At 38.9% G+C, this 57,671-nt stretch carries 54 protein-coding genes (1 of these 54 running past the window's edge); 2 read left to right on the forward strand and 52 right to left on the reverse strand.

Going from position 1 to position 57,671, the window contains the following annotated elements; all coding sequences use genetic code 11:
- Window positions 1-453: 453 nt before the first annotated feature.
- The 34 genes from cas9 to EO113_RS07035 all read right to left on the reverse strand — a co-directional run bounded on the left by cas9 (window position 454) and on the right by EO113_RS07035 (window position 35,317).
- Complete coding sequence (gene cas9, locus EO113_RS06875; protein ID WP_127135899.1) at window positions 454-4,584, reverse strand: type II CRISPR RNA-guided endonuclease Cas9; 4,131 nt, start codon at window positions 4,582-4,584, stop codon at window positions 454-456.
- Window positions 4,585-5,072: 488 nt separating this feature from the next.
- On the reverse strand, window positions 5,073-5,768 hold the full coding sequence (locus EO113_RS06880) for a TVP38/TMEM64 family protein (protein ID WP_127061168.1): 696 nt from the start codon (window positions 5,766-5,768) through the stop codon (window positions 5,073-5,075).
- A 27-nt stretch (window positions 5,769-5,795) separates the two neighbouring features.
- The gene (locus EO113_RS06885; protein ID WP_127135900.1) at window positions 5,796-7,025 is read right to left on the reverse strand and encodes an aspartate kinase; all 1,230 of its coding nucleotides are present in this window, start codon (window positions 7,023-7,025) and stop codon (window positions 5,796-5,798) included.
- Between the two features lie 271 nt (window positions 7,026-7,296).
- Entirely contained in the window at window positions 7,297-7,692 is a 396-nt protein-coding gene (locus EO113_RS06890; protein ID WP_009353050.1) for a class II SORL domain-containing protein, read from the reverse strand.
- A 199-nt stretch (window positions 7,693-7,891) separates the two neighbouring features.
- On the reverse strand, window positions 7,892-8,425 hold the full coding sequence (gene cobO, locus EO113_RS06895; RefSeq protein WP_127135901.1) for a cob(I)yrinic acid a,c-diamide adenosyltransferase: 534 nt from the start codon (window positions 8,423-8,425) through the stop codon (window positions 7,892-7,894).
- A 78-nt stretch (window positions 8,426-8,503) separates the two neighbouring features.
- Window positions 8,504-9,106, reverse strand: a complete 603-nt coding sequence (lepB, locus tag EO113_RS06900; protein ID WP_009353044.1) for a signal peptidase I — start codon at window positions 9,104-9,106, stop codon at window positions 8,504-8,506.
- Between the two features lie 51 nt (window positions 9,107-9,157).
- Window positions 9,158-10,027, reverse strand: coding sequence for a YitT family protein (locus EO113_RS06905; protein ID WP_052847058.1), 870 nt, complete (start codon window positions 10,025-10,027; stop codon window positions 9,158-9,160).
- A gap of 11 nt (window positions 10,028-10,038) precedes the next feature.
- Window positions 10,039-10,461: a hypothetical protein gene (locus EO113_RS06910; RefSeq protein WP_127135902.1), complete on the reverse strand. Its 423-nt coding sequence runs from the start codon at window positions 10,459-10,461 to the stop codon at window positions 10,039-10,041.
- 10 nt (window positions 10,462-10,471) lie between these two features.
- Window positions 10,472-11,659: a DUF3084 domain-containing protein gene (locus EO113_RS06915; RefSeq protein WP_370466910.1), complete on the reverse strand. Its 1,188-nt coding sequence runs from the start codon at window positions 11,657-11,659 to the stop codon at window positions 10,472-10,474.
- A gap of 167 nt (window positions 11,660-11,826) precedes the next feature.
- A complete protein-coding gene (locus EO113_RS06920) occupies window positions 11,827-12,918 on the reverse strand; it encodes an LptF/LptG family permease (protein WP_009353054.1) in 1,092 nt (363 codons plus the stop codon).
- Window positions 12,919-12,926: 8 nt separating this feature from the next.
- A complete protein-coding gene (gene lptB / locus EO113_RS06925) occupies window positions 12,927-13,646 on the reverse strand; it encodes an LPS export ABC transporter ATP-binding protein (protein ID WP_062401918.1) in 720 nt (239 codons plus the stop codon).
- 9 nt (window positions 13,647-13,655) lie between these two features.
- Window positions 13,656-14,390: an LptA/OstA family protein gene (locus EO113_RS06930; RefSeq protein ID WP_127135903.1), complete on the reverse strand. Its 735-nt coding sequence runs from the start codon at window positions 14,388-14,390 to the stop codon at window positions 13,656-13,658.
- A gap of 11 nt (window positions 14,391-14,401) precedes the next feature.
- A complete protein-coding gene (gene lptC / locus EO113_RS06935; RefSeq protein WP_164723947.1) occupies window positions 14,402-14,932 on the reverse strand; it encodes an LPS export ABC transporter periplasmic protein LptC in 531 nt (176 codons plus the stop codon).
- The gene (locus tag EO113_RS06940) at window positions 14,919-15,848 is read right to left on the reverse strand and encodes a lysophospholipid acyltransferase family protein (protein WP_127135905.1); all 930 of its coding nucleotides are present in this window, start codon (window positions 15,846-15,848) and stop codon (window positions 14,919-14,921) included. Before EO113_RS06940 ends, lptC begins: the two co-directional genes overlap by 14 nt.
- Window positions 15,849-15,861: 13 nt before the next feature.
- Window positions 15,862-16,383 (reverse strand): HAD family hydrolase, encoded by a 522-nt coding sequence (locus tag EO113_RS06945; protein ID WP_127135906.1) that lies wholly within the window; start codon window positions 16,381-16,383, stop codon window positions 15,862-15,864.
- Window positions 16,383-17,354, reverse strand: coding sequence for an SIS domain-containing protein (locus EO113_RS06950; protein WP_127135907.1), 972 nt, complete (start codon window positions 17,352-17,354; stop codon window positions 16,383-16,385). The genes EO113_RS06945 and EO113_RS06950 overlap by 1 nt, the downstream gene beginning before the upstream one ends.
- 27 nt (window positions 17,355-17,381) lie before the next feature.
- Window positions 17,382-18,200: a 3-deoxy-8-phosphooctulonate synthase gene (gene kdsA, locus EO113_RS06955; RefSeq protein ID WP_126940622.1), complete on the reverse strand. Its 819-nt coding sequence runs from the start codon at window positions 18,198-18,200 to the stop codon at window positions 17,382-17,384.
- A gap of 26 nt (window positions 18,201-18,226) precedes the next feature.
- The gene (gene kdsB, locus EO113_RS06960) at window positions 18,227-18,958 is read right to left on the reverse strand and encodes a 3-deoxy-manno-octulosonate cytidylyltransferase (protein WP_127135908.1); all 732 of its coding nucleotides are present in this window, start codon (window positions 18,956-18,958) and stop codon (window positions 18,227-18,229) included.
- A gap of 1 nt (window position 18,959) precedes the next feature.
- Window positions 18,960-20,087, reverse strand: a complete 1,128-nt coding sequence (lpxK, locus tag EO113_RS06965; RefSeq protein WP_127135909.1) for a tetraacyldisaccharide 4'-kinase — start codon at window positions 20,085-20,087, stop codon at window positions 18,960-18,962.
- Window positions 20,088-20,148: 61 nt separating this feature from the next.
- Complete coding sequence (locus EO113_RS06970) at window positions 20,149-21,453, reverse strand: 3-deoxy-D-manno-octulosonic acid transferase (protein WP_127135910.1); 1,305 nt, start codon at window positions 21,451-21,453, stop codon at window positions 20,149-20,151.
- 3 nt (window positions 21,454-21,456) lie between these two features.
- Window positions 21,457-23,184 (reverse strand): lipid A export permease/ATP-binding protein MsbA, encoded by a 1,728-nt coding sequence (msbA, locus tag EO113_RS08200; RefSeq protein WP_127010759.1) that lies wholly within the window; start codon window positions 23,182-23,184, stop codon window positions 21,457-21,459.
- The gene (gene lpxB / locus EO113_RS08205; protein WP_009353711.1) at window positions 23,185-24,321 is read right to left on the reverse strand and encodes a lipid-A-disaccharide synthase; all 1,137 of its coding nucleotides are present in this window, start codon (window positions 24,319-24,321) and stop codon (window positions 23,185-23,187) included.
- Window positions 24,322-24,323: 2 nt separating this feature from the next.
- Entirely contained in the window at window positions 24,324-25,148 is an 825-nt protein-coding gene (locus tag EO113_RS06980) for an LpxI family protein (RefSeq protein WP_009353707.1), read from the reverse strand.
- Between the two features lie 142 nt (window positions 25,149-25,290).
- The gene (gene lpxA, locus EO113_RS06985) at window positions 25,291-26,103 is read right to left on the reverse strand and encodes an acyl-ACP--UDP-N-acetylglucosamine O-acyltransferase (protein ID WP_009353663.1); all 813 of its coding nucleotides are present in this window, start codon (window positions 26,101-26,103) and stop codon (window positions 25,291-25,293) included.
- A gap of 26 nt (window positions 26,104-26,129) precedes the next feature.
- On the reverse strand, window positions 26,130-26,564 hold the full coding sequence (gene fabZ, locus EO113_RS06990; RefSeq protein WP_009353694.1) for a 3-hydroxyacyl-ACP dehydratase FabZ: 435 nt from the start codon (window positions 26,562-26,564) through the stop codon (window positions 26,130-26,132).
- A gap of 1 nt (window position 26,565) precedes the next feature.
- Window positions 26,566-27,396 (reverse strand): UDP-3-O-acyl-N-acetylglucosamine deacetylase, encoded by an 831-nt coding sequence (lpxC, locus tag EO113_RS06995; protein ID WP_062401956.1) that lies wholly within the window; start codon window positions 27,394-27,396, stop codon window positions 26,566-26,568.
- Between the two features lie 13 nt (window positions 27,397-27,409).
- Complete coding sequence (locus tag EO113_RS07000) at window positions 27,410-28,309, reverse strand: lysophospholipid acyltransferase family protein (protein ID WP_038144801.1); 900 nt, start codon at window positions 28,307-28,309, stop codon at window positions 27,410-27,412.
- A gap of 23 nt (window positions 28,310-28,332) precedes the next feature.
- Window positions 28,333-29,364 carry a UDP-3-O-(3-hydroxymyristoyl)glucosamine N-acyltransferase gene (gene lpxD, locus EO113_RS07005; RefSeq protein WP_127135911.1) on the reverse strand — a complete coding sequence of 344 codons (1,032 nt, stop codon included), beginning with the start codon at window positions 29,362-29,364 and terminating at the stop codon, window positions 28,333-28,335.
- A gap of 30 nt (window positions 29,365-29,394) precedes the next feature.
- Window positions 29,395-29,844, reverse strand: a complete 450-nt coding sequence (locus tag EO113_RS07010) for an OmpH family outer membrane protein (protein ID WP_062401960.1) — start codon at window positions 29,842-29,844, stop codon at window positions 29,395-29,397.
- A gap of 12 nt (window positions 29,845-29,856) precedes the next feature.
- Window positions 29,857-30,837, reverse strand: coding sequence for a hypothetical protein (locus EO113_RS07015; RefSeq protein ID WP_127135912.1), 981 nt, complete (start codon window positions 30,835-30,837; stop codon window positions 29,857-29,859).
- Window positions 30,838-30,849: 12 nt separating this feature from the next.
- Window positions 30,850-31,329 carry an OmpH family outer membrane protein gene (locus tag EO113_RS07020; RefSeq protein ID WP_009353684.1) on the reverse strand — a complete coding sequence of 160 codons (480 nt, stop codon included), beginning with the start codon at window positions 31,327-31,329 and terminating at the stop codon, window positions 30,850-30,852.
- Window positions 31,330-31,349: 20 nt separating this feature from the next.
- Window positions 31,350-32,582 (reverse strand): hypothetical protein, encoded by a 1,233-nt coding sequence (locus EO113_RS07025; protein WP_127135913.1) that lies wholly within the window; start codon window positions 32,580-32,582, stop codon window positions 31,350-31,352.
- Window positions 32,583-32,621: 39 nt separating this feature from the next.
- Entirely contained in the window at window positions 32,622-34,787 is a 2,166-nt protein-coding gene (locus tag EO113_RS07030) for an outer membrane protein assembly factor (RefSeq protein WP_127135914.1), read from the reverse strand.
- Window positions 34,788-34,816: 29 nt separating this feature from the next.
- Window positions 34,817-35,317 carry a hypothetical protein gene (locus EO113_RS07035; RefSeq protein ID WP_127135915.1) on the reverse strand — a complete coding sequence of 167 codons (501 nt, stop codon included), beginning with the start codon at window positions 35,315-35,317 and terminating at the stop codon, window positions 34,817-34,819.
- A 247-nt stretch (window positions 35,318-35,564) separates the two neighbouring features.
- Between EO113_RS07035 and EO113_RS07040 the strand changes: the two genes are divergently transcribed.
- Window positions 35,565-36,077, forward strand: a complete 513-nt coding sequence (locus EO113_RS07040) for a DUF805 domain-containing protein (protein ID WP_009353721.1) — start codon at window positions 35,565-35,567, stop codon at window positions 36,075-36,077.
- Between the two features lie 5 nt (window positions 36,078-36,082).
- Complete coding sequence (locus EO113_RS07045) at window positions 36,083-36,649, forward strand: SHOCT domain-containing protein (RefSeq protein WP_127135916.1); 567 nt, start codon at window positions 36,083-36,085, stop codon at window positions 36,647-36,649.
- Between the two features lie 177 nt (window positions 36,650-36,826).
- On the opposite strand, the gene EO113_RS07050 is transcribed toward EO113_RS07045, so the two are convergent.
- The 18 genes from EO113_RS07050 to hemG form a co-directional block, all read right to left on the reverse strand.
- The gene (locus EO113_RS07050; RefSeq protein WP_127135917.1) at window positions 36,827-37,753 is read right to left on the reverse strand and encodes a dihydroorotate dehydrogenase; all 927 of its coding nucleotides are present in this window, start codon (window positions 37,751-37,753) and stop codon (window positions 36,827-36,829) included.
- Window positions 37,753-38,520 carry a dihydroorotate dehydrogenase electron transfer subunit gene (locus EO113_RS07055; RefSeq protein WP_127135918.1) on the reverse strand — a complete coding sequence of 256 codons (768 nt, stop codon included), beginning with the start codon at window positions 38,518-38,520 and terminating at the stop codon, window positions 37,753-37,755. Before EO113_RS07055 ends, EO113_RS07050 begins: the two co-directional genes overlap by 1 nt.
- A gap of 6 nt (window positions 38,521-38,526) precedes the next feature.
- The gene (carB, locus tag EO113_RS07060; protein ID WP_370466911.1) at window positions 38,527-41,724 is read right to left on the reverse strand and encodes a carbamoyl-phosphate synthase large subunit; all 3,198 of its coding nucleotides are present in this window, start codon (window positions 41,722-41,724) and stop codon (window positions 38,527-38,529) included.
- A gap of 2 nt (window positions 41,725-41,726) precedes the next feature.
- On the reverse strand, window positions 41,727-42,794 hold the full coding sequence (gene carA, locus EO113_RS07065; protein ID WP_062401985.1) for a glutamine-hydrolyzing carbamoyl-phosphate synthase small subunit: 1,068 nt from the start codon (window positions 42,792-42,794) through the stop codon (window positions 41,727-41,729).
- Window positions 42,791-44,080 (reverse strand): dihydroorotase, encoded by a 1,290-nt coding sequence (locus EO113_RS07070; RefSeq protein ID WP_009353651.1) that lies wholly within the window; start codon window positions 44,078-44,080, stop codon window positions 42,791-42,793. Before EO113_RS07070 ends, carA begins: the two co-directional genes overlap by 4 nt.
- Window positions 44,064-45,014, reverse strand: coding sequence for an aspartate carbamoyltransferase catalytic subunit (locus EO113_RS07075; RefSeq protein WP_127135958.1), 951 nt, complete (start codon window positions 45,012-45,014; stop codon window positions 44,064-44,066). Before EO113_RS07075 ends, EO113_RS07070 begins: the two co-directional genes overlap by 17 nt.
- A gap of 374 nt (window positions 45,015-45,388) precedes the next feature.
- Window positions 45,389-45,901 (reverse strand): flavodoxin family protein, encoded by a 513-nt coding sequence (locus EO113_RS07080; RefSeq protein ID WP_009353675.1) that lies wholly within the window; start codon window positions 45,899-45,901, stop codon window positions 45,389-45,391.
- A gap of 318 nt (window positions 45,902-46,219) precedes the next feature.
- Window positions 46,220-47,980 carry a heme anaerobic degradation radical SAM methyltransferase ChuW/HutW gene (gene hutW / locus EO113_RS07085; protein ID WP_127061200.1) on the reverse strand — a complete coding sequence of 587 codons (1,761 nt, stop codon included), beginning with the start codon at window positions 47,978-47,980 and terminating at the stop codon, window positions 46,220-46,222.
- A gap of 33 nt (window positions 47,981-48,013) precedes the next feature.
- The gene (locus tag EO113_RS07090; RefSeq protein ID WP_009353703.1) at window positions 48,014-48,787 is read right to left on the reverse strand and encodes an energy transducer TonB; all 774 of its coding nucleotides are present in this window, start codon (window positions 48,785-48,787) and stop codon (window positions 48,014-48,016) included.
- A gap of 12 nt (window positions 48,788-48,799) precedes the next feature.
- The gene (locus EO113_RS07095; protein ID WP_009353705.1) at window positions 48,800-49,195 is read right to left on the reverse strand and encodes a biopolymer transporter ExbD; all 396 of its coding nucleotides are present in this window, start codon (window positions 49,193-49,195) and stop codon (window positions 48,800-48,802) included.
- A complete protein-coding gene (locus EO113_RS07100) occupies window positions 49,182-49,817 on the reverse strand; it encodes a MotA/TolQ/ExbB proton channel family protein (protein WP_009353689.1) in 636 nt (211 codons plus the stop codon). The genes EO113_RS07095 and EO113_RS07100 overlap by 14 nt, the downstream gene beginning before the upstream one ends.
- Window positions 49,818-49,909: 92 nt before the next feature.
- Window positions 49,910-50,911, reverse strand: coding sequence for an AraC family transcriptional regulator (locus EO113_RS07105; RefSeq protein WP_164726347.1), 1,002 nt, complete (start codon window positions 50,909-50,911; stop codon window positions 49,910-49,912).
- A gap of 290 nt (window positions 50,912-51,201) precedes the next feature.
- Window positions 51,202-52,539: a hypothetical protein gene (locus EO113_RS07110; RefSeq protein WP_127135921.1), complete on the reverse strand. Its 1,338-nt coding sequence runs from the start codon at window positions 52,537-52,539 to the stop codon at window positions 51,202-51,204.
- Between the two features lie 7 nt (window positions 52,540-52,546).
- A complete protein-coding gene (gene whiA, locus EO113_RS07115; protein ID WP_127061206.1) occupies window positions 52,547-53,500 on the reverse strand; it encodes a DNA-binding protein WhiA in 954 nt (317 codons plus the stop codon).
- A 59-nt stretch (window positions 53,501-53,559) separates the two neighbouring features.
- On the reverse strand, window positions 53,560-54,909 hold the full coding sequence (yvcK, locus tag EO113_RS07120) for a gluconeogenesis factor YvcK family protein (protein ID WP_164726348.1): 1,350 nt from the start codon (window positions 54,907-54,909) through the stop codon (window positions 53,560-53,562).
- A 37-nt stretch (window positions 54,910-54,946) separates the two neighbouring features.
- Window positions 54,947-55,861 (reverse strand): RNase adapter RapZ, encoded by a 915-nt coding sequence (gene rapZ, locus EO113_RS07125; protein WP_127135922.1) that lies wholly within the window; start codon window positions 55,859-55,861, stop codon window positions 54,947-54,949.
- Window positions 55,862-55,880: 19 nt separating this feature from the next.
- Entirely contained in the window at window positions 55,881-56,672 is a 792-nt protein-coding gene (locus EO113_RS07130; RefSeq protein WP_127135923.1) for a Cof-type HAD-IIB family hydrolase, read from the reverse strand.
- Window positions 56,673-56,932: 260 nt separating this feature from the next.
- A protein-coding gene (gene hemG / locus EO113_RS08270; RefSeq protein ID WP_240633676.1) for a protoporphyrinogen oxidase crosses the window boundary here: on the reverse strand, window positions 56,933-57,671 show its 3' end. 1,442 nt of this gene lie beyond the right edge of the window; the window shows 739 of its 2,181 coding nt (coding positions 1,443-2,181); its start codon lies beyond the right edge, outside the window; the stop codon is at window positions 56,933-56,935.

Consider the following 57,671-nt stretch of genomic DNA (forward strand, 5'->3'; position numbering starts at 1 on the left):
ACCATTGAGTTTGACACATTATCATTCTTAGTCTTCTCTATAACTGTTTTAGAGACATTTTTTAATATTTTATAGTTTGAGACATTTACAGAATCACACTACTCTCAAACTTAAAATTTTTCATTATAAATCATTTTATAGTTTGAGACATTTACAGAATCACACTACTCTCAAACAATATCTTGTAACCCATATGAACCTGAAGATATACATAGAATACATAGCTGTTTCGCTAATATAGTACTAAAAAACAACTGCACCTCCTCCAGGTCTAAATACAAATCTATATTCATAATTACGAATAAATCTGGATCTAATAATTCATGAACAATATCGATGGTTGAATCCTGATAAAATAGTTTAATAGGACTATCACTCTTTCTGTTGTATCTAGCACTTCATCAAGTTCTGATTGCTTAGTGATAACTACCGTGCGCCAACTCATAGTGTCTCCTATTTTATTTTAATTTCTTGTTCATATAAGCCTGTGATAGATGTTGTAATAACGCTAAATTGTTCCGTATTAGATATATTAATCCCCAGTGTAGAACGAGAACTAGTCATGCCAATTTTTGTAATATCTCGTTTTGTTTTAAAGTTCGTTAACACATTCAACACTTCCAATAGCACACTAGCTTGGTCCTCTAAAGATAATGCTATGAATGTATCAAAGCCAACTGTTCGAAACTCTTCTAATTTATTTCCTTTCATCTTAGAAAATAGAGGCGTATCAAGTTTTTTTAACAACTCTTGATATAAGGCAATATTTTGTTCTTTACTAACTGTAACTTCTTTATGGTTATAAGATGTTTTTATATTCTCAATACGGAATGTTTTTGAGTTTTCTATCTTTTTAATAGCTACTTTTTCTAGCAATTTAATATATACACTCGATGTTATATCCATTACCACATCAACCGCACTATCGACAGAAACATTAGATCCTGTTTTACCACCCATATAATAAGTAAAACCATTAATATTTACTTTACTACCAATATATAGTCCTCGATATAGTATTTGGATATCTACCACTGATGCAGGTTTTTTACAAGTAGATAAATATGCCTCTTCTATTGCCTTATGAATATCTTTCTTACCTGCTATATAAAGTGGTAAGGAAAATATTTCAATTCGATCTTGGTCCGAAGTATCCCTGATATTCAAAATGATATATTCAGAAATGGTAATCGATGTTCTTCCGCCATATTTTTCCACATCTCTTACACGTTCATCAGATGATTTCAATGGCAGATATACACCACGTTTAGCGATTCCTTTTTTGTATATAGTTTCATCAGATAGACCACCTTTTTGAGGTACCGCCCGTTGTGTAACACGTACATCATTACTTTTCATCATCTTTTTCACTATTTCCATATGAATATTAGGATCCCAGATCACCTTCTTAGATTCTTCTGTTAATTTAATTTCATATTCAAACATTTTTGTTAAATTATAGGTACGATGTGTCCCTTTTTGTTTGGCAAAGGATAAAAAGTTTTTCGTAAACTTTTCATGATACACATTGCCTACTACGATATTTAGGTACGCATCTTTTGCATGATGATGATGATTAATAGAGCGCACTTTTACAAAGCCATAATCACGTCTAAAATCAGATACATTTTCTGCTTTAGAAAATACTACTTCTGTCTCTGGATACAGTTGATGTAATAAAGTAGTAACCCCCTTAACAGACTGATTCGTAGATACCATCTGACGATTGATAAACTGATTGAGTTCCTCATCGGTTAAGTCTGTTGTACGAACTAAACGATCATATTTCTTTTCAGAAATAAATCCCCTATCCCATAATAATTTCCAAAATCCTTTTTGCTTAGATTGAATAGCCGATAAAATTGGAAACCGGTCTGTTTTCTCTGCATTTAATTGTTTTTCCACTAACACAATATTATGCCAACTGTCATCCTTTGTTAAGCTACGCGGATATATATGGTCGATATCATACGTATCTGTAAACAATTCATGAATATCGATTCTACGGCCAGAATACATACAACGCCCCATTTGTGTAAAGTATAAGTATAGCTTTTTACTATTCAGAGCAGAATCTTCTTTAGATTTCAATTCTTGTTGCAAAACATGTACATCTTCATCTTTAATTTGTTCATATAACTCTTCCAACAGTGCTTTTCTAGACTGAGTACGTTTTTTATCCGCTTTATTTGTGCGAGCTACTTCTACAAATATTTTCTTTGGTAGTTCTTTACGTATAGATACGATCTCATCAAGGATGCGCAATGTTTGCCATACGCTACGTTTTACCATCGGCGATAAGGATAAATCTTCTAACATTTCAAATGCTGTCTTTTCTTTCTCCCCCAATACGTTTGTCACATATTCTTGGACCACATCAATGAAAGAATAAGAAGAGCTCAATAGTTGCATCAAATTTTCCTGCCCCTCACGCATATGCTCAATGATAGTACCTGCTTCTGCATCGTCATCATTCTTTTTCATACCCCAAATATCGGACAAGAATTTTTTAGACAATCTACCCCAACCTGTATAGGTAAGTTTCCCTAATTTTTTAATTTGTTCTGTAGTAAGACGATCTCCATAATAGTTTTTCAACACTTGGCGCAACATATCTTTACTTTCACCAAAGATAGTGATATATCGAATGATATCTTCCGCCATGGCATGGTCAAAATGTTCCCCTAGGATACGAGTCATATCTCTGTGGGATGTTAACTTCGTAGCAATCTGTTGGTCCATACCTGTGATGATAGGCGGTTGTGACACATAGTTATTATCTACTAAATATTTTGCCACCACTTTTTTCGTAGCTGTTTTACTATCTTGCAAGGACATAAAATGTTCTCGGATAAATGCTTGTTTCACATCTGCAGGTAATGGTTTATCGTTGACACGAATATTGTTCAATTCATTCAGCAACGAAAACTCCGCATAGAGCAAGGAATATTTAGGTAACACATCTTGGTCGATTAAATAGGTACATTTGTTAGTTAAATTTTCAATGAATTTAACCGCCGATGCTTGGACGTCAACTTTTTGTTCAAAGTTCCATGGCAACACTTGTCCTGCTTCTTTACGGACAACCCAAGCAAAACCACCATTTTCAATGGAGTGCGTTGGATTCAATGGCCCTACATAATACGGGATTTTAAATTCTAAGATAGATATAATTTTATCCGCTACGGTCAATCCATCTTCTACTTCATTTAAAAATGGGAAGTTTAGCTTTGCTTTTTCTAGAATGCGTACTAATTCTTCTTTATGCAGTTGATAAGGTACTACCCCATTTTTACTAATTCGTTGAAGTGGTAAAAATGTTCCTTCTTCTAGTTTCTGCACTATACATCTTGTATTTTCTGTTTCTGGTAATACGGAGACTACTTTTCTAACATACTTATAAAACGCTTCTTGTGTTGTAGAGGTATTACCATTCACACCTTGTTTAATATATTTAACGTAATTTGTACCTTTATCTATATCTACAACAAACATGTCATCATATAATTTTTTGTCCTCTTTCAGCACAGATTTTAAAAGCACTAGATCTTCTTTATGTTGATTATAGGATTCTATTTTTGCCTCTGACAAAGATTGCCCAGGCTTTATAATAGAGCTAATCACAATGATATCGTGTAAAACCTTACATTGATCGACAATAGCAAATCGGTCACCCCAAGCATCTTCATAAGCATCCCGTACATCCTCATAGATACCTTCATGTAAATTAATACTCTTAAATTCTTTTTCTTCTGGAAGTATTACTTCTATATCCTCATCTGTAAATAGATTGACCAAATTAGCTTTCAAGCCCATAATGAGATAAGCCCAAGCTTTTAACCTATTTTTTTCTACACTGGATAGTTTTTTTCCTTGTGTAATCAATGGCTCTATCTGCTTTACCTTTTCACCTCGTACAATACCTCTATCTAGCACTAAATTGGCTATAGACTGGAGCACACTTGCATCCTCCACATAGCTTCCAAAACCTAGTTCTTCTAAAGTAGATCTAAGGACCGAATACATCTCTCCATCAATAGAAAACTCTTTTCTACCATACAAGAAATTCCCTCTATATTTTAAGATATGATGAATCCCCAAGAATAACAAACGAGTGTCTTTTGTACCAGAGGTCATCAAATGATGACGCAAATGATAGATAGTAGGAAATTCCTTGTAGTAATCAATATCTGTGTAATCTTTGTCCATGAACAGTGTATATTTCACTGGATTTGTTTTATCTTCTACATGATATTTCGATTCATGAAGTCGAAGAAAAAAAGTATCATCCGCAGCATTGATAGCCTTAGCAAATAATTCTTCTAATAGTAACAAGCGAAATTTACGACGTTGCAGACGACGACGAGCAGACCGCTTCATACGTGTATCAACAGCTGTTTGTGCCTCTGCAAACAGTCTAGATCCCCACATTTTATGAGATTTAAATTTCAACAACTCATATTGCTCATTTGTAGCTGCCCAGCCTACTGAATTCGTCCCAATATCTAACCCTATATAGTAATTCCCCTTCTTTAGACCTTTGTGTTTACAAATTGAATCCTTATGATTGTCAAAATTACTCATCGTTCTTCTCCTTTTGATCAACTACCATGAAATAATCCCTTATAATAATTCAAGATGAATATCACCATTTGTTATTTAATTGTATTATACTACTAAAAAATCCTTGACTCCATATCTTTTTCTGTATACAATAAAGGTGTCTCAAGGAGTTGAGACATTTACAGAATCACACTACAAGTTCAAATACGAATTTATTTTCATCGCCCTTGGGGCACCCGCTGTGGGTACTTAACTCAATTCATTAAGAATTGAGTTTTTTATTATCCTTCTTTTAAAGCACGATACCATACATAAATCATATTACGTTATACTAACGACTAAACAAAGTATCATAAGACCGAAAAAAGGAACGTTGATCAAACATTATCAACGTTCCTTTTTATATATTTACTCGTATATTAAGATCATAGATTGTCCTAGTAAATACCTCACTGTCTCAAACAGTGAGATACACCAATCCTACAAATAGTAGGAGGCATCATTTTATATTACCGCTGTTTAGCCCACCGTTGGTATCCTTTCCACAACAGGAAATAGATAACCGTAGCAACGAGCACCACTACTGCCAATCGTCCTAGATTATCTTGTAACAGCACCGTATCATGACCCACAATCACTTCTAGTGCGGTAGATGGAAACTTACCAATCAAGTTCGCAATGATGTAATCCCGTAAGGAGATTTGACTAATGGCTCCTAAGGCTGTGATGATTCCACTTGGAAAATATGGAATAGATCTAGCAAAAAGCATCATAACTAAACCATTTTTACCACTAAAGTCATCTACTTTCAGTAAAAACTCGCTCTTTTCAATGACCTTATGTGCCGTATCTCGCAAAATGTAGCGCATAATCATAAAACTAAGCACCACACCTACAGTCTCTGCTAACCAAGAAATAATAATCCCTGGCACCACACCAAATAACAAGCCATTGGCTGTAGAAAAGAAGATGGATGGTAAAAATCCCAATGCATTGATGAGCACATCCAGAGCAAAGCTTATCACCATGGCCCATGGCCCATAGGATTGTAATACCTCTGCCATGCGTTGTACATCACCAGAAAGGATTAATTCCCACATATCATCATAGAAACCTGGAACAAGGACGTACACTAGAAGACCCAGTGCTACTAATCCGCTTAACAACCCTAGTTGTATATACCGTTCCTTTTTCTTATCATTCATTCCTATACCTTCTTTTCTAATTGTTACTTAACCTCTGCCGTCTAAAATTAATTTATCGTGAATAGCTCGTACAGCTGTTTTAATATGTTCCTCTCCGATAAGGCAGGAAATACTGATTTCAGATGTACTGATAATCTCGATATTCACACCTTCATCAGATAAAATACCAAACATTTTTGCTGCTACACCTGGTTGTCCCAACATACCAGCGCCGATGATGGAAACTTTTGCCATATTTTCATTAATTACACATTCTTCGATAGACATGGATTGACCAAGTTCTTCAAGTACTTGTTTCGCTAAATTCACATCATCACGTGTAATGGTAAACACGATATCCGTGCGCTTGTCATCTGTAGTGCGAATACTTTGTACGATCATGTCTACATCAATGCTCTTATTTGCTAACGCTTGGAATACTTGATGCGCCACACCCGGTACATTTTCTACACCTACAAGACTTACTTTTGCTACATTTGTATCATCTGCAACGCCTGTAATAGCGTATTGATTTGCTTTCATTGTATACTCCTCTCGAATTATCGTGCCTTCTTCATCACTGAAAGTAGATCGTACATGAATTGGCACCCCATACCGATGTCCCATTTCGACCGCTCTTGGTTGCATAACCCCTGCTCCTAAGCGGGCCATTTCTAGCATTTCACCATAGGTGATTTCTTTCAATTTCACGGCTCCTGGTGCCACTCGTGGATCTGTGGAGTATACCCCATCTACATCTGTGAAGATTTCACATACATCGGCTTTCATAGCGCCTGCTAATGCTACGGCTGTTGTATCAGAACCGCCACGACCCAATGTAGTAATGTCCCCAGCTTCCGTCATGCCTTGGAAACCCGCCACAACCACAATGTTACCGGCTTCTAAAGAATCTAGCACACGTTTCGGTTCAATATCTAAAATACGTGCTTTACCAAAGGTATCGCTAGTCGCAATCCCAGCTTGCTCACCTGTCATAGATACCGCTGCATGACCTTTTGCTTGGAATGCTAATGCCATCAATGCAATCGTCACTTGCTCACCGGTGGACAAAAGACGGTCCATTTCACGGCCATACGGCATAGATGTGACTTCTTTCGCCAAGCTCACCAAGTCATCTGTTGTATCGCCCATAGCTGAAACAACAACCACAACACGATCATCTGGTTGTTTGTCGCGCAACACGCGATTTACAATGTTAAATATTTTTTCAGGTGTCGCTACAGAGCTACCACCAAATTTTTTCACAATTAATGCCACTGCAATCCCTCATTTATAAGATACAAAGTATAAAATAATATCTATATTAATCTACCATACTACGCTACTAAAGTAAAGGATTTTTGTAATATCTTACTATTTTTATCATACATTTGTCTTTTTAAAGTAGATATTTCTATATATATTTTTACTATATTATACAACAGTCTATGCCTATACAAATTCTATACGTAATAATAAAGGACTGTCATCCCTTACTAGGGGTAACAGTCCTTATCATAATCAATTCAGTTAGATGTCTAATCCAAAATTAACCTTCTACTACGATATCTTTTTCAGATTCCCATAAGCCGTGGATGTTGCAGTAAGAAGTTGCAATCAAACGACCAGATTTTTTGAAAGATGCAGTAACAACACCTGCTGCTTCCGCATGTACAGGACCTTCGTTAGCACCTGTAGGAGCTTCACCGTGTACATTGAACTCAAGACGAGCTACTTCGTAAGGAAGTTGTGTACCTTCTTCTACATAGTACAATTTGATCCAAGAAATATGATGTTCTACAGTGTTAGGATGAGCAATTTCTTTACCCACTTCTAATTCGATTACAACGCGTTCGCCAGCTTTAACAGTGTCAGGTGCTGTGATTACTGGAACATGTTTTTCTGTTGCAAATTCAGCTGTTTTTACATAATTTGTGATAGCCATAGGTATAACCCCCTTGAATTAATATCATATCCAAACATGGAAACCTTTCCATGTAAAGCACTAAATTAGTACACTATTATTGTACTTGTTTTTCTTCACTTACGCAAGAACTATTTTTAAGATTTTCGATGTGGTTTTTGCATACCCCTTTTATTTTATGCAACATCCAGTAATCAACCATATACTTAGATTACCAAAGTTAAAATTCTATGCCACGCTTTGCTTTAATCCCTTGTTGATAGGCATGTTTGATGACTTTCATTTCCGTTACCGTATGTGCCAATTCAATAATCTTTGGGCGTGCATTTCGACCTGTTAAAATCATGTCTAAGTTCTCTGGTTTTGTTTTGAGTAAATTCACTACTGTTTCTACATCTACTAAGCCATAATGAATGGCATAATTGATTTCATCAAGGATAATCAAATCCCATTGACCAGACTTCACTTCTGTTTCCACCATAGCCCACGCTTCTTTTGCTGCTTGTTGATGTTCCTTCATTTTTTCTTCTGATTCATCTTGCTTATGAAAGATGAACCCTTTTCCCATAGAGCGAATCTCTACAGTTGGTAGTAATGCAATGCCTGCTAATTCACCGTAATTAGCACCACTTTTGATAAATTGTAAAATAAGTACCCTTCTGCCACATCCAGCTGAGCGTAGTGCTACACCTAAAGCTGCTGTTGTCTTGCCTTTTCCATCTCCTGTATTGACTAAGATTAAACCTTCACCCATCTGTCTCTCCACCTTTCTTAGGATATATGGAAATCCCATGCCAAAGCATAGGATTCCAAAAGTCGTATTAAATTATAGTTAAAATGGATTACGTATATGATACGCTAATTTACCAAGTACATGATCTACTGGTACAAATCCAATGAAACGGCTATCTGAAGAATGATTACGATTGTCTCCCATCACAAATACATGCCCTTCCGGAACAGTAATTGGTAAGGAGCGTTCAAACTTCATAGTCTCTTTTTTAGTATACGGCTCATTTAGCTTGGTACCATTTCTCCACACATGTCCTTCTTTAAATTCTAATGTATCACCAGGGCGACCAATTACTCGTTTTACCCATACATCATGACCTTGCAAAGATGGTACTACCACACTGGCGTAATTCATCAAAGGTTCCATCACATCATCTTTCCAAGAACGTTCTCGTTGCACGCGACTATCAATGATAACGATATCTTCATAGTTTGGTACATCTCGCATTACATGAGACCATTTACTAATTAATAGGAAATCCCCATTATGTAAAGTATCCTCCATGGATTCGCCGGACACTCTCGTGGGCTGCACAATAAATATATGCGTTAACATGGCTACAATAAGAGCTACAACAATGGCTTGTAACCACTCACGAACTTCTTTCAAAATTTGACTTCCTATGGCTGTATCTTTTTCCATATACCCTCCTATTCTAAGGATACGTAATGATACGTATCTCACAATTATCCATTAATGAATTGATTTTTTTCCAAATTGACCACCAAATACATCATGTACATCATTGATGGTGATAAAAGCATTCTCATCCACTTCGTAAATAATATCTTTTAGTTTTGTTAATTCCAATCGCGTCACAACACAATAAATAATACGCTTTGGGGTCTTAGTATAGGCCCCTTCGCCGTACAATAAAGTAACACCACGACCTAAGCGATGCATCACTACATCAGCGACTTCTTCCGATTTATCAGTAATGACCATAACTCCTTTAGATTCTTCCACCCCAGTAATAACTAGGTCCATCATTTTGTAAGCTACAAAATAGGCAATCAAGGAATACATGGCACTATTCCAATCATATACAAATCCCGCTGCTCCTAAAATAAAGAAGTTCAGGAACATAACGATTTCACCTACGGAAAAGGAACTCTTTTTATCAAAAATGATTGCTACAATTTCAGAGCCATCTAAGGACCCACCATTTCGTATAATAATACCTACTCCAAGCCCCAGAATAATACCACCGAAGACTGAGGCCAACAAGGGATCATGTACAATAGGAGGTACTTGATGCATGAAAGCAGAAAATACGGAAATACACGCTATAGCAAATAGGGTTGATATGGTAAAACTTTTACCAATTTGCATATACCCTACATATAAAAATGGTAGATTAATTAACATAACGAGTACACTAAATGATATACCAGATAACTTACTAGCCATCAAGGCAATACCTACAACACCACCATCGATAAGGTGATTTGGCACTAAAAATACATCTAGTCCATAGGTATAAATGGCCGCTCCAATAATCATCATAAAGTATCGCATAACCATATCCATTATCTTTCGTTTTCTGCTTTTATGTTCTTTCATCCTTTGGATACTCACTCCTCATTAACTAATAACCAACGTTCTCCAATAATCCATGCCGTAATATCATCGACTGGAACTGGAGGATATAACATGCCTTTAGGCACTAATTTTTTCCACCCTGTCGGTGGATGCACCTCAAAATAACGGCGCCTTGCCTCTTCTGTGGTATGCTTTTCATTCATGAATGCAAATGCTCTTTCTTGTGATATTGCTAGTGTTTTAACTATGGATCCCACCACTTTGTGATTCGTTCCATTGCCACAAACCATATAGGTTATTGTTGGATACATAGCCAGCAAAGATTCTAATTCCTTTTGAACTGATGCAGTAGACACAATATCCATCATCACTAATTGAGCTGTTTTTGTTAGAATGGCAACGCCTGTTTTATCACGCCCTGGATCAACTGCCAATACGTAGGGTTCCAATACCATAGTCCACTCCTCACTGATTCACTGGAATGACACGCAGCATAATTTGTACAGGTCCACTAGTGAAAGTATCTTCTCTTGTGACTGCCTCTAATCGTACGGGGCCACGTTGATTTTCTATTTTACGAATAGTAATAAATAACTCATTTCCCGGTAAAGAACCGACTTCACCTGTAATAGGATCTGGTAATATACCGTGTTTTTTCGCTTCCCCATTGACTTCTTTTAAAAATGCCAACACTTGGTCTTGCGCACTTTTACCACCATCTATCAGAGATGACCAAAGGACTGTATCTTTTTTGAAAACCATATCATGAGGATATGCATGAATTTCTGCTAGCGCCGGTTCTCCATAAATAATATTTGCTGAAGCAGTAACGCGAATCATCAATGGTTTATCCGTAGAGGCTACTACTTTTGCTACTTCATTTAAGTTATCCCGGCTCACATAAATGACTGTCTTTTCTTCTTCCATTTGGAATCGATTTAAAATAAGACGATTCGTGTCTTTCAAGAAGCTTGTTAAGGCAGCCATACTTTCTACTTCTCCTAAGCCAGGTCGAATCACAGCTTGGGATAAGACTTCTCCATTACGGAATACCACATTCCCTTCACGCACATGATTGATACCATCTTCTAATTGTTTCGTAGTTAATTGTAGATCTTGTACATGGCTTTCCAATTGTGTACGTACCTGTTCTAACCGTCCTACTTCTGCATTTGAGTTAACAAGTTTTTGTTCCGCTTCTGCATAGGCATCTTGAATCGATACTAATTGATCTCCCATGCTAGATAAAGCGCTGCGAGTTTCTTCTAGCTCTTGCTCCGTTGCTTGTACATCACTTTGTACCTTTTGCAATTGTTTATTTTTTTGATTCAATTCATCATTACTTTGTTGTAATGCCTTCGTTTTTTGATCTATATCTGCTGAAAGTTGCGCCATTTCAGCTTTCAATTTATCCATACCAAATAAAGCGGTCCGTACATTGTTTGAAGCAATACTCAACACGCCTATCGTAGCAGCAGAAATGAATATCCCCGTTACAATAGTCACAATAATAGATGTATGTTTAGGACGCAACCCAAACAAACTCATCCTCCGTTTCCCTACTTTAGTGCCGATTTTATCGCCTAAAAATGCAATTAATCCCCCCATAATGGTAATAATAAGGAGAATCCGTAGTCCTACTAACATGGTCATATACCTCAATGTAAAATACTAGTCCTATATCTTTACTTAGTATATCAAAATCCCTAGTACACTACAATGGTTATACAATAAAAGGTCTCCATATACTCATCTGCAATCAAGATATAAAAGAGTAGCATTACTTACTAAATTAGTAATGCTACCCCTGTAAAATCTTATTATTTAGATACTCTCCAGTTTAAATATAAACCAGCTAATACACCTAACGTATTAGGAATCCACGCTGCTAATACTGGTGGTAACGCCCCTCCTTTACCTAGAGCGCCAGACAATGTCATTACCCCATAATAAATAAAGATAACTAACACAGAAATGCCAAATCCAATAGAAGAGCTAGACCGTTGTTTTTGTAAACCTAATGGTGCTCCTACCAAGGCAAAAATAAAGCTTGCTACAGGAATAGTAAAGCGTTGATACATTTCCATTTGCCATTCTGTAATTTTACCACCAGTAGCCTCCATCGCTTTGATTTGCTGTCTAATCTCTTTGATGGTCATCTCTTCTGGCTTACGTTGAGATCGACTAATTTTATCTGGATCTTGCGTAATTGGCAATACTTGTTCTTCAAACTTCATAGTTCGATCAATACCCTCACCAGATGCATTAATATCATAAATAGTACCATCGTGCATAATCCAGTATTGACCGTTCCAATTCGCAGTTTTAGCACGTTCAATTTGTGTCACTTGTCCATCCGTAAATTGTTGCACTGTAATATCAGACAACAGTTTAGTAGAGCTATCATATTTACCTGCATACATTAAGGTGTTAATCTTTTTGTCTGCTAATGTTTTTAATACAATATGTTCCTGTGTTTGTGGAGTAGCACGTTTCATAATCTCCTCACGGATAATCGTTTGATACGCATGGTTCGCTGCTGGCACTACATATTCATTAAAAGCAATAGAGCAAAGAGAAATAAGAAATGCCATGATATATACAGGTGTGGCCAAACGTAAAAAGTTTTGTCCCCCCGCACGCATCACGATAATTTCACTACTACCACTTAATCGACCAAATGTCATAAGCGATCCTAGTAGGACAGACATAGGAAAGGTTAATATTACAATATTCGGTAATGCCAATAAAAAAGCTCTAGTCACAGACCATAAACTAGCCCCATATTCTGTAATATATTGGGCAATACGAAATAGCGTACCTGTTCCAATAAAAATGCTAGTAAAGGCAAAAATCCCAAACAGAAATGGCCCTATGAAAGCTTTCAATATATATTTATCTAAAATTCTCATACCCACTCCTACATTCGGAAATCATCACCTAAATAAAACTTACGAGCCACATCGCTCGTAGCTACTTCATCGGCTGTACCTTCTAATAAAATCGTACCACTATTTAAAATGTAAGCTTTATCTACAATCCCTAATGTTTCACGTACATTATGGTCTGTAATCAGCACTCCAATCCCTCGATCTTTCAAATGACGAATAATAGATTGAATATCTGCTACCGCAATAGGATCAACCCCTGCAAAAGGTTCATCCAGTAATATAAACTTAGGATTTAAAGCAATGGCTCTAGCAATTTCTACACGACGTCGCTCACCACCAGACAACTGAATGCCCAAGCGGTCACGTACATGGGTAATATGAAATTCTTCTAATAAAGACTCCATGGTTGCCTTTTGTTCTACTTTAGAAAGATCCGTAGTTTCTAACATAGCTAAAATATTATCTTCAACGGTTAGATTACGAAAAATAGAGGCTTCCTGTGGCAAATATCCAATACCATAGGCAGATCGTTTATACATCGGCATATGGGTCACATCCACATCACCGATGCAGATACTTCCTGAACTAGGTTTTTCTACACCTACAATCATATAAAAAGTAGTTGTCTTGCCTGCTCCATTGGGGCCTAACAATCCCACAATTTCGCCTTCCTCCACACGAACACTCACTTTATCCACTACATTTCTTGATTTATAGGTTTTTACTAAATCCTTGGTTTGTATAAACATAAATTCTCCTTACTTTGGAGTAATGATTAAGGTACTGCGCCCACCAAGCGTTTCTGCACTATTATCACTAAGTTGAATTTTTAATTCTGGCGCTTCTAAGACATTACCATTTTGTACAGCTCTTGCATTACCTTTTAAATAAGCCACTCCATCATTTTGATTTGGAGTCTGCGTATATACAGCTTCATCTGCTGTGGCATTTATATTACGACTTGTACTAGATACGGTTACATTCCCTTTCGCTGTGGCAGAGATTTCGTTTGTAAATGCTGTAATATGCTCTCCAGTCAAAATGTTATCAGCCACCATTAACTGTCCATTACCAATAATTTCACCATAACCAGTTTCCGTATTATAGTTTACATGATCACCGTATAGTTGACGATCATCTTTTTGTAAATGTACATTACCTGTAGCATCAAATTGCTGATTATGTAATACATGCACTTCTGATGCTGCCATTGACATATTAGTGCCTATCATACTCACTCCACCAGTTAAATATCCTTCTTGTGTGTTCGTATTATACCAACCTATAGCACCAGTCATAGTCTTATCATCTTTGGTAATAACTACACTACCTTTTACCTCAGCACGACCACTAACTCCATCATATGTCAACTGATCGGCTGTAATCATTAAATTACTGTTACCAGCAGGATTTGCATCCGTTGGCGCTGCCCATACGGGAATCATCATGACACCACCCATAAGAGCTGCCATGAGTAAACGTTGTAGTTTCATGAATTTCCTTCCTACTTGCGAATCAACTTAGCATGACCTTTTGCAGTCACTTGTTGCAAAATCATATCGCCTTCTAGCACATCACCTTCTAATGTTGTATCAACATCGGTGTAAATAAATTTAGAAGTTGATTTAAATAACTGTTCTTTACTTGTATACTCTAGCCCTTCTGTGCGAAGCGTTGCACCCGTACTAGAGGTAGCCTCAATGCCACCAGATAATGTAATCTGTCCATGGTCTTTAGATACCACGCCTTTTGGTGCTTTCACTGTAAGTATTTTTCCATCCTTATGAAACGCCCCTGTTACATTTTCTAAGGTAACTACTTTTGTGACCTGATCAACGCTTATCTTTTCTGCTTTCACAGACCAAATCAGTTGTCCATTTTTTTCTTCTTTCAATTCTGTTCCATTAAAACTAATAGAATTTCCAGAGGGTCCTATCGTGGTGGTTTCTACTCCACCATACAAAAAATATCCAACTCCCAAAAGAATTAAAATGCCTACCACAATCGTGAGGAGAAGTTTTTTATTGTTCTTCATGGACAGCCTCCCGCACTTGTAGTTTATGTTCGATATCTGTGATTTCATGAATTTTTGTGTTCCAACGATGCTGGAACCACAACCATTCATCAGGATGTTCTCTAATAAACGCTTCTGTTATCTTCACAGTTTCTTCCGTAAGACGGAACATATCTTTCTCCACATCATCAGTATCTTTATAATGAAGTGCTGGCAATATATGGACAATGTGACCATTCTCTTTACGAGATGCAAAGACTGGCACAACAGGAGCTTTAAACTTTTTCGCAAAGGATGCTGGTCCCGTCACCGCTGATGAATCTTGTCCTAAGAACATCACTGGCAAACCAGTGTACCATCCATCTTGATCCGCTAAGAAACCCAATAATTTCTTTGCTTTCATCGCTTGTGCAGCGCCTCTCATTTCAGAACCACCGCGAGCAAATACTTCTAATCCTACCATTTCTCGGTATTCATTTAGCAATCTTGTGAATTGAGCATTCGGTTGTTTTTTGACAATCGTTGTGGACGGATACCCATGAGCCGCCAAGGCTGCGCCCATCCACTCCCAATTGCCTACATGGGCCGTCAAGATAACAACACCTTTATCTTCTGCCATGGCTGTATCTAGATGCTCTAACCCACGCATTTCGATATGTTCTTTAATGAACTCTGGTGTCAAATTCGGCATATATAATGTTTCCATCACAGAACGTCCCAAGTTTTGAAAGAGTCGTCCTAATATGGCATCTGCTTCTTTTTCATCTATGGAAAGGCCAATCATTAGATTATGTAATCCTCGTTTGACCTGTTTTTTTCCTACTAATCTATATAAAGGTCCTAGAGTTGCTCCAATGGATAAGATTGTAGAATAAGGTAATGTACAAACTAACTTACTAAGCGTTTTTAAGGCTGTATATTGCCATTCTCCTGCCATGAAAGCCTCCTTTCTACTGACCTACTTGGTAGGATTCCTCACGGTATAACCGTACCGCATCCTCCCAAAGTCCTGCTTGTTTCAAAATATACTCCACTGCTTCACGCACCGCTCCTTGTCCACCGTTAGCTTGGCAGATATAGTGAGCTACTTGTTTCACTTCTGGTACACCATCTTGTGGTGTCATCGCTAATCCCACCTTAGACATAATGCCTAAGTCATTGAGGTCATCGCCCATATAGGCAACTTCGTGAGCCTCTAACTCTAATGTTTTCAAGAGCTCCTGTAATCCAGCACTCTTATTATGGCTCCCCATTTGAATATGAGAAATTTTTAATTCTTTTGATCGTCGCTCTACGATAGGGGATGTACGGCCCGTAATGATTGCCGTTTGTAATCCCATACGCTGTGCTAGAGCCAATCCTAATCCATCTTTTGCATGAAAAGCTTTCACTTCTTCTCCACTAGATGTATACGTAATCTCGCCCTTTGTCAGCACTCCATCCACATCTAAGATTAAACAACGTATTGCCATTATACAATACCCCTTCGCAACAAATCTGTAATATGTACTAACCCAAGGCTAGTTCCATCATGACCAACAACAGGAAGTACTGTAATTGGCCGTGGCTGATTCTTCTCCATCATGTGAAGTGCTTCCGCCGCTAGTTTATCTTTAGTAATCGTACGCGGTGATTTCGTCATCATATCTTCCACAGACCATACTAGGAAATTGCATCCAGAATCTAGACCACGTCGAATATCTCCATCTGTTACTAAACCAATTAATTTACCTTCTTCATCTACTACATTAGCTGCTCCAAGACCTTTGTTGGTCATCACAAATAATGCATCTTGCACAGTAGCACCTTTATGAATAATAGGATTATCATCACCGCTATGCATAATATTTTCTACTGTGAGCAACAATTTACGACCTAGGGAACCACCTGGATGGAATACAGCAAAATTTTCTGGTGTAAATTGATGTTGATCTAATAAACACACCGCCAATGCATCACCCAAGGCTAATGCAGCTGTGGTACTACTAGTGGGAGCCAGCCCTAAAGGACATGCTTCTTTATCTACACAAACGACCAAAACTATATCAGAATTTTTTCCTAATGTAGAGCTTGGATTCCCTACTACAGAAATTAATTTAGCCCCTATGCGGCGTAAGGATGGTAATAAACTGATAACCTCCCCAGTTTCTCCACTATTAGAAAAAGCCAATACTACATCATCAGAGGTAACCATACCTAAATCGCCATGTACCCCTTCACCAGGGTGTAAAAATAATGCAGGTGTACCTGTACTCGCTAATGTAGCCGAAATTTTTCGTGCAATATGTCCAGATTTTCCCATACCTGTACAGACCACACGTCCTTTAGAGGCTAAGATTAACTCTACTGCTGCTTCAAACCGATGGTCTAATGTTTCAATTAAGTCTAACACTGCTTTTGATTCTTCTTGGAGCACCTGTGCTGCTCGTTCAAGTATCTTCATAGTTCACCTGCATCCTTTACATCTGTACTATTTTTTTACGATTTTGTCGATAGCTACTAAATCAGTTAATAATTCTTCTAGAGAATCTAAATATAACATATTTGGTCCATCTGAAAGTGCTTCTTCTGGATTATCATGAACTTCAAAGAACAATCCATCCACACCACTGGCAACAGCGCCACGTGCTAAGTTAGCCACAAATTCACGTTGACCAGAAGATGCTGTGCCTGCTCCACCTGGTAATTGTACAGAATGTGTGGCATCGAAGATAACTGGATATTCAAAAGAACGCATAATTGGGAAAGATCTCATGTCTACCACTAAATTATTATAGCCAAAGCTAAATCCACGTTCCGTCAACATTAAGTTCTGATTGCCAGATTCTTCCATTTTTTTCAACACATTGCTCATATCTTTAGGAGCCATAAATTGACCTTTTTTCACATTCACGCATTTTCCAGTAGCCGCAGCTCCGTATACCAAATCAGTTTGACGGCACAAGAATGCTGGAATTTGAAGGATATCCAACACTTCAGCAGCTGGTTCAATTTGAGTAATATCATGAATATCACTTACCACTGGTACCTGCAACTCTTCTTTAATAGCTTTCAAAATTTCTAAACCTTCTACGAGGCCTGGACCACGGAAGGAAGAATAGCTAGAGCGATTGGCTTTATCAAAGGAAGCTTTGAATACGTAGGGAATACCTACTTTATCACAAATTGCTTTCGCGCGACGACCAATCTCTAATGTACGTTCATAGCCCTCAATTACACATGGACCTGCTAATAGAAATAAGCCTTTCCCTCCACCAAGTGTAAGGTTGCCTACTTGTACTGTTTTCATTGTATCTCCTTTCTAAACAAAATTGTTTATGCTTCTAATTGGTGAAATATTTCATTCACTCGTTCTAAATCTTCTGGTGTATCTACTCCAACAAAGCGCTGGTCTGTAGTAATGACTCGGATCGTATATCCATTTTCTAAGGCTCGTAACTGCTCTAAGGATTCAGTTAATTCTGCTGGTGTCGGTTCCATCTTAGCATATGTTAATAGAAACTGACGATTATATCCATACATACCTACATGCTTGAGTGGAGGAACCACAAATGCATGTCTAGGGTGAGGAATTAAAGATCGAGAAAAATACATCGCATTCCCTAGTCGATTTACAATTACCTTGACAGCACTAGGCTCATTATATTCTGATTCTAACAAAGGACAGCCTACCGTCCCCATTTGTAAGGTTGAATCTTCTTTGAATTGACGTGCCAATGCATCGATAACAGAAGCATCAATCAGTGGCTCATCACCTTGTACATTAATAATTACATCAATATCTGTTCTTGCAGCTGCTACTTCTGCCAATCGGTCAGTGCCAGTCAAATGGTCGGCTCTCGTCATCATCACTTGCCCACCAAATGCAGTAACCGCATTATACACACGTTCATCATCAGTAGCCACGATGACCTCATGAATTTCAGTGGCTTTTGATACTTGTTCATAGACCCGTTGAATCATTGGTTTATTACCAATCATCGCTAAGGGTTTACCCGGCAATCGTGTCGATCCATAGCGCGCTGGAATAATACAAGCTATACGCATATTACTTCCCCTTTGCTATTTGCAAAACATAGGATTTAAAATCTTCTTCACCTTTAGTAAATGCAATACCAATTACTAATACATAGACAGGAATCTGTAAGTCTCGTATGGCCCGTACTTGTGATAACTTGACCGCATCCTTTTCTGTGGTGATAATCCCTTGGATACCAGTTTTAAAACAACGTTCCCATAATTTCACCACATCTTCCTCAGAATAATCATGATGGTCTCCAAAACTCATCATATCCTGTACAGTGAATCCATAACTTTTTAAATTAGAAATGAACGAACTCGGTTGACCGATTCCACTAATGGCTAGTAAAGGAGTACCGTCATAGTCACTAATATTATGAATCGGTCCATTATGACTCCATTCTTCCATCGTTTGAAAGCCCACAGTTTGATGAATCGTTTCAGCTACCGGAACAAGTGGCGCTAAAGCATAAATATCTTCGCGCAATGTCTCCAATTGTTCTGAATCGATTTGATTCGTTTTCGTTAACACAATGTACGTGGCACGTTTCAAATTTTCCAAAGGCTCACGTAAGAGACCTCTTGGCAACACTGCGCCATATCCAAATGGATGACTGGCATCAATTAAGACAATATCCGCCTCACGACCTAATGCTCGATGTTGAAATCCATCATCTAACACAAGTACATCAGATTGTAGTTCTTCCACTGCAATCTTAGCAGACTCTACTCGTTTTGATCCAATAATGACATTAGCATTCGGCAATGTTTTGGCCAATAACCACGCCTCATCACCACTAATGAAAGAGGACACATCCACCGTGCCTTGTCTAGAAACAACGATAGGCTTTTTATTATTGTCCGCTTTGTAGCCACGGCTCAACACGCTTACGTTATGATGTGCTGTATCCAATGTTTCGCATACATAGCGTACCATAGGAGTTTTACCAGTACCACCCACTGTAATATTGCCTATGCTAATAACTGGCACTGCTACCCGTTGCACACGCTTGGGGTGATTGTAGCGCTCATTTCGATATTCTATGACTCTTTCATAGACCTTACTAGCCTCTTCTAAACCACCACGCAGGGCATCTCCTAAGGATCCTCCCATCTGTCCGCTGATGATATGCTTAAAGAGTTGTTCTCCTTTCATGAGTTAACCTCCTCCGTATCCCCTTAGTATAACTTAGGATATTAAAACTAATATGAATCGATTATGGCACTATGTGAAAGCGTTCAAAAAGACGGCGTAACTCCTCTGTATTGCGTTGTGTAGCTCCCCGATTTTCACTGACTACTTCCAAGCAATGACGACTCATCTCTTCTCGCATAGTATGGTTAGCACACAAAGTTTGCAATACTCTTAATAATTCTCTTTCATCATGTACCATTGTACAAGCACCACGGGAGCTCAACAAACTATAGATTTCCTTAAAGTTAAACATATGTGGTCCTACAATAATTGGCTTACCATGAGCAGCTGGTTCCAATATATTATGACCTCCAGTTTTTACTAAGGATCCACCTACAAAAATAATATCCCCCAAACTATATAGACGACCTAATTCACCGATGGTATCTAAAATCACTACTGGAATTTCTTCATGTACAGGTTCTGTCATAGCACTACGACAAATCGCTTTCAACCCATATTTTTGAGATAATGCTTTTACATCATGGCCACGCATAATTTCGCGAGGTGCAATCAGTAATCGCGCATTGGGATAAGATTGTAAAATTTCTTTAAACGCTTGAAACAACTTATCCTCTTCCCCTTTATGGGTACTACCTGCCACGATAATAGGATGATTATGTCCAAATCCAAACTCATGTTGCAATTGTTCTTTTTCTTCATCTGTTACCGTTGCATAGGTTTGATCATATTTCGTATTCCCTGTAACGGTTACCTCTTGTACATTTGCCCCTAATACAGTGATATATTCCGCATCTAATTTAGATTGCATACAGAATCGATCTATGGACCCCAACATATCATGCATAAAAGATTTAATATGCATATACCGTGACATAGAACGATCACTGATACGACCATTGACCATCATAACTGGAATCTGTTCAGCTTTGGCAATACGAAGAAAGTTTGGCCAAATTTCTGTTTCTACCAGTAAAATAGCAATGGGCTTAATCGTTGTCAAAATTCTTCGTGTCAAAAATGGTAAGTCTAAGGGGAAGAAAATAATCCCTTCTGCTTCTGGAATGATGCGGCGTGCCATGGCATGTCCAGTAGCAGTTACCACAGATACAACTACAACTGCATCAGGAAAGCTTTTTTTGATGTCTTTCACCAATGGGCTGGTAGCTACAATTTCGCCTACAGAAGCCGCATGCAACCAAATAGCCCGTTTACCTTCAATTTTTTTCATCAATGTGCTAGGCATGAATCCTGCACTTTGTTTGATCCGCTCGTAGAATCCTTCTTCAAAGGCCAAACGGTAGAGAATCACCGGTATCAAGCCAATCCAATAGATAATGAGAAGTATATTGTATATCCAATACATAGTTTATCCTTTTCTGGCAAATTGAACAGAATATAAATGGCTATATAAGCCATTCAACGCTAATAATTCATCATGTGTGCCTTCTTCTACAACACAACCTTGCTGTAAGACCACAATATGATCGGCATGTTTAATAGTACTCAATCTATGAGCAATGACTAGAGCCGTTCTATTTTTCATTAGTCGTTCTAACGCTTCCTGTACAATCTTTTCACTTTCAGTATCTAAGGCTGAGGTAGCCTCATCAAGAATTAAAATGCTCGGATTTTTCAAGATAGCTCGTGCAATAGCAATACGTTGACGCTGACCACCCGATAAAGAGTTACCTCGCTCTCCCACAATCGTATCAAATCCATTCGGTAATTTTTCAATAAACTCATAGGCATTCGCTGCTTTAGCCGCCTCAATGATTTCTTGTTCAGTAGCATCTAAGCGACCATATAAAATATTTTCACGTACTGATGCATTGAATAACATCGTATCTTGTGGCACTAAACCAATATTTTCTCGTAAGGATGTAAATGTGACATCTCGCACATCTACACCATCAATGCGAATAGCGCCACCTGTTACATCATAAAAACGTGGTAACAAGTTCGCTATCGTTGATTTACCAGCTCCAGAAGGACCAACAATCGCCACGGTTTGCCCTTGTTTCACCGTTAAGTTGACGCCTTTTAAAGCTAAATTATCTTCATCATAAGCAAATTGTACATTGTCGAATTCTACAGTTCCTTGTACATCTGTTAACGCTTTTGCCGTTGGTGATTCTTTCACATGAGGTTCTGTTTCTAAAATATCAATGACACGATCTCCTGCTGCCATTGCTTTTTGCAAGTTACCATAGACTTGAGTTAAGCGTTTCACAGGGTTAGATAAGTTAATAGCATAAATTAAGAATGCAATCAAGGAACCTGCTGTAATATAACCTTGCACTACAGAATATCCGCCATACCATAAAATAATCACCACTGCAATAGCAGCTGCAAATTCCACCATAGGCCCCATGACAGCTGTTAATTTTGTAGCTTTCATAGCAGCATCAAAGTTATTTTGGTTCTCTTGTTCAAATCGCTTAAATTCATATGTTTCACGAGCAAAAGAACGAATCACGCGCACCCCTGAGATAACTTCTTGTAAAAACGCCGTAATATCCGCTGTTCTACCTTGTACCTCATGACCTGCAGAGCGCAATTTTTTACCAAATATATTCGTTAATCCTAATACAACAGGCACAATAATCAATGTTAAAAGGGATAGTTTCCAATCCAAGTAAAACATGAAGACTAAGGACCCTACTAAGGTAACTCCTTCTGTCATAAACGATATAAGGTTATCTACAATAGCTTGTTGTAATGCACCTACATCACTAGTCACATTGCTCATGATAACCCCTGTTTTACGGCGGTCAAAATAAGCTTGGTCTAACTTTTGTAAATGCTTAAATAAGGTTTCACGAATATCGATAACCACGCGCTGTCCTACATAAGCCATCATATAGTTTTGCCCATAGGTAGCAAATCCACGAAGCAAGAAAATTACTAAAATAGCAATCACAATTAATGTTAATAAGCCTAAATCTTTATCTTGCAATACGCCATCCACTACATTTCGGATTAACCATGGTACCACTAAATACCCCATGGCAGCTGCAATCATACAAAATATCCCTAATATGAGTCGCATCCTATATGGCACAATAAATGCCAATAGTTGTTTATAACGATTCATTTACGCCTCCTTCATTGCGACTGATGCAATGACATCAGCTACACGTTGCACCGCTCCCGGTGCCCCTAATTCTACTTTCACTTGCGCTAAATCAGCTTTCATCTGCGTATATACCGCCTCATGATCTAAGATATTAGCTAGTTCTCGTTCTACATTTTCTGGCGTTACATCCCCCTGTAATAACTCAGGAATAATGCGACGCTTCGCCATAATATTAGGCAATCCAATATGATCTATTTTTACCAGTAATTTACCAATTCCATACGTAACAGGTGCCACTTTATAAATTAATACAGTAGGTACATCCATCAAGGCTGTTTCTAAGGTAGCTGTCCCTGAAGCCGCAATACATGCGGTACAAATCTGCATTAAATCATAGTTATGACCTTCTGTAACAGTGACTGGTACAGAATAACTTTGTAAAATTCTGTCAATATCTTCTCTAGGTATTGTATGTGCCCGTGGTAAGAAGAACTTCAAATCTGTATGATTTTTATATAACCGTTCTGCTGCTGCCAGCATTGTTGGTAATAACCCTTCTACTTCTTGTTTACGACTACCTGGCATCAAAAGAATATTACGACTCCTTGTATCTGCACCAAAATGAGCAAGCGCTGCTTCGACGGACATGGTAGGATGTACAATATCTACCAAAGGATTCCCTACAAATTCCACATCTACACCAAATTCACGGTATGCCTCTGCTTCAAAAGGAAAAATAGAAGCTACTTTTGTCACCGTTTTAGCGATATCCTTGCCTCGTCCTTTATTCCAAGCCCAAATGGTAGGGGCAATGTAATACACCACAGGTATATGTAATTCTTTTGCCACCTTCGCTAACTTCATATTAAAACCTGGATAGTCAATACACACCAACACATCTGGCTTTTCTCGTAGCATAGCTTCTTTTAAGAAGCTGCGAAGTTTAAAAAATGTGGGCAAATGTTTTATTATTTCAACAATACCGATGAACCCTAGTTGCTGAATATCGTATATAATATTCACACCCGCTTCCTTCATCAAGTCTCCGCCCATGCCAAATAGTTGTGCTTTTGGATATGCCTCCAATAAAGCCTTTGCCACACTGGCACCATGCGTATCTCCTGATGCTTCACCAGCAGAAAACATAATCTTCATGCTTACTCCTCATCCGGCCCTTCTACGGCACAGATTACGATACCTAATTCGTTTGCTTTTTGCAAAACTGCTTCTTGCTCAACAAAAATCGTCCGTTTCGCCTCCATAGCTAGGACCTTGCAGTTACCGGTAATCATAGATTCTAACGTCTTCATACCTACCGCTGGAACATCAAAACGTACGTCCTGATTAGGTTTTGCAGTTTTTACCACCACAGCCCCTTCACGACCCAAGGCACCGCCTCGCTTGATACACTCATCGGTTCCTTCAATGGCTTCTATGGCCATCGCCGCTTGTTCTTTCACTACTACGGTTTGTCCAATGTCAAGTGCACCCATTTGTTTCGCTAAGGTAAAGCCAAACTCAATATCTAATTGCTCCACCTCTGTTGGTTTTCTCATTGTCATGACACCTACTGGTGGCATAAGAGATCTCATATATTTTGTTTGATCCGCTACCGCTAGTCCTTCTTTTTCTAATTCCTCTACGATAGCTAGCATGATCGTATCATCTTTACGATTGCGCAAACGATTCAACAATTTGATCGTACGCATATCTGGTATGGTTGTTATCTTTTTATACAGATGTTCTTTTGTTACTTTTCCTAACATAGTCACATCTGTGACGCCCTCTTTAAGGAACGTTTTAATCACTGTATCTGATTTAAAGACGCTGATTTGGTAGTATGCATCGGCCTCTGCTTGTAATTCAGGAGCTCCCTCTGTTACAACAGAAATGACCACAACTTCATAGCCTTCATGTTGAGCAGCTCGCATAAATTCAACTGGCAGATTACCAATTCCTGCAATCAATCCTACTTTCGCCATAACGCCTCCCACTAACTTTTAATTATAAAAATTCTAATCTATATTATACCATATATAGGGCATAAATGGCATGAAAGTTCACAATAAAAAATACATGGAAAAGCATACATTGTATGCTCTTCCATGTATTATAATTCCATTATTAATCTCTGCGTACGCGCATGATACCACGATCTGCATTGCGTAAGAAACGTAGCATGTGTTCAATCTCAACAGAAGATATTAAATTCAATTCCATTTCTTCAATTGCTTTAGACAGACTATAGCCACTGCGATATAGAATACGAAATGCCTTCTTCAACTCACGACGCACTTCTTCAGATACTCCAGCGCGAGCTAACCCTACAGAGTTCAACCCAATTACATGCGCTGGCTGTCCATCCGCAATGACATAGGGAGGGATGTCTTGTACGACTTTCGCCATACCACCAACCATAGCATTACGACCAATTTTTACAAACTGATGAACCCCTGCAATACCTCCAATAACCACGCGATCTTCTACAATTACGTGACCTGCAAGGCCTGCACAGTTACTCATGATAACATTATTGCCTACGATACAGTTATGCGCCACATGTGTGCACGCTTGGAACAAACAATTGTTACCAACTCGTGTCTCTTCCCCTTCACCAGTAGCACGACTGATAGTTACGAATTCACGAACTACTGTATTATCGCCAATAATACAATAACTTTTTTCACCTTTAAATTTTAAATCTTGTGGTTCCAAACCGATAGCACAACCTGGAAAAAATTCATTATTTTTACCAATCGTTGTCCAGCCACCAATAACTACATTAGCGCCAATTTTAGTACCATCTCCGATTTCAACATGTTCTCCAATGACTGCACCAGGACCAATAATAACATTTTTACCAATTTTTGCATCTGGATGTATGACTGCAGTACTATGAATTTCAGATGTTGCATTTTCCATGCCAACTACGATCATCTGTGTCACTCCTTACATTTTGAAAGTTATTCTGGCTTCACTAAGGCGAACATGTACTCACCACTTGCCACCAATTTATCACCTACATACGCACGACCTTCTACTTTACCCATACGACCTTTGATTTTTACTACATCAGCCTCGATGCGTACTTGATCACCAGGTTTAACTGGATGACGGAAACGTACTTTATCTATACCTGTAAACATTGGTGTTAAGCCACGATTTTCTTCAGGATACAAGAGTGCAATACCACCTACTTGAGCAATTGCTTCTGTAATCAATACACCTGGCATCACAGGGTTACCTGGAAAGTGACCCATGAAATGTGGCTCATTGAAAGTACAATTTTTAAGACCTACCGCACGTTTCATTGGTTCCATTTCAATAATACGATCTACCAATAAGAATGGATAACGGTGTGGTAGAATTTCCATAATTTCTTCAATTGTAAGAATCATGTTATGCCTCCTCTTGCATTTCTTTTAAAATTTCTCGACTTAATCGCGAGTTTAAATTATGACTCGATTTCACAGCAATAATATGGCCTTTTAGATGGCCCACCAAGAATAAATCGCCTAATATATCTAAAATTTTATGACGCACCAATTCATCTGGAAAATTAAGTTCCGATAAACAAGTTGTATCATCATAGACAATCACGTTTTCCGTGGATCCGCCTTTAGCTAATCCCATCGCTTGCAATTGTTCGATTTCTTTTGTAAAACCAATCGTTCTTGCTGGCGCAATTTCTGTAGCAAATACATCAGGATTAATCTCATAATCTGCATGTTGCGTACCTAGCATAGGATGACTATTAATACTTGTAAAAGTGACACGGAATCCATCATAAGGACGAATAATGATAAATTTATCTTCTTCATAGATACCATGAGATTTTTTCACCACATAAACTTGACGGTCTGCCTCTTGTTCGATAATTCCTGCCTCTTTGATAAGCTGCACAAATGTGGCTGATCCACCATCAGCTATAGGAGGTTCCGGTGAATTCAATTCAATAATACAGTTATCAATAGCCATACCATAAAAAGCTGCTAAAATATGTTCAACTGTAAATACTTTTGCCTCACCCTCTTCTAATGTGGTAGCACGCATCGTATTTGTTACATTACGAATGTCCGCTTTCACAGAAGGAGTGCCCGGCAAATCTGTACGTACAAAGGTAATCCCTGTATTGGGCTCACTAGGAAGGATACGCATTTGCACAGGTAAACCGCTGTGTAATCCAGCCCCTTCATAGCTTATTGCTTTACTAATTGTTTGTTGTTTCATAAGGACCTCCTTTCTACAGTTTTTGGTTCATCACATCTGGTGGTACTTCTATGGTATCACCATAAAAGCGACGTGTCCATTTCCATCTATTATGAAGCCAGAACCAATCTTCTGGATATCTTCGAATATAATCTTCCACCCATTCATTGAGCATCGTCAATGTAACCGCAATATCACGTTTCCGCTCTTCTGTTTTTTCAGCGTATACAGGTGGATGTACAGTAATTTCGTATTTCTCAGTATATTCATTAAAACGTATTGTTATAGGAATAATCGGCACATCCTGCATACGAGCCATTGCCGCAGGTCCTACGGGAGTCAATGTTTCATAGCCAAAAAACGGAACCAACTGACCTTTATCTCCTGGATCCTGGTCCATAATAAGACCTATAAAAGAACCTTGTTGCAGTTCTTTTACCATTTCACGAACACCTGTTTTATAAGTGACGTGTTGTTTCATAAGCGCACGATATTCATTGATAAATTTGTCCGCATCACCTTGTTGCTGCATCGCTACTGAAATCAAAGGATATCCTTCAGATGCTAAAATACCTCCTAGTAATTCCCAGTTTCCACTATGGAGAGCAATAATAATAGCACCTTTTCCATCTTCTTTGGCATCTTCTAGATATTCTCTACCTTCCATGGTGAACATCTCTTTGTATTTACCATCTTTAATTTCAGGATAACGAAGCACATCCACAATCATACGACCAAATCTTGTCACACTGGCTTTGGCAATTCGTTTTGCCTCTACAGGATCATCTGTAATGCGACAAAATAATATTTGTCCAATGGCCAATCGTTTTCGATTGCTTGGTGTAAAAATCCATCCTAATTGTCCTAATAGATACCCAATAGCATATTGCATTCGATACGGCAAAGCACATAGGATAGCACTTAACACTTTCATACAGGTATATAACATATCTACACCTATTTATCTTCTAATTTAGCTTGTAATGCAGCTACTTCTTTTTCTAATGCTTTTAACTGTTTTACCATATCTGGTAAACGGCTTTCATAGGCAGCTAATTTTAACCATTCTTTATGTGGTCGCATTGGGAACCCTGCATAAAGTCCATTCGATGGCACATTACCTGTAATGCCTGTTTTTCCTGCAAAAGTAACATTATCACCAATTGTAATATGTCCTGTACAACCAGTTTGTCCAGCAAAGATAACATGGTTACCACATTTTGTACTACCTGCGATACCGACTTGGGCAATTAAGAAACAATCTTCTCCAATTTCTACATTATGGCCTAGGTGAACTAAATTATCTATTTTAGTACCACGACGCACTAAGGTAGATCCCATAGTAGCATTGTCTATACAAGAACAGGAGCCTACTTCCACATCATCTTCTAAGATAACATTACCTACTTGTGGAATATGTGTGTGCTTACCATTTTCAGTAGCAAAGCCGAAACCTTCTCCACCTACAACAGCATTCGCACGTAAGACAACTCGTTTTCCTAAAATACAGTTCTCATGCACAATGGAACTTGCATAAATCGTTGTACCTTCACCAATACGCACATTATGTCCAATATATACATAGGCGTGTAATGTAACATTATCGCCAATAATAGCATTATCATAAACTACACAATAAGGTCCAATTTTTACATTGTTTCCAATTGTTACATTCTTGCCAATAATTGCGGTTTCATGAATCCCCTCTGGAAATACCACCGGAGGGTGAAATACTTCTAGCAATTTAGCAAAAGCTGCTTTTGCATTAGACACCACAATTTGAGGAGTCTCACACCCTTCAATTTTAGCATCTACTAACAAAGCTCCTGCTTTACTATCTTTGGCAAACTCTCTATAATCACCGATAGCAAAACTGATAGCATGGGCTGCACCTTGATCTAAACTGCGGGCTTCTTCAATATTAATGGAACCATCGCCATATACAGTGCCCTCAACCAATTTGGCTAGGTCTTCTACTGAAAACTTCACTATGAAGCCTCCTTACTTTTTACTCTCTTATTATTTACTAGTTTCTCCGGAGGAAGCACTTTCATTCATTTTTTTAAGCACATCTTCTGTAATATCAACTCCACCACTTACAATGGCTTGATCATTCGCTACTACAGTCAACTCTTTTTCTTTTGCTACAGCTTGGATATTGGATTCCACATAGGCTTTAAACTCTTTACCTTTTGCTTGTCCATAAATTTGCAATTCCTGTTGTGCATTTAATTGTGTTTGTTGGAATTGCTCTTCAGTTTGTGTACCTTGCACTTGAGCTAAACGGTCTGTAACTTCCTTTTGTTTAGCTTCCATTTCTTTATTAATATCTTTAGCTTTTTGGCTTTCTTGCACTAACTTTTCAGTATTTACCACACCTACTTTTTCACTTGATCCACAACCAGCTACTAAGCCTAATGCACATACCATCATGGCACCTGTAGCCATACGTTTCCACATTGATTTCATCACTTTACTCCTTTATTGTCCATACGATTGAATGATTTCTTCTGTTAAATCCATACCCGTACGATCTGTAATATGATCTACCAGCACTAAATCTAACTGTTTAGTTCTAGCCAACACTCCTGCACGAACTCGAATATCTTCTAAAATGGCATCATGTAGGGCTTGTACTTCATCCCGTTTTTGTGCCAATCGTTGTTCCCATTCTGCATCCCACAAAGTGGTGCCCTCACGGTGAACCTTAGCCAACACTTCTTGTTGCGAATCCACCAGACCTTTCATAGATTGATCTCGCTGTGCCCCTAAGGCTTTTGCCTGCTCAGTAGCATAGGCACTTAACTTCTGCTGTGCTTCTGTCTGGGCAGGTACCATCGCCTCAGCCACTTTGGCTTCTAGATCTTTCCATTGTTGAGATCCGTTGATACGATGACTCCGTTGTGCTAACAAATCAGATAATCGTTGTTCCTTCTCAGCTTTTAGAGTGTCCCAACGTTTTCGTTGCTCTTCATCAATCGGCTTTACTTTCATTTCAGTTGTTAACCACAATTGTAAATTTACAATTTCTATATCTGCTTCACTAGGTTCTACTTTGTAATTTTTACGATATTGTTCAATCAATTCACGTTGCTTAGTCGCTAACTCTTGATTTAACTCAGCTTCACGTAAGGCAATTTTTGTTTGTAGCTCCTGATTCAAACTTTCAGTTAAATTTGATTCTAACTGTTTTAGATGTTCTTCAGATTTTCCCACTTCAGTACCCAATTTAGATTTGAGAAGTTCATCCTCTCTGTCCCGTTGAGCCTCCAGTCGTAACAATTCTTTCTTTTGTTCATCATAACTATGAAAGTTTGGATGCTTTTCTACTACCTCTTGCAAACGTACAACCCCAATCCGTGGTCCTTGCAAAGCCACAGGCTGATGATGTACATAATAACTACCAATACTAGCAGCACATACAAATATACCTAATAAAGCGAAGATAGGTCCTTTTCCCATTTGGATGTTACCTTATTTAGTTTCTGCTAGCTTCTTGCTCACTTGATCCGTAATATCAGTACCACCAAACAATACAGATTCACGGCTCAATACCACGCTAAGGCCTTTGCCATCAGCTACTGTTTTAGAAGCTTCATCTACACGTTTTTTTAGATTTTCTTGAATTGTTTGTTGTTTTTCTTGCATCTTTTGACGAAGTTCATTAGATAATTTAGCCTTACCTTCTTCATCTAAATTAGCAGATTTTTCATTAAATTCTTTTTGTAGTTCTTCATTATAGGCAGCATATTCTTGTTGTGCATCTTGCACTAAGTTTGGATTGCTTTCTACAATTCGCTGCATATCAATAACACCGATATTGCTCACTGCATTGGAACCACCATGTCCCGCCATCTGTGTATAGGCCAAAGCCCCCACACTGATGACAAAAAGAATGCCTACAATGATAGACACTGTTTTTACATTCTTTTTATTATTCAATAAACGCATCATAGTGTATCTACCTTCTTTCCTTATATTCGTCCTATTAGGCGTAACCATCGATCCTGGTCACCCCAGACATATTCTAATCGTAAATATTCATGTACATCATAAGAAAGAGCAAATTCATTAGCTTTCGCAGTTATATCTCTTTCATATCTTGCATTCCAACGTGTACCAATATTTTGGTATACAAAGCCATGATGGTGATGATTCGGCAGGCTGTATTGATAACCTACCTTTGTATCTTTACTGAATTGATACCCATACGATGGCGCAAAAGACCATTTCAAACGATTGGGTAAAAACTCTGTTTCTAAATACCAATCATGAGGACCTCGATGAACCCCCGTATACACTCGTAATCCTACAGAATCCACACCACGCCCCATATCCAAATACCCTTCGCCTCGAAGGATATACTTAGAGGAATCCACGTGAATGTCTAATCTTGTGTCCGTACCTACCTGAAGTTCTGGAGTCATGGTCACACCAAATTGCGTAACACCCCGACTTGTATTAAGTTCTTCTTGTATCTCCGATTCTATCATCAACTGATGACGTCGCACAAACGACACAGGTAGTCCCTCTAATTGTTGTAACTTTTTTTCATAATATTGACGCATATTATAAAAAAGAGCACTCGGTAAAGTATTAGAGTGAATAGCCACATCTGTACGATGTACGCTATTACCATGAGGTACTAAATATACGGTAGCCTTTGCTAATTCTCCACCTACAATATCAATTTGTGGTGTAAATTCAGGAAGAGTTCCTTCTAATTCACTACGAATTGATTTTTGAGCTAATGGTGTAATCCAATCTAAGGACTCCAGGGATGCTCCCAAAAGAATTTGCTCTAACCGGGGCTTTACATTTCCTATATCTCTATGTATGAGAGATTGTCCATAAGGAGATATATTCCCATAGTTAAACTTAGTTTCTATAGATTGCACCACATTTCCATAGGGTTCTAATGTAAGGCGCATATATATAGATTCACCAATATCCATAGATATAGATTTTACCGTATATCCATATAGAATGCGATCCACTACATCTATTGTAGCCTTTTCATAGGCCTGTATAGATTCCTTGATATAAGAATCCTCTTTACCTTTGTATATATAGGAAGCTGCACCTTGAATGCTAGCTACCATACGTGTTTTTAAGGCTGCTGGAATCGTTCCTGTTGTACTGTGTAGGTCCACATCCACAGTCTGAACAGGCGCTCCGTAGACGGAGGGAATCCCTAATGTAACCATTAGGAAAGCCCCTCCTATCCATTGTTGTATAGTCATCAATTAGAATTGTCCACCAAAGCTAAAGTGGAATTTCTTTTGATCTTTACTAATACCATAGTCGATACGTACTGGACCAATTGGTGTTGTCACACGCACGCCGGCACCTACAGAAACATTAAATGTTTTAGAATGTTTGAACCAAGGTACATTTGGTGCATCCCATGCATCACCTAAATCTGTAAATAATGCACCGCTTACTTTATTCCAAATTGGGAAGCGATATTCTGCCGTAAAGTTGTACATTTTTTTACCACGGTATTGATCATCCTCATAGGCACGAAGAGAATCAGAACCACCGATTGTATATAATTGGCTATATGGTAAATCGCCCATTGCCCAACCTAATCTTGCACGGAAGGCAAGAACTTGTTTATTACCTACTTTTTTATATGTTCTAGCTTCACCAGTGAATTTATAGAAGTTAAAGTCACCACCTAAGCCATGACCACCCCATTGTAATGTACTGGATAAACGTTTACCACGTGTTGGTTCGTATACATTATCACGGGAGTCAAATACTTTTTGCCAGCTAATGCTGTTTGTTGTGCCAAAGTTATGTTTTAAATAGCCATTAGTTACAAATTCATAATTGTTTCCTGCAACAGCACCTACTGTTTTGTTAATGCGATTATCAAATCTTGGTCCATTAAAGGCATCTGTATCATAACGGAAACCACTGGAATCTTTAGTGTCCCAAACATAAGTATCTTTACGATGCTCTAATGTGACATAATCACGAGTAAACTCAGCAGTTTGGCGACCTAAGGAAATATTAAAGCCATTAGATTTTCTATCATAGGTAGCCACAGATTGGCCTTTTTCATTGTAATCTGTATATTCATTTAATTGATTGTAGTAGGTTACCCCTAAAGATGTGCCTTTTCTATCAATCCATGGACGCAAGTAGGATACAGAGTAGTTTTTGTAACCTGCTGTACCGCCGAACTCCCAGTGAACTTTCACTTTATCACCAGTACCGCGTAAGTTTTCTTCACCCACTTCTACGATACCTACAAAGCCATCAGCACCAGAATAACCTGCACCTAATGTAATCGTACCTGTTTTATGTTCTAGTACGTCTACTTCAATGTTCACCATTTCTTCTGTGGAGCCTTGTGTTAAACGTACATTTACATCATCAAAGAAACCTAAGTTATATACTTTCTCTACAGAACGACGTACTAAGAATTTATTAAATGGTTGTCCCACTTTTTGGTTAAATTCACGAGTAATCACACGATCTTTAGTCTTTTTATTACCATGTGGAGTAATACGTTCTACAATACCTTCTACCACAGATACGTGTAATACACCATTGTCATCTACAGCCATATCTTTTACATGGGCTAAAATATATCCATCACGTTGGTACGCTGCGTTGATACCTTGTACTTTTTCACCAACTGCAATAGTATTTAACACAGTGTTAGGTTGTACACCTAAATAGTTCAACAATACATCTGTTTTGTATACCGTATTACCCTCTACAGACACACCTTTAATCACTGGGTTTAATGTTACATGATATGCTACTTTTACACCTTCTGGTACTTCTGTAAATACTGGTGTAATTTCTGAAAGAACACCAGAACCACCTAGGTTGGCAATCTCTTTAGAGATTCCTTCTACTGTAACAGCATCACCAATTTTACCTTGTAATAAAGAAAGGAAAGCCGGTTGATTTGCTTGGTCAAGACCTTCAATAGAAATATGAGTGATCGTTTTGCCTACATATTTTTGTAACTCCGCTTCAGTTAGGGATGTAAAGTAACGAGCTTGTACTTGAGGAATTGCTGTTTCCACACCTGCCGCCTGTGCTTCTTCTAATTTATCACCACCAGCTTTTGTGATAACTTTAACTTCTTTGTCATTAGTAGCTAAGGAAGAGTTATCAACACGTTTACGTTGTTCTTCAATAGCATCACGTTGTGCAGCCTCAGACAAACCTTCACGAGCTGCTGCAATCGCTGCCTCTGTAGCCGTATCACCAGAGGCTACTGTTTCTTGGCGTTTAGTATTTTGCTTTCCTAAATCCTCCATGGATAATTTAGCAATTGTTTTGCCACTTTCAGTCGTAGTAGCAGTATCAGCAAATACTGGAGTTGTACTGATTGCCGCTAGGACAGCAAAGGTTAAAAATTTCTTATAAGATAGGTTTCCCTTCATATATGTTCCTCCTTAGAATATAAAAGGTGCTAATCTCGCAAAATACGTCCACCAGTTTGCACTGCATGTACCATGTCTTTCGAGCTAATAGTAGGATCTTTTCTAGGTTCCACATTGGGCTGTGTTGTTACAGCATGATTGCTTTCTATCACCGTCTCAACGGGCTTAGGTTCAGCCTGTTCTATGGTTGGTGATTCTTTCACTACCACTGTGGAAGGCACAGGTGCAGGTTTCACCTCTACCTTTGTTTCTATGACAGGAGTATGTGTTACGTGCCCTGCTTCATGTTGTGATAGCCACCAATGTGTTATCCCTATGACTCCTACTAATGCAATAGTTAACATAGCTCGTTGTGCGTAGGACACAATAGAGGGTTTACCCTCATTCATTTGCTTCATCTCCGCTTGAGCCAAGAATAAATGAAAGTTCCCCTTCACACTTCCCTTTGTAGCATAGGACTTAGCTGCTGCATCTAACCAAGCACGAACCATGCGAATGCGTTTTTCCATAGGTGTTGTTACAGGTTCCATACATTCCTCCTTTCATAACTATATAATCGTAGTTAGAAAGAAAAAAGTGAACCTATTTCTTACTATCTTTACTATTATACCAATGAACCGCTATTTTGCCTATTTTTTTCTACTAACTTTCTTTATACTACTCTATTTTTTTAATATTTTAATGAAGAATCTATTTCAATTTCATTCCATTTGACCACAGTTCGCCATATATCCTAATCTATGCTATACTTATTCATAGCATATAAGGAGGTTCCTTATGGACATACTGATTAATATGGGCCTATCATTTCTAGTAGGTGTAGCAGCCCTCTTTCTTTTACTTGCGCTAGAACCACACAGTCATGGCGTATTAAATTCATCAGGTCGGATGAACCGATTTCAATTTATCATTGGCATACTATTTTTATCTGCTACTATGCATATTTTTAATATGTTTATCCAACAACTATTAGATGTAGTTGTAATATTGCCGGCTTATTTTGGCATCAAAGCATTAGCTTACGCAGGATATATCATATTGCTCCCTCTATACTATACCCTATACATACGACGATTCAATGACATCGGATTACCAGGTCGTCTCCTTGGTATACTATTGGGTATGTATATTATTTGTACAAATTTATATCTACCATTAAAGAATATTTATATTCTGCACACTATTATTGTAGTAATTATACATGGATTCTTATCTTGTTTCCCTGGTTCTACTGGAAACAATCGCTACGGACCTCCTAGTCCTTGGCCAAGCAAACGTAAGAAAGGATAGTGATTATGGGACTTTTCGATTGGTTCACGCAAACTCCAGACCATATCATAAGCTATGCCCCTGGCGGTCATACATTGCAAGTTAAAATTACTTACAACACAAAAACAGGTCTATTTACGTATCGTGGTCGCTATGGTACACGTGCTAAGTTTTATGATACAGATATCGATCATATCGACAACAAAGAGGTGAGTCGTACCCATCGAGTCTTGCTCATTCAAGGTCGAGATACCTGTCTTGCCACATTAGATGTGTTGACTAATTTAGTAAATGAAAATTTACAAGCATGGATTGAATCTCGTGGCTCTGTAGCCTATGATTATGATCAACAACAACGTGGCTTATGGGTTAATACAGCTGCTGTGAAAGCTGCCATCGATGCAGGTCCTCCAGTGGAAACTTCTACCATTGAAGTAGAGGATACATCAGAGAATACTACCACATCTGATGTAGTACCAGCCTTGAATGATCCCATTCTTCGTATCAAACAGTTAAAAGAACTCCTTGATATGGGGGCCATTACTGACGAAGAATTTCAACAGAAAAAAGAAGAATTACTCAATAAAATCTAAACACTAAAAGGACTGTTGCCAGTGTCTCTTTCACTGGAACAGTCCTTTTCTGTATTGTATTCAAAGTTCTCTTCTTTAGGGCTTTCCCTGTATCGATATATTTCCTGATAACCACTCTGATTTTAGATGTATTGCTGACACTATAAACCTATTACAGGAGATATACATTTTCTCTTATTAAGGCATAATAATGCCACCAACTAAGTTCGATACATGATCGATGTGTTGGCTTTCACAATAAGCACTCATTTCACTAGCGATGATACCAATAGCTCGTGGATCTACCATCGTTGCCGTCCCCACAGACACGATGTCAGCTCCTACTAGCATAAATTCTAAGGCATCTTCACCAGTCATGATGCCGCCGCCCCCCATAATTGGGATTTCAATAGCTTGTGCCACTTGATGTGTTAAGCGCAATGCCACTGGTTTCACAGCTGGACCAGATAAACCACCATAGATATTCCCCAATAATGGTTTACGAGTCCGTAGATCTACAGACATCCCTAATAGGGTATTAATCATACTGATACCATCTGCACCTGCCGCTTCTACAGCACGAGCAATCTCTACGATATCTGTTACATTGGGTGATAATTTCATAATCACTGGCAAATCTGTATGCCCTTTTACCGCTTTACATACAGCAGCCGCACTCTCCGCCTGCACACCAAATGCCATACCTCCGCATTTTACATTAGGACAACTAATGTTGACCTCTAAGGCTGCTACACCTTCGACGGTCAATGTTTTTGCCATATATTCGTACTCTTCCAGTGTATTACCAGAGATATTGGCAAAAATTGGCACATCATATTGTTTTAAATTTGGCAATATATCTGCTACGAACGCTTCTGCTCCTGGATTTTCTAATCCAATACAGTTCAACACCCCAGATGGTGTTTCAGCGATACGTACACCAGCATTACCAGGTCGAGGAGTAGGTGTTAAACCTTTTACAGAAATCGCCCCTACCTCTGTATCAAGGTCTAAATATCCATCATATTCCAATCCGAACCCAAAAGTGCCCGATGCTGCTATGATAGGATTTTTCATGGAGATACCACAGAACTCCACTGCTAATTTAGGATCTACAGTAGCCATTAGTAAAACACCTCCTCAGCAGGGAATACAGGACCATCTTTACACACTTTATATCGTGTGCCACTTTTACCTTGGCATGCACAGCCTACGCAACCACCGGTACCACAACCCATGCGTTCCTCTAAGGACACTTGGCAAGGCACTCCCATTTGTTGAGCTACAGCGGCTACCCCTTTCATCATTGGTGTAGGACCACATGTCAAGACCGCATCAAACTGCTCTTCTTTCATCAGCGTTTCCATCACAGACGTAGGATATCCTTTAGTACCCAGTGAGCCATCATCTGTGGTGATATGTACAGTCACAGGACTATCTTTAAATAAATCAGCCCAAAATGATTCACTTGCATTACGGAATCCTAATATCACATGAGCCTCTTGACCTGGTTGTAACCGATCAGCGATACATAGCATAGGCGCAATTCCAACACCACCACCCACTAATAACATGCGGTCTGCAGTGGTAAAAGCTTGACCTAATGGTCCCAAGCAATCTAAGGTATCCCCTTCTCGTAGCTGAGTCATAATCTCTGTACCTTTACCTACCACACGATATAATAAGTCGATGGTACCTGCTTCGGCATCAAAGCCGGCATAACTGATAGGTCTGCGCAACAAGGGAGCTGTGCCCCCTGTGACGCGAACATTGCAAAACTGTCCTAGTTGTGCCTCTTTTGCTTGTTTGGGTGCATATACGGATAGTCTCCATACATCACTGCCTATTTGGGTGTTATGAATCACTCGACCCATTTCTACATATCCACTCATTTATGATTACTCCATTTCATAATCTTGCACTGCATCCACTGTAATAGCATCACCTGCGGTAGCTCGACTAGCTACAACATGTAATACTTCACGAGCTGTATCCAAAGATGTTAAGCATGGTACACCCATTTCTACAGCTAAACGACGCAATTGGAATCCCTCTCGTTCTGGTTGTTTACCATAGGTTAGGGTATTTAGCATCAAATCTACTTTACCTTCACGAATAGCATCTGCACAGTTTGGACTACCTTCAGATAGCTTATTCACTATAGTGCAATCTACACCGTGTTCTGTGAAATAACGACCAGTACCACCTGTAGCTTGAATATGGTACCCCAATTCGATAAAACCTTTTGCCAAACGGGCTGCTTCTTCTTTATCACGATCGGCTACGGTCATCAAAATATTGCCTTTATCTGGAATGCGCATATTGGCTCCGTGAATCGCTTTGAACAAGGCATCTGCATAAGTACGGCCAATTCCCATTACTTCTCCAGTAGATTTCATTTCTGGTCCTAGTGCAATTTCTGCCAACCCCATTTTTGAGAAGGAGAATACTGGTGCTTTTACAGCCACATGTGGACGGGCTGGCACTAATCCAGTTGGTAATCCCAAGCTTTCCAAGGTTTCTCCTAAAGCAATTCGTGTTGCATACTCCACCATGTTGATACCGGTTACTTTACTAATGAAAGGCACTGTACGGCTAGAACGAGGGTTTACTTCGATAACATGTAACTCATCATTGACCACAATATATTGGATATTGAGTACCCCTTTTACCTGCAAACCTTGAGCAATGCGACGAGTATAGTCTACAATTTGATTCGTCAACTCTTCCGACAAATGTTGTGCTGGATATACCGCAATAGAATCACCAGAGTGTACCCCTGCTCGTTCCACTTGTTCCATAATACCCGGAATGCATACATCGATACCATCAGAAATCGCATCTACCTCTACTTCCATGCCTACCATGTAACGGTCGATTAAGACAGGGTGGTCTTTTGAAGCTACTACGGCTTCTTTCATATAACGATCTAATTCTTGGTCATTATATACAATTTCCATAGCACGGCCACCTAGTACATAAGACGGACGGACAATCAATGGATATTGTAAGCGTTTAGCTGCTTCTAAGGCTTCTTCATCGCTAGTCACCAACGCCCCCACTGGCCGTGGAATTTCTAATTTTGCCAGTAATGCATCGAAACGTTCACGGTCTTCTGCCATATCAATGCTATCCACTGAGGTACCTAGAATGTTTACACCCCGTGCGGCTAAAGGCCCCGCTAAGTTAATTGCTGTTTGTCCACCGAACTGAGCAATAACCCCTACTGGATTCTCCTTGCGGATAATTTCCATCACATCATCTACTGTCAACGGTTCAAAGTACAAGCTATCAGATGTATCAAAATCTGTACTTACTGTCTCTGGGTTATTGTTAATAATGATGGATTTCATGCCCGCTTTACGCAATGCCCAAGAGGAATGAACAGAGCAATAATCAAATTCTACCCCTTGTCCGATACGAATTGGACCGGAACCAAGAACGATAACGCTGTTTTCACCACGTGGTACTACTTCATCTTCTGTGGCATAGGCACTGTAATAATATGGTGTGTGCGCTTCAAATTCTGCGGCACAGGTATCTACGTATTTATAGGTTGGATGAATATTCCATTCATTGCGTTTTGCCAACACTTCTTCAGCACTACAATTTGCATATCTAGCAATGACTTGGTCTGGGAAAGAGTAACGCTTCGCAGTTTTTAAATTTGCTTCTGTTACACCATTAGTAGCCAAATCTTTTTCTACTAATACAATATTTTTAATTTTATTGATGAAGAAAGAGTTAATTTTTGTAATGTAGCAAATTTTTTCTACACTAATACCCACACGAAGAGCTTGAGCGATGACATAGAGACGTTCATCATCCACTAATTGTAATCGTTCAATCAGTTGCTCAGGCGTTTCATGAGCAATCTTTTTCAGTTCAATATGATCTAACCCAATTTCTAGAGAACGAATGGCTTTTAATAGAGAACCTTCTAAGGTTCTGTCGATAGCCATAACTTCGCCAGTGGCTTTCATTTGTGTTCCCAACGTACGATCCGCCAAATTAAATTTTTCAAATGGCCAACGAGGAAATTTTGTTACCACATAGTCCAAGGATGGTTCAAAGCACGCTTTAGTTTCCCCTGTAACGGCATTTGTAATTTCATCTAAGGTCATGCCGATAGCAACCTTAGCTGCTACCTTAGCAATAGGATATCCCGTTGCCTTAGAAGCTAATGCAGAAGAACGAGACACGCGAGGATTTACTTCGATAACATAGTATTGATTGCTATATGGATCCAAGGCATATTGCACATTGCAACCGCCTTCAATTTTAAGATAGCGAATAATATCCACAGAGGCAGTACGCAACATTTGGTATTGTGTATCATTCAAGGTTTGAGATGGTGCTACTACCACCGAATCACCTGTATGCACCCCTACTGGATCGATGTTTTCCATATTACATACAATGATACAGTTATCTGCGCGGTCACGCATCACTTCGTATTCGATTTCTTTCCAACCAGCTACGGATCGTTCTACAAGAATTTGATGGATTGGACTAAGCTTGATGCCACGAAGAGCAATCATGTACATTTCTTCTTCGTTATGAGCAATACCGCCGCCTGTGCCACCTAGTGTATAAGCAGGGCGGATGATGATAGGGTATCCAATACGATTAGCAAATTCTACCGCTTCTGTTACATCACTAAAAATATCAGATTCTGGCACAGGTTGGTTGATGCGTTTCATTGCCTCTTTAAACAATTCACGGTCTTCCGCTTGTTTGATAGCCTCTAACGTAGTCCCTAGAAGTTTCACATTGTACTCCTTAAGGACTCCTGCCTCTGACAGTTCTACCGCCATATTAAGGCCAACTTGTCCACCTAATGTGGCTAACACACCATATGGGCGTTCTTTACGGATAATTTCTGTAACAAACTCCAAAGAAATTGGCTCAATATAGACGCGGTCCGCAATATCACGGTCTGTCATGATGGTAGCCGGATTAGAGTTCACTAATACAACTTCATAACCTTCTTCACGAAGAGATTGACAAGCCTGTGTGCCTGCATAATCAAACTCAGCTGCCTGCCCGATAATAATTGGACCAGAACCAATTACAAGAACTTTTTTCTTTTCCATCATTAACCTCTTCTCATCAATGTTTTAAAACGTTCAAACAAATATACATTATCAGTCGGGCCCGGAGATGCTTCTGGGTGATATTGTACCGACATAATCGGCAATTCATTATGCACTAATCCTTCTACAGTACCATCATTCACACTGCGATGGGATACGCGCAATCCAGAACCCTCTAGGCTTGCTTCATCAACTGCATAACCATGATTTTGAGAGGTAATATGAACACGATTCGTATCTAAATCTTTTACTGGATGGTTAGATCCACGATGACCAAAACGCAACTTATACGTTTCACCACCAAATGCACGAGCAATCAGTTGATGTCCCATGCAAATACCAAAAATAGGTTTTTGGCCTACTAATTTTTTTATTTCTTCAACAATTTCAGGTACGTCTTTCGGGTCTCCCGGTCCATTGGACAAGAAGATTCCATCAGGATTGCAAGCCATCACTGTTTCAGCTTTTGTATGAGCTGGGAAAATTGTCAATCGACACCCTTCGTTTTCCAAAGATTGAAGAATATTTTCTTTCACACCAAAATCGTACACGGCTACATGAAACTCAGCTGTATCTTGACCACGGCGACCTTCCCATTTTGTGGTAACACGCATAATGTGATCTGTCGCTAGTGGTTGCGCTAATAAAGCATCGATTTTCTCTTGTGGTGTATCTGTTGGGCAAATAACCCCTTTCATCACGCCATGGCTGCGGATAGCACGTGTAATTGCACGTGTATCCACATTGTATAAACATGGAATACCATGGCTTCTCATATATTCCTCAAATGTCCCCTCATTTTGCCAATTACTAGGGAACGTACACAATTCTCCTACAATCATTGCCTTGCAATAGGGCTTAGAAGATTGATCTACCTCACGTGTGACACCATAATTGCCTACTAATGGGTAAGTTAAAGTAATAATTTGATCTGCATATGACGGATCTGTTAAAATCTCTTGATATCCCGTCATCCCTGTATTAAACACTACTTCGCCAACGATTGGCATGCCCCCCAGCAATGTGCCCTCAAAGATAGTTCCATTTTCTAATACCAGTTTTCCTGTCACCCGATTACAACCCCGTCTTTCATTACAACTTGTCCATCTACTACTGTTAATTTTGCTTTACCAGTGACTGTCATACCATCAAATGGACATGATTTACCACGAGTGTAGAATTTATTTCTATCTACAGTCCAAGTTTCATCTAAAGAAAGGACTGAGATATCCGCAGGTTTTCCTACTTCAAGTACGCCTCCGTCTACTCCGATTAATTGAGCTGGTTTAGTACTCATTAAATTGATGATTTCATCAATTGTGAGGATACCTGTTTTTAATACATGTGTAATTACTGCCGCAAAGGATGTTTCCAATCCTGTGAAACCATTCGCTGCACAGCAGAATTCCACATCTTTTTCTTCGTACGCATGTGGTGCATGGTCCGTAATTATTGCATCAATTGTGCCATCTTGTAATGCTTCTAACAACGCTTGGCGATGATCTTCAGAACGAATTGGCGGAGCCATTTTAAAGTCTGGATTATAATCTCGTAAATATTCATCTGTGAATACTAAATGTTGGCTTGTTACTTCACAAGTTACTTTGATTCCTTTTGCTTTCGCACGGCGTACTTGATCGACAGCTTCTTTTGTACTCACATGTGCAATATGGATATGTCCACCAGTCATTTCTGCTAGCATAATATCACGAGCTACCGCTAAATCTTCTGCCACAGCTGGGCGACCTTTTACACCCATTTCATAGGAAACGATACCTTCATGCATGTGACCTTCACAAGTTAAGCTACATTCTTCTGCATGGTCTACAACCATTTTTCCAAACATGGATGAATATTCTAAAGCACGACGCATGAAAGCAGCACTTTCTACATAATGTCCGTCATCGGAGAAACCTACTACACCAGCTTCTGCCATATCACCCATTTCTGCAAGTTCTTTTCCTTGCAAGCCTTTAGACACAGCGCCCATAAAATCTACTTTTACTACCCCTGTCAATTCAGCTTGTTTACGCAATCCACGTACTAGTGGAGCATTATCCACAACAGGGTTTGTATTTGCCATAGTTACAACACGTGTAAATCCACCTGCTGCTGCCGCTTGCGTACCACTGTGAAAGTCTTCTTTTGCTTCTTGACCTGGTTCACGCAAATGCGTGTGAATGTCAATTAATCCAGGAGCTACGATAAGACCTGTTGCATCGTATACCTCTGCTTGATTCGCTTGTAAATTTTGTCCAATTGCTGCAATTACACCATTTTCTACAAGAATATCTGCTACTTCATGTTGTCCTTTTGCCGGGTTAACTACCGTACCATTTTTAATCAGCAAGCTCACTACCGTCACCTCCGATAATTGTTAAGTATAAAATCGCCATACGGATGGCTACACCATTACGCACCTGTTCTTGGATTACTGATGCATCACCATACGCCACATCTGGCGCAATTTCAAGACCTCTATTCATTGGTCCTGGGTGCAATACTAATACATCATCTTTTGCATTTTCTAACACAGATTTATTAATACCAAAGATACGTGCATATTCACGATTACTTGGGTATAACGCGGAGTGAATCCGTTCTAATTGGATACGCAATACGTTTACCACATCTGCATCTTTCACAGCTTCACGTACATCATGATGAACTGTAACACCCAATTTTTCTAGTTCTGGGTATACTAACGTACGTGGACCAGCTAGATGCACGTCAGCACCCATTGTTTTTAATCCATAAATATTGGAGCGCGCTACACGGCTGTGCATGATATCGCCTATGATAACTACTTTTAAACCTTCTAATATAGGTTTATGTTCTAAGATAGAGTACATATCTAATAAGGCTTGTGTTGGATGTTCATGAGCTCCATCTCCAGCATTGATAATAATTGGATCCACACATTTAGTGGCATATAAAGGAGCTCCTTCTTCACTAGAGCGCATTACGATGGCGTCTGTTCCCATATAAGACATCGTTAATAATGTGTCACGGAAACTTTCCCCTTTTGCCATAGAGCTACCGCTCTTGGAAATGTTGATGACATCAGCCCCTAAATATTTACCTGCTAACTCAAAAGAACTTCTTGTACGTGTACTATTCTCCATAAACAAGTTAATAATAGATTTGCCTTTTAATAATGGATGTTTCTTATTGTCCGATAAAACAATTTTTTTCATTTTTTTAGCTACACGTAAAATGAGTTCAATTTCTTCTTTTGACCGACCTTGCAGTCCTAATAGGTGCTTACCTTTTAAGCTGATTTCTCCCATCATAGCCTCCTTTGTAGTACTTCTATTACACGCAAAAAGACCCCTTGCCGTAAGGCAAGAGGTCGCATAGTTATAGTGATTCTATTATAGAGTACACCTATAGATTATAGGTAAAGTACTCCTACTACGTTCCCTTACTAGCCTCACAGGACTAATTTAAAAGGTTCAAATTACGCTCTTCGGTCTCTCGTACCGATTCATTAAGCTTATAAGTATTATAAAGCAAGGACACTTATACGTCAAGAGATTTATTTACATTTTATACTATCTATACACATACTAGCATGTTATCTTCGTAAATGAAAAAAACTGCCATTTCTGGCAGTCTTTTTCGGAGTGTTATTATATTGCAACCTATTACATAGGTAGAAAACTTATAATTTAGCAATAACTTCTTCAACAAATGCTTTTGCATTAGCTAAGTCGTTTTCATCTGGATGAGATGCAGCTTGTGCATGACGTGCATCACGTTCAGGGCTTTTACCATGGTTATGTCCTTCTGGGAACATTTTGTACATCATTTCGATTACTTTCGGATCTACTTTACCTTGGCATTTGAAGTAACCTACTGGTGTTTGACCATTTGGTAACAATTTCGCAGCTGCTTCTACAGTTTCTTGTGCATGAGGAGATACTGGAGGGACCCCTAAAGTACAGAATAAAGCTACTTTTTCATTTGTGATTTCTTTAAGTACTGCTTGTGCCGCTTTATCAGCGTTACCTTGGTCTGCCCAGAAACCCATAAATACTACATCGTAAGATGCTAAATCAGCTGGAACTTCTTTCACAGATACACATGGTGTACCAGCAGGCAAAGCACTTGCCATAGCTTCTGCTACTAATTTTGTATTGCCTGTACGGCTTGAGTAAACTACGATTGCTTTCATTCATTTTCCACACTTCTAGGAAGTGCGCTCCTTTTACATAACATATAAATACTATAAATAGTATATCATTATTTTTGTATCTAACATTGTAGCCTAAGGCACAATGTTCATTTATCAGATATACATCCGCAGGCATTGCCTGCGGATACTGCACTCTCATTACTGAAGTGATTTTAAACGTACTATAGTATGATGCAGCCTACCAACTTTGACCTGGTATACCTGATTCCACTCTATGAGTGGCTATAGAACTATTACAGGAAACTATATTGTTTGGTTTGGTAAGGTGTGTAGGAGTTCACCTGTAATAGATACTACCTAAATATTTTTCTTAAATGGACTATGTCCTACTGTGCCATGAGCACGTGTAGTTTCCATATCTGTAGGATGCCCTTTTGGAATGCCCGCTGGATGTCCACCTGCTCCATGTGGATGCTTAGGTACACCTGCTGGATGTCCTCCCATTGGTACTCCTTCTGGATGCCCTTTTGGGATACCTGCTGGATGTCCGCCTGCCCCATGTGGGTGTTTCACCACGCCCGCTGGATGTCCTCCCATTGGTACTCCTTCTGGATGTCCTTTTGGAACACCTGCTGGATGACCGCCTGCTCCCTGTGGATGTTTCGCCACACCTTCAGGATGACCACCACCTACATGTGGATGATCTTTTGGTCTACCACCATGGTTTTGAGCCGCAATATTTTCATGTAACAATGTGCTTTCACCCGTTAAGATGTACTGAACACATTCAATAACGGTTTGTGTAATATTGACATTCCAGAATCCACCAGCCGTTGTTAAGCGATATAATACGCCATTATATTCCATCAAACCACGAGTTACCCAAGTATCAAGCAACCAACGTAAGTCCTCTAATTTTGAATCCATTTCGATCAAAGTGTCTAGATTTAAAACACCTCGTTCCAAGGAACTGATTACATAATTAGAGAATTCTTGTAGTTCAGATTGTTTCATGAGAACCATAAATGGTTTTTTACCTTCTTCTACAAGAGCCTCATATGGAGGCAATACACGGTGTAACATTGTCATGTATCCACCTAAATTACCACCAGCACCACAACCAAATGGATACATTGGGTATCCCGCTTTCGCCATAGTGTTGTACATTGAGCGTTCACGCGGTGCACGGCTCCAATGAGCTGCACTTAAACGTGTAAAATCACGTTTCATCAAGTATTTTACAGCTGCCTCATACATTAATGCTTGTTCTTTAGTGGTAGCTGCTGGGCTTACTTTGCCGCGTTCAATTAAGCTTTGTAAATCACTATTTTCAAAAACATTTAATTGATACAAATCCATACCATCTGCTGCGGATTGTTCAAGAAGTTTTAAGTCTTCCATCCACACATCCATCGTTTGATCTGGTAAACCATAGATTAAATCCACAATTACAGAACATTGTTGGTATGCTTTTAATTGTTCTAATCGAGACAACACTGTATCTTGATCATCTAAACGTCCCAATTGACGTCGTACGTGAGTATGGAAAGACTGTACCCCTAAGGACATACGGTTGACACCGTGGCTCATCCATACATCCATTTTTTCAGGCACCAAGTCGTGAATACGACCTTCTAATGTCAACTCATAGTCATTGGCCAACGGGAAATATTCTTGGATGGCAGACAACATGCGTTTTGCATTATTAGCAGATAATGATGTTGGCGTACCACCACCAATAAAGATAGTGTGAATCAAACCATCACGGAACCGCGGTTGATCGGCAGCCATTTGCATTTCTTTCAATAACATATCTACATATTTATCTTCTGCATCTTGATTCGTAGCATGTTGATAGAATCCGCAATAGGTACATTTAGTTTGACAGAATGGAATATGAATATATGCCGTTTGCATTTGCCCTGGAACAGGCGGTTGTTGCATTAATTCATTCCATACACGTTGTGCCTCATCCTTTTCTAAAGGACGACCACTTAGACCAGCATGTACCGCACGTTTGCTTGTAAAAGCATGCGTCAACGGCGTTGCCGTATCAAAACCAAGTTGAATATTACGTTGTTCCTCCGACATGGAGTCAAATAAACTTTTTAAATCCATAATTCCTCCTGAATTATTTCTTGTGCCTTTGCACTAGTCACCATTCAAAGTGTAGTACACTGTGAATGTATTTGATACTGATGAGCCACTACCATTTGGATAATTGCCTATGCCATAGACAACATCTTGGGTATGACTGTTTAAAATACCAGGTCCGCCACCTGCCGAAACAGAGGCTATATTACCGCTCGCATCAATGGTTACGCTAACTGTAACACTACCTTGTAAGTTACGTTTTACTGCCATTGCAGGGTACGTACCTTGTGCTTGGGCTTGTACAGTAGCCACAAATCCTGCCCAGTCAAACGGTGCATTACCAGATGTAGTACCTACACCATCTCCATTACCTCCGCCACTGCCAGAGCCAGATCCACCACCGCTACCAGAGCCGTTACCGCTACCATCGCCAGTACCGTTTCCTGTTCCGTTACCGCCACCAGATCCACCACCAGTACCTTGGTTTGTAGATGTTCCATCACTTGCACCTGTCGCTGCGTTGGTAGATGTTGGCACATTCACAGCATCATCAACTGGCACCGGAGATGATAAACTTTGTTGCGCTGCTTGTACTTTAGCTTGTACAACTTCTTGTGAAAGTGGTTGAGGGAAAGATACCCCGCCGCCACCGCCACCGCCACCTGCGGATGCTTTTAAATCGTCGGAAATAGACATGTCAATTTCAAAAGCATTTTCGGTTTGTTTATGCTCTACTACGGATACTAAAGCAATACCTAACACAACAGCTAGGACAATGTGGATTACAACAGAGATTATGTAGGATTTTTTCCAGGAAATATATTGTTCCATGTGTCATCCTTTCTAGCTAGCAGCAATTGAGAACTTCTTAACCCCAATCGTTTTTAGCATATCCATAATGGCAACCACGAATCCATGTTGCGTATTTTTATCTGCTTGTAATAGTACCGCTGTATTTGGATTTTCTCCAATTTTGCTTGTAATATAGTTACGAGCTTCATCGATACTATATGGTTTAGAGTCAATCAAGATATGTCCTTCTTTATCCAATGTAAGAATGATAGGACTTTGTTTGACTTGTGTTGCTGATTGTGCTTGCGGTAATTGTACACCCAAGGACTTTTGTGCCACCGTTTCAATACTGTTCATCATGAAGAAAACCAGTAAGAAGAAAATGATATCGATCATTGGCACAATCATGAACTCAGGTTTCATTTTTAATCGACTATTTTGAAACATGAGAATCACTCCATTGTTCTTTCATACCATTTAATAACACTACAGATAAAGTTTCTGTATCATTGATAATTGCATCCATACGATGACTGAAGTATGTGTACACACAGAATGATAAGATAGCCACTAACAAACCAGTTGCTGTGGCAATCAAGGCTTCACCAACGCCGCCAGAAATAGCGGATGCACCAGCACCATTATCCAATACACTGAACGTGCCAATCATACCAGATACTGTACCTAATAAACCTAATAATGGAGAAATTGTTACGATAGCGCTTAAGTAGTCCAAATGAATTTTTAAATGAGAGGCTTCAATCATCATTTGTTCGGAAAACGCATTTTTCATACTTGTTTCGTTTTTGGAGTATGTTAATCCTGCATTCAAGATACGACCAGTTGCCGTTTGATTTGCCTCACATAACTCTTTCGCTTTTTTCCAATCATTATCTTTTATTGCAAAATACACATCATGACTAAATTCCTTTAGCAATGCAGTATTAGCTTTGAAATACGTATAACGCTCAATTCCAATTGCGATCACAATGATTGACAAAATAACCAATGGATACATTACTAATCCACCGCTGTTAAATAAATGTACAATGTATAAAAGGCTGTCCATATTATTACCTCCATTAAAAAAATATGATAATTTTTATCAGCTTATACTTATAATATCAAATTTAATAATTTCAAATCTACTCTAAATAGCTTCTACTTAATCCATTCCGACATTTTATTTATTTTCCTATATTCACTAGGTTTATGTCCCATAATAACCCGAAATGCTTCTGCAAACTTACTAGCATTTTCATAGCCATATCGGTTAGCTATGCTGAGAATACTATCATCTGTATTAGTTAAATCCTTTGCCGCCTCCTTTATCCGCATGTGCTTAATATATTGATGAATGCTACTACCATAAATCCCTTTGAAACATTTTTTCAATGCTGTCGGTGCTAATCCATATGTTTTTGCCAACTCTTCAATAGTCGGTTTTTTGTGCAAATTTTTCATCAAAAATTCGTGCATACGTTTCACACTTTCCACATGTTTTCGTTCAAAATATGGCATACAGCAATCATTATCTGATGCGATGGTACTTAATAACAATATAATTTCCATACATTTTAATTGAAATATGTGTGGCATCACTTCATTAGGAAGATCATATAAACTTTTAAAAATTTCACTAAGCCTAGATTCCCTACGACATACGAAACCAAATTCAAATTCATTACAAAACCGGTTACATATATCACGAAGATTAATCCGATCATGTCCTACAAACTTATTCACCATCTCTTGAGCTTTGGGAATATAAATGGATAAATTAATACCCTTGTAATAAGAGGTAGGAAACTTTGTGGAATGTACATAACTAGGTGACTCTTTCCACCCTACAGAAATATCATTTTCATCCATATATAAGACCTTGCCATTATCAAAGGCACATTCAATGCGCCCTTCTTTACAATAATGAATTTCAAACATACCTTTTAAGGGTTTTGCATGGTGGCAGATTTCTTTCATGGTCACCTCTTGGAATGTTAATTCTACCCCACTGAACACAAGATAACTATGCATCTTGGCCTTGCCTTGGGGCGTATTCATTTCATAGATGGTTCCATGTTCCATCTCTGTACTAGATAGCAAATCTAAATCCATCACCTTTGGTTTAAACTTTTCTACAGTATGTATACTATTTTGATTCATATTTTCTCCTCTAAAAAAGCCCATTTGCTGTCTCATACGACTAACAAATGGGCCTCTTTTGCCGAATTACATCGCCTACTTTAATCTGAGTATCATTTCTAACACTCATTATATTTATAAATAGCAATGATTGTCAATATAAACTTTGTCTATCTAGATTATTTTAAATTAAATAGTGAAATTTCAATTTGCATAGTTTCGCATATTAATAGGAATAATTGTTCATATAAAATAATTTATATTCAGTTTAATTCAAGATATCTTTTTAGATTATTTATATAAAAACTTGATTATTTTCCCAAAATTTTATTCACTAAATTAGTAATATACTGCGATGTCTTACCATCTGTATTCTCATGTTCCGAAATTTGTGGAATCAACAAAAATCTAACAGGCAAATTCGACGCCCCTGGTGACATGTATTCTAATAGTAAATCTTCTGGTCTATCAAATACATCTAATAGCTGTGTGTCATAAATAGTTTCATGTCCCAAATACGGACCTTTTACAGGCACATCATAGGTGCGTACACCTTTAGAAGATGTAATCCTGAATGTGCCACTAAAAGCACCACCTAATGGATTAAAATACAAGGCATAGGGAGTGTTTCCTTCTGTGCGTAACACATATACATTAGAAATACCATAATTACCTTTGTTTTTCACCAGCTTATTGTTACTAGTCTCATCAACACCACTAATAAAGGCATCTTCTCGATCATTTGCAATTTCAAAACTAGCTGGACCTGCCTCACTATTAAACTGCGGTTCCACCACATGGAATCGACGCATTCCTTCATAAGTACCCCGTAACTCTACTTCATCTATAGGATGAATTGGCAATAAAGGCAAGCCATACGTAACTGTTGACTTAGGTTCCATCACCGCCACAGATGCATATACTGGTTCCGTAGTAGAAAAATCGATAATACCACTGAATAAATCATCTTGCTTCATCAGTACTTTTTCCAACTCAGTAAAAATAGGTCGTACTTCCCCAGGGCGTAATACAAATTCTGTACCACTAGTATTGTGTGATACTAATGAAATAGTTCTTGATGTAGTATCCTTTTTAATTGCCTCTTCAATTTTTTTTGCCTTTAATTTCTTCGATTGTGCAAGACTCTCTTTTTCTTTTTTAATTTCTTGTTGTAATCCTTTAGAACGAACAGGAATCGTTACACCTTCATTCGCCCAAGCACCTAAATCTAATGCAGTACTATTCACTTCTTTTTTCGAAAGCTCTCGTCCCACTTTAAAATAGTCAGGACTTGGTTTCGCATAGATAGCTCGTTCAATCTCTACAAATGCTGGAGCATTTCCTTTATTTTCCAATAAAATACCTACTTTCATAGGTTCTGTTCGTTCGTTCACATGATAAAAGTAAATACGACTTTTCCCATGAAGTGTACCTGCCCCTACAATCCCAGGCTCTTTCACATATTCTGGGCTATCGGACAATAATAAAGTATCTATCTCTTTAACAGTTTTTACCTCTAAGGGTGTAAATGTATACTCATCAATATTTACCGTTCTCGGTGCTTGTCCATACGTAGTGCCTAGCCCAAGTACTGTTAAAATGCTCCCTAATAACCATTGTTTCCATTGTATTCGATTCATTAATTTCATACTACCTCTATTCTATCGTAAGTCCCTCTGGCTCCCACTGTAAGGCGAGGGCTTCTAATTTACGCAAACGATGTCCAATACCAGATTTTGTCAATTCTCGCTTGTACTTTGTTTCATAGGCATCTACCAATTCTTGCAAACTACCATCCGGAAATTCCTGACGTAATATAGCTGCCTCATAAAGACGAACTGGCAAGGAGTCGAGACCTTGATGCTTATCAATAATACGTATCGCATCTAATTGACGCACTGCTGCATTCACCGTTTTTTGTAAATTTGCTGTTTCACAGTTTACTTGACGATTAATGGTGTTACGTACATCTTTCATAATTCGTACATTTTCAAAATTCATCAGGGCTGATTGAGCTCCCATAATTTGTAAACAAGAGGTCACCGCATCCCCTTCTTTTAAATACACTACAAACTCCTCTTTGCGCTCTACCTTTCGAGCATGCAATCGGAACATCTTTAAGACACGAATAATTTGATCTGCAAAGTCTTCCTTTGTAGTCATAAACTCTAAATGATAGTCACTTTGTGGCTTATTCACAGATCCGCATCCCAAAAAAGCTCCCCGCAAAAAAGCTCGACGTGATTCCATGTCTTTTAACCATTCATCTGGAATCATAGCATCCACAGGCCATAATTGTAACTCCTCTAGAGCAAGACGACTCTGTTCTGTAGGCTCTACCGTCAATGTATACATGTTCTTTTTGCGTAGGTTTAGCCCTTTACGCACTAGCACAGAAGTAGGCAAATCATACTGTTCTTTAATAATTCCTAGCACTCGTCTAGCTACTGCATTATTGGCCGTCACCAAACGTACCCCTACGCGTCCTTGCATACCTAGTAAAATGGACCCACCCATCCGTAATAAACAAGAGGCCTCTACCTTGGATGCCCACGCATCTTCTGTTTTAAATTGGCACAATTCATTTTTTACATCTTCTGCAAATGACATAGCCTCTCCTTTACTATTTCTACTAGAAAATAGAGCCTCTAGAGGCTCTACTTTCATACTTAATGATCTTCTCGCTGTAAGTAATATTCTAAAATGTGCGGTTCAATATCCGTCTGCAAAGCATAGACAACATCCATGACCACTTTCGCTAACCGATCAGAATTGTGGACCGCTTTATCTTGACTATCTACAAGATTTGCACGAACTGTCCGAATCCCCATCGATTGCAACACGTCCATATCTACGTCTACTGGTTCTTGCCCCGCTTGTTTATAGTGTTCTAATGTGGCATCTTGGATTCTGTTATCATTCACAAGAACTGTATCGATAATTCCCACCTCACTATGTGCTTCAATGGCTTTCACATGGTCAGACACAGTATACCCATCTGTTTCACCTGGCTGCGTCATCACATTGCAAATATAAATCTTAGCCGCTTTAGAGTTAGCAATGTGATCCGCTACCTTATCAATCAATAGGTTCGGCATTACCGAAGTATATAAACTGCCCGGGCCTAAAATGATGGCATCGGCTTCATCAATAGCTTGCAAGGCAGCTCCTACAGGAGATGGTCTATGTGGCTCAGTATAGACCTTCGCAATTGGCTTACCCGCATTAGGGATATTACTTTCCCCTTCTACGATGGTACCATCTGTCAATTTAGCAATCAGTTTGATTTCTTCTGTAGATGATGGAATAACACGTCCCCGAACTCGCAAGATCTTGCTAGAGGCTTCTAGGGCTTTTTCCACATCATCTTTCAGCACTTGAGTCATGGCTGTTAAGAATAAATTCCCAAAACTATGGCCCGATAATTCTGCTCCTTTAGTAAATCGATACTGGAATAGTTCTTCCATAAGTCCTTCTTTTTCCGCTAATGCTACTAAACAGTTGCGTAAATCTCCAGGAGCAATCATTTGAAAATCTTCTCGTAACCGACCAGAAGAACCTCCATCGTCTGCTACTGTGACGATAGCCGTCAAATTTGTGGTTTTACTTTTTAGCCCCCGCAATAGCATAGACAATCCTGTACCACCACCAATCACTACGATTTTTGGTCCTTGTCCTAAGCGAATTTTTTCAAAAATATAATCGCTCACGCCATCTTCTGTATTTGGCAAAATCGCCTTCACAATGGTCTGAATGAGCTTACGTATGCCCCACAACATAGCTACTATACCCGCCACAATACCTGCTAAACCAAGACTGGCTATGACCGTATAGTTATAGGAGCCTGTAAGATGGAATAAAAATTCTAAGAAAATATCTTCAAAGTTGCTAATCCACTGGTAGTTCATCATCATAAGGACACCCACTACCAGCCAAATCGTGCCTAAAGAAAATAGGAATAGCCACCGCTTAATATTAATGCCTGGCGCAAACCAGCGCATCCAATTATTATATTTCATAGGCTTGAGAGACGAAAGAATCGTCCCACTCCTTTCTTTATAGGTCTAATCTAGAACGTGGATTCACATCTTCTTCTACATGATTACGCATCATATCACGATGTTCCACAGAAACATTACAGCCTTTTTCTTTCAAATGTGCATATAATGCCTCTGCCATTGCTACGCTACGATGCATACCGCCTGTACAGCCTACAGCTACCACAAATTGGCTTTTTCCCTCTTGTTCATAGTTTGGCACAAGGAAATCTAGTGTAGTAAAGAAATGCTTTTTAAATTCATCAGTCACTTCAAAGGAGTGAATATACTCTTTTACCACTGGTACGCGCCCCGATTTATGACGATATTCAGGAATGTAATACGGATTCGGCAAGAATCGCACATCCCATACCATATCCGCATCATTAGGCATACCAAATTTAAAACCAAAACTTACCACTGTAATAGCCATGCCATCTGTTTGTTCTTTCACGTGTCTAAAAGTACGGCGCATAAATGATTTCAAGGCAGATGTTTTCATATTTGTGGTGTCGATAATATGATCCGCTTTGCTACGTACATCCGCCAAAAGTGCCCGTTCTTGTGACAGTCCTGTACTAATACGACCTGATGGTGCCAAGGGGTGACTACGACGTGTTTCTTTATACCGGCGAATCAAAGTATCATCGCTAGCTTCCATGAACACAATTTCATAAGGCACACTCATAGCCGTCAAATCATCTAAAGCACTGTTTAAATCATCAAAAAATTCACGACTGCGGATATCTACCACTAAGGCTACTCGACTCACTTTAGTGCCTGCACTTTGACGACAAATTTCACTAAACTTAGGAATCAACACAGGAGGAATATTGTCGATACAGAAATATCCCATATCTTCCAAGACTTGCATCACTTGTGTTTTACCTGCTCCGGACATACCGGTCACAATGATTAAACGAAACCCTTCCATGAGGCCCTCCTACAAAATTTTATAACACATTCGCTTCAATCCATTTAGCGACGCCATCTTTTTCATTTGTGTCGCATACTTCTTTGGCAATTGTCTTCACATGTTCCTCTGCATTCCCTACTGCCACGGAATGGCCTGTTACTTGTAACATAGAAATATCATTTTCTGAATTACCAAAGGATACCATATCTTCTAAACCAATGCCCAATTGCTCGCCCATGAAAGCCAAAGCTTCCCCTTTGGACACGTGAGGTGCCACGATTTCTAAGAAATTCACCTTGGATCGAACTAACTCAACCATGTGGCCAACTTCTTTGGAAAGTATAGCAATCACCTCTGTCATACGTTCAGGCTCTTCCACCACTAATAGTTTGTTCGTTCCCTTTTGAGGGTCATAGATAGCATCTCCTACGTACACAGCCTTGGCACCTGTAATCTCTTCATAGAGACGAGAAAACTCTGTTTCACTGTGCACTAATAATTCGTCATCAATATAGGACTGAATATAGATATTATGCTCTTTCGTGATGGCTAATACTTTGCGCGCTACCTCCGGTGGTATAGCTCGTTCCCAAATGAGTTCTTTACTTTCTACACGTTGGATGACACCGCCAGAATACAGTACCATCGGTACATCACCTAAGCCTAAACGATGTGCTACCGGATATGCCGTTTGGTACATACGGCCTGTTGCAATAAGTACCTCAATTCCCTTGTCCTGTACTTTTTTTAGCACTGCTTTTGTATAATCAGACACAGTATTATCATCACGTAACAGCGTATCATCTAAGTCTATAGCTAACAATTTCATGACATCACTCCTTTATCATATCTTTCATTATACCATATAACAACGTATAACTACTGCATAAGTATTACTAAGATACAAATAATTCTATCTAACATGATACAAATATAGCTCAACCACGAATGTTGTCCACAACGCTTAAATTAGTAGCCACCACATTGGCGAAAAGCAAAAAAATACGACAGGTTTATAATCCAGTATGGTACTGGTATGCAAACCTGTCGCAATTTCATCACTTTATAATTTAATACCCTATTGATACATTAGGAAAACAGATGATCTATACCATCCATATCCAGAATCGTGCCAATCGTAAATGGTCCAAAGATACCAAAACGAGCACTTACTTCATCAAATCGCATTTCATTGACAATTTTTTTAAACTGAATTGGATCATCACTCATCAATGTAATACCCCATTCCCAATCATCCATGCCAAAAGCACCCGTCGTAAACTCTTTGATAGTGTCTTCATATTTTTTGCCAATTTGTCCATGAGAACGCATCATGCTACCACGGCTTTGACGATCCAACATATACCAATTATCTGTTAGATTACGTTGCTTCGCCATAGGATAAAAGCACATACACGCCAATCTAGGAATTTTTGGATATAACCGAGCTTGTACTTTTGGATGGTCTTTCGGAGATTTCACATAATTGCTTACTTCAATCACAGATACAAAAGAAGATTCTGGCTGTAATACACTAAAGATTGGTAATTTTTTTAGTGTCAATTCTACTTCGTTCAAATCTTGCAAGCTTGGTTGCAAGAACCAAAACATAATATCTCCCTTGTGACCATTGATTTGGTACATAGCATAGCTACTTGTATGGGCCTCATGAGCTGTTTCTAAATTCCCAATAAATGCTTTGAAAGATTGCAATACTTCAATTTGTTGCTCAGCAGACCAGCTTCTCCATTTTTCAAAATTGATGGAATAATTAGCGTGTAAGCTAAACCAACCTTCGTATGTTTCAGGTACTTTTTCTAGTCCTGTA

Source organism: Veillonella sp. 3913 (assembly GCF_003992235.1).
Classification (GTDB): Bacteria; Bacillota; Negativicutes; order Veillonellales; family Veillonellaceae; genus F0422.

Bases quoted from the DNA above. Each gene is read 5' to 3' on its own strand.
- hutW (WP_127061200.1), bottom strand. From the start codon at position 47,980: ATGGATTTAAAAAGTTTATTTGACTCCATGTCGGAGGAACAACGTAAT.
- EO113_RS07090 (WP_009353703.1), bottom strand. From the start codon at position 48,787: ATGGAACAATATATTTCCTGGAAAAAATCCTACATAATCTCTGTTGTA.
- EO113_RS07080 (WP_009353675.1), bottom strand. From the start codon at position 45,901: ATGAAAGCAATCGTAGTTTACTCAAGCCGTACAGGCAATACAAAATTA.
- EO113_RS07055 (WP_127135918.1), bottom strand. From the start codon at position 38,520: ATGAGTGGATATGTAGAAATGGGTCGAGTGATTCATAACACCCAAATA.
- EO113_RS06970 (WP_127135910.1), bottom strand. From the start codon at position 21,453: ATGTATTGGATATACAATATACTTCTCATTATCTATTGGATTGGCTTG.
- rapZ (WP_127135922.1), bottom strand. From the start codon at position 55,861: ATGGAAGGGTTTCGTTTAATCATTGTGACCGGTATGTCCGGAGCAGGT.
- lpxK (WP_127135909.1), bottom strand. From the start codon at position 20,087: ATGAAAGGAGAACAACTCTTTAAGCATATCATCAGCGGACAGATGGGA.
- lpxA (WP_009353663.1), bottom strand. From the start codon at position 26,103: ATGATCGTAGTTGGCATGGAAAATGCAACATCTGAAATTCATAGTACT.
- EO113_RS07075 (WP_127135958.1), bottom strand. From the start codon at position 45,014: ATGGGAGAAATCAGCTTAAAAGGTAAGCACCTATTAGGACTGCAAGGT.
- EO113_RS07095 (WP_009353705.1), bottom strand. From the start codon at position 49,195: ATGTTTCAAAATAGTCGATTAAAAATGAAACCTGAGTTCATGATTGTG.
- EO113_RS07035 (WP_127135915.1), bottom strand. From the start codon at position 35,317: ATGGAACCTGTAACAACACCTATGGAAAAACGCATTCGCATGGTTCGT.
- EO113_RS06890 (WP_009353050.1), bottom strand. From the start codon at position 7,692: ATGGCTATCACAAATTATGTAAAAACAGCTGAATTTGCAACAGAAAAA.
- EO113_RS06915 (WP_370466910.1), bottom strand. From the start codon at position 11,659: ATGACCATGTTAGTAGGACTACGGATTCTCCTTATTATTACCATTATG.
- yvcK (WP_164726348.1), bottom strand. From the start codon at position 54,909: ATGAAATATAATAATTGGATGCGCTGGTTTGCGCCAGGCATTAATATT.
- EO113_RS07025 (WP_127135913.1), bottom strand. From the start codon at position 32,582: ATGGTTACATTAGGGATTCCCTCCGTCTACGGAGCGCCTGTTCAGACT.
- EO113_RS07050 (WP_127135917.1), bottom strand. From the start codon at position 37,753: ATGGCTACTGTAGATCCTAAATTAGCAGTGGAGTTCTGTGGTATCTCC.
- cobO (WP_127135901.1), bottom strand. From the start codon at position 8,425: ATGGGTGAAGGTTTAATCTTAGTCAATACAGGAGATGGAAAAGGCAAG.
- EO113_RS07010 (WP_062401960.1), bottom strand. From the start codon at position 29,844: ATGAAATCAATGTGGAAACGTATGGCTACAGGTGCCATGATGGTATGT.
- EO113_RS07105 (WP_164726347.1), bottom strand. From the start codon at position 50,911: ATGAATCAAAATAGTATACATACTGTAGAAAAGTTTAAACCAAAGGTG.
- EO113_RS06945 (WP_127135906.1), bottom strand. From the start codon at position 16,383: ATGGCAATACGTTGTTTAATCTTAGATGTGGATGGAGTGCTGACAAAG.
- EO113_RS06940 (WP_127135905.1), bottom strand. From the start codon at position 15,848: ATGGCAGGAGAATGGCAATATACAGCCTTAAAAACGCTTAGTAAGTTA.
- EO113_RS06910 (WP_127135902.1), bottom strand. From the start codon at position 10,461: ATGGTATTGGAACCCTACGTATTGGCAGTTGATCCAGGGCGTGATAAA.
- EO113_RS07045 (WP_127135916.1), top strand. From the start codon at position 36,083: ATGGGACTTTTCGATTGGTTCACGCAAACTCCAGACCATATCATAAGC.
- lpxB (WP_009353711.1), bottom strand. From the start codon at position 24,321: ATGAAGATTATGTTTTCTGCTGGTGAAGCATCAGGAGATACGCATGGT.
- EO113_RS07015 (WP_127135912.1), bottom strand. From the start codon at position 30,837: ATGGGAAAAGGACCTATCTTCGCTTTATTAGGTATATTTGTATGTGCT.
- lepB (WP_009353044.1), bottom strand. From the start codon at position 9,106: ATGGAAAAAGATACAGCCATAGGAAGTCAAATTTTGAAAGAAGTTCGT.
- EO113_RS06980 (WP_009353707.1), bottom strand. From the start codon at position 25,148: ATGGCGAAAGTAGGATTGATTGCAGGAATTGGTAATCTGCCAGTTGAA.
- lptC (WP_164723947.1), bottom strand. From the start codon at position 14,932: ATGAAGAACAATAAAAAACTTCTCCTCACGATTGTGGTAGGCATTTTA.
- EO113_RS06930 (WP_127135903.1), bottom strand. From the start codon at position 14,390: ATGAAACTACAACGTTTACTCATGGCAGCTCTTATGGGTGGTGTCATG.
- EO113_RS07040 (WP_009353721.1), top strand. From the start codon at position 35,565: ATGGACATACTGATTAATATGGGCCTATCATTTCTAGTAGGTGTAGCA.
- EO113_RS07030 (WP_127135914.1), bottom strand. From the start codon at position 34,787: ATGAAGGGAAACCTATCTTATAAGAAATTTTTAACCTTTGCTGTCCTA.
- EO113_RS06950 (WP_127135907.1), bottom strand. From the start codon at position 17,354: ATGAAGATACTTGAACGAGCAGCACAGGTGCTCCAAGAAGAATCAAAA.
- kdsA (WP_126940622.1), bottom strand. From the start codon at position 18,200: ATGAAAACAGTACAAGTAGGCAACCTTACACTTGGTGGAGGGAAAGGC.
- EO113_RS07020 (WP_009353684.1), bottom strand. From the start codon at position 31,329: ATGATGCGTTTATTGAATAATAAAAAGAATGTAAAAACAGTGTCTATC.
- EO113_RS07130 (WP_127135923.1), bottom strand. From the start codon at position 56,672: ATGAAATTGTTAGCTATAGACTTAGATGATACGCTGTTACGTGATGAT.
- carB (WP_370466911.1), bottom strand. From the start codon at position 41,724: ATGGAAAAGAAAAAAGTTCTTGTAATTGGTTCTGGTCCAATTATTATC.
- EO113_RS06880 (WP_127061168.1), bottom strand. From the start codon at position 5,768: ATGAATGATAAGAAAAAGGAACGGTATATACAACTAGGGTTGTTAAGC.
- cas9 (WP_127135899.1), bottom strand. From the start codon at position 4,584: ATGAGTAATTTTGACAATCATAAGGATTCAATTTGTAAACACAAAGGT.
- EO113_RS07110 (WP_127135921.1), bottom strand. From the start codon at position 52,539: ATGAAATTAATGAATCGAATACAATGGAAACAATGGTTATTAGGGAGC.
- msbA (WP_127010759.1), bottom strand. From the start codon at position 23,184: ATGAATCGTTATAAACAACTATTGGCATTTATTGTGCCATATAGGATG.
- EO113_RS06920 (WP_009353054.1), bottom strand. From the start codon at position 12,918: ATGAGAATTTTAGATAAATATATATTGAAAGCTTTCATAGGGCCATTT.
- EO113_RS07100 (WP_009353689.1), bottom strand. From the start codon at position 49,817: ATGGACAGCCTTTTATACATTGTACATTTATTTAACAGCGGTGGATTA.
- whiA (WP_127061206.1), bottom strand. From the start codon at position 53,500: ATGTCATTTGCAGAAGATGTAAAAAATGAATTGTGCCAATTTAAAACA.
- kdsB (WP_127135908.1), bottom strand. From the start codon at position 18,958: ATGCGTATAGCTTGTATTATTCCAGCGCGCTATGGATCGACACGATTG.
- lptB (WP_062401918.1), bottom strand. From the start codon at position 13,646: ATGTTTATACAAACCAAGGATTTAGTAAAAACCTATAAATCAAGAAAT.
- EO113_RS07000 (WP_038144801.1), bottom strand. From the start codon at position 28,309: ATGAAAGTGTTAAGTGCTATCCTATGTGCTTTGCCGTATCGAATGCAA.
- EO113_RS06905 (WP_052847058.1), bottom strand. From the start codon at position 10,027: ATGAAAGAACATAAAAGCAGAAAACGAAAGATAATGGATATGGTTATG.
- lpxC (WP_062401956.1), bottom strand. From the start codon at position 27,396: ATGAAACAACAAACAATTAGTAAAGCAATAAGCTATGAAGGGGCTGGA.
- fabZ (WP_009353694.1), bottom strand. From the start codon at position 26,564: ATGATTCTTACAATTGAAGAAATTATGGAAATTCTACCACACCGTTAT.